The sequence below is a fragment of the Humibacter ginsengiterrae genome (genome assembly GCF_054780115.1).
Window position 1 is genome coordinate 112,067 of record NZ_BAAGWY010000005.1, and the last position, 57,671, is coordinate 169,737.

Consider the following 57,671-nt stretch of genomic DNA (forward strand, 5'->3'; position numbering starts at 1 on the left):
CAGCTGCTGGATCCCGCAGCCGACCGGCTCTACATCTTCGCCGCCCTCATCGGGCTGGCCTGGCGCGAGCTGCTGCCATGGTGGCTCGTCGCTGCGATCATCGCCCGCGACGTGATGCTCCTGGTGCTCGGCATCGTGCTGGCGAACCACGGCCACGGTCCGCTCCCGGTGCACCATCTCGGCAAGATCGCCACGTTCGCGCTCCTCGTCGCGCTGCCCGTGCTCATGCTCGGCGAGGCGTTCCCGGTCATCTCGTGGGCCTCTCAGCCGGTCGGCTGGGCCATCGCCATCTGGGGCGCGTTCCTGTACTGGTGGGCGGGCATCCTCTACATCCGGGAAACCCGTCGTGTGGTTCGCGGCACGGCTGTCGGCGGGGGCGCAGCATCCGATACGCTTTCTGGAGAGGAGGTCGACGGTGGCTGAGCAGAACGATCCGAACCGCGAGCGGAACCCGGACCGCCAAGCACATTCCTCGGGAGACGACACGACCGCCGGTTTCGGTGAGGACTTCGCCGCGGCGATGAACGCCCAGGCGGCAGGCGTGACGCCGGAGGAGCGTGAGGCGATCAGCGCCCTGCCCAGCCGGTCGGCGCTGCTGATCGTTCGACGCGGACCGAACACCGGAGCGCGCTTCCTTCTCGATGCCGACGTGACCACAGCGGGCAGGCATCCGGATGCCGACATCTTCCTCGACGACGTCACCGTGTCTCGCCGGCATGCCGAGTTCATCCGCCACGGCACGGCTTTCGAAGTGAAAGACCTCGGGTCGCTGAACGGCACATACTTCGACGGTGTGCGCGTTGAGAGCGCCATCCTCACCGACGGAGCGGAGGTGCAGGTCGGCAAGTTCCGGCTCACCTTCTACGCCGCCCGCCCCGACCTGGACGCGTCGGCGTCGGCCTGATGGTGCGCGAGTCGCAGGCGAGCGGTTCCGGCCTCGCCCGTCGGCCCGCATTGCTGAGCATCGGTCAGGTGCTGGCCCAGCTGACGCCGGAGTTCCCCGATCTCGCTCCGTCGAAGCTGCGATTCCTCGAGGAACAGGGACTCGTCACCCCGGCGCGCACGGCCTCCGGCTATCGCAAGTTCGACGCGCACGACGTGGAGCGCCTGCGCACCATCCTCACCCTGCAGCGCGACCACTACCTGCCGCTGAAGGTCATCCGCTCCTATCTGGCCGACCAGGATGCCGGCCGCACTCCGATCCTCCCCGGCACCGGTCCCGCACGCCCCACCATGCTCTCCACCGGCAGGCGATTCAGCCGCGACGAGCTGTTGAAAGAATCCGGTGCCTCGCAGGCACTCCTGCAGGAGGCGATCGCCGCGTCGCTGATCGTGCCCGCCGAGGTGTACGGCGACGACCAGCTGACGGTGCTCGCCGCACTCGTGGAACTGCACCGGGCGGGAATCGAGCCGCGTCATCTTCGCGGGTTGCGGGCGTCCGCCGAGCGAGACATCGGCCTCATCGAGACCGCGCTCGCCCCGGTGCTGCGGCGCAGCGACGCCAGCGCACGGTCCCGGGCGGGGGAGCTCGGGCGGGAGCTCGCCGACGATCTCGAGACGGTGCGATCGAGCATTGTGCGCGCGGCGATCGCGCGCCTGGCGCCATGACCACGACGGAGGTCACGACACGCCGCACCGTTCGGGCGGATGTCGTTGATCGCCTCACCGGGCACGGTTACCGTGGAAGGTACGTCGCGCGTGAGCGAGGCGCCTGGGGTGAGAGGGAACGCGCATGACCGAAGTTCGTCGGAATGACGACGCTCGCTACGACCTCGGGTTCCTGTTCACCGATGGCCTGCCGGAGATGGACGACGTCTCGGGCTACCGCGGAGCCGTCGCGGCACGAGCAGCGGGCATCAGCTACCGCCAACTGGACTACTGGGCGCGCACCGGACTCGTCGAGCCCACCGTGCGCGGCGCGGCGGGCAGCGGGTCGCAGCGCCTCTACGGGTTCCGCGACATCCTGGTGCTCAAGCTCGTGAAGCGATTGCTCGACACCGGAATCTCCCTCCAGCAGATCCGCACGGCAGTCGAGCAGCTGCGCAAGGAGGGCGTGAACGACCTGGCCCAGACCACGCTGATGAGCGATGGCGCCAGCGTCTACCTGTGCACCTCCGACGACGAGGTCATCGACCTCGTCGGGCGCGGGCAAGGAGTGTTCGGCATCGCGGTCGGCAAGGTGCTGCGCGAGGTCGAGACGAGTCTCGTCGAACTGGATGTGCAGGCATCCGACCCCATGGACGAACTCGCCGTCCGCCGGGCCGCGAAGAAGATCAGCTAGTTCTGTTCCGCGTACTCGCCGATGCGGGCGGTGCGCAGCACTCGCTCCAGCAGCTGATCGAAGTTGTGCGCCATCTCCTGCGCGCTTTCGCCCGGCCACACGTGCAGCGGCTTCGCCGCGCCCTGCGCCTGCTGCAGGGAGGTGCGTTCCGGCAGCTGGGGCGAAAGCACGAGCGGGCCGAACATGTCGCGCAGCTCTTTGATGCGGAACTGGTGCTCCAGCGATTGCACGCGGGCGCGGTTGACGATGATGCCGAGCGGCTGAAGGCGGGGGGAGAGGCCGCGCCTGATCTCCTCGATGGCGCGCAGAGCGCGGTCCGCGGCCGCTACGGAGAACAAGCCGGGCTCCGTCACGACCGATACCCGGTCGCTGGCCGCCCAGGCGGTGCGGGTGAGCGCGTTCAGCGAGGGCGCACAGTCGATGAGCACGAGATCGTAGTCGTGCTCGACGTTGGCGAGGGCCTCTTCGAGCTTCCAGATGTCACGGATCGACGGGTGCGGGCCGTCGAAGTTGATCGCCGAAGGGCTGCCGATCATGACGTCGACCTTGCCGGGGCGCCCGCGGGTCCACCCGCTCGGCGCGATGGCGGCGCGCACCACCTTCTCCTTCGGAGACGCGAGCACGTCGGCCACGTTGAGGTGCCCGGCGATCGTGATGTCCATGCCTGTCGAGACGTCCGACTGGGGGTCGAGATCGACCACCAGCGTGCGAAGTCCCTTGGCGAAGGCTGCGGAGGCGAGACCCAACGTCACCGTGGTCTTGCCGACACCGCCCTTGAGGGAGCTGACGCTGAGCACATGCACAAGAGGCAACGTTACCGTCAGTAGTCTTGGAGAACCTAACCGTTCGCTGAGCGGCGCGTGCCCCGCCAGAGAGGCCCTGATGTTCACGAAGATCCTGGTCGCCAACCGCGGAGAGATCGCCATCCGGGCGTTCCGCGCCGCCTACGAGCTCGGTGCTCAGACGGTCGCGGTGTTCCCCTACGAGGACCGCAACTCGATGCATCGGTTGAAGGCCGACGAGGCGTACGAGATCGGCGAGCCGGGGCATCCGGTGCGGGCGTACCTCGACGTCGACGAGATCATCCGGGTGGCACAGCAGGCCGGAGCGGATGCCATCTACCCCGGCTACGGCTTCCTCTCGGAGAACCCGCAGCTCGCCGAAGCTGCGGCCGCGGCGGGCATAACGTTCATCGGTCCGAACGCCGACGTGCTGCGCATGGCGGGCAATAAGGTCACGGCCAAGGAACACGCGATCGCCGCAGGCGTGCCGGTGCTGAAGTCCACTCCGCCGTCGCGCGACATCGACGAACTGCTGGCCGGCGCCGACGAGATCGGCTTCCCCATCTTCGCCAAGGCGGTCGCCGGCGGTGGGGGCCGCGGGATGCGGCGGGTGAACAGCCGGGCGGATCTCCGCCCTGCGCTCGAAGAGGCTATGCGCGAAGCCGACAGTGCCTTCGGCGACCCGACCATGTTTCTCGAGCAGGCGGTGCTGCGACCGCGCCACATCGAGGTGCAGGTGCTCGCGGATGCGACCGGACACACGGTGCACCTGTTCGAACGCGACTGCTCCGTGCAGCGCCGTCACCAGAAGGTGCTCGAGATCGCGCCGGCGCCGAACCTGTCCGACGACATCCGTCAGGCGCTGTACCGGGATGCCATCGCGTTCGCCTCGTCGATCGGGTATGTGAACGCCGGGACCGTCGAGTTCCTGCTCGACACAGCGGGCGAGCGTGCCGGTCAGCACGTGTTCATCGAGATGAACCCACGCATCCAGGTCGAACACACGGTCACCGAGGAGGTCACCGACGTCGACCTGGTGCAGTCGCAGATGCGCATCGCGGCGGGGGAGACGCTCGCCGATCTCGGGCTGCACCAGGAACGCATCCAGCTGCACGGCGCCGCCATCCAGTGCCGCATCACGACCGAGGATCCGACGCAGGGCTTCCGCCCGGATACGGGAACGATCACGACGTACCGGTCGCCAGGCGGCGGCGGCATCCGGCTCGACGGCGGCACGGTCGCCGCCGGCGCGCAGATCAGCCCGCACTTCGACTCGATGCTCGCCAAGCTGACCTGCCGCGGACGCGACTTCGGCGCCGCCGTGTTGCGGGCAAGGCGAGCGCTGGCCGAGTTCCGCATCCGCGGAGTGGCCACGAACATCCCGTTCCTGCAGGCGGTGCTCGACGACACGTCGTTCGTCTCCGGCGACCTCAGCACCTCGTTCATAGAGGAGCGGCCCCAGTTGCTGCGCGGCCGCGTGTCGAAGGACCGCGGCACCAAGCTCCTCAACTGGCTGGTCGACGTGACGGTGAACCAGCCGAACGGTCCGAGGCCGCACGTGGCGGACCCCGTCACCAAGCTGCCGGACGTCGATCTCGCCGCACCGGCGCCGGACGGATCCCGTCAGCGGCTGCTCGCACTCGGGCCGGCCGGATTCGCGGCGGAGCTCCGTGCGCAGAGCCCGCTTGCGGTCACCGAGACCACCTTCCGCGACGCCCACCAGTCGCTGCTCGCGACCCGGGTGCGCACGAAGGATCTGCTCGCCGTCGCGCCTTACGTCGCACGGATGACTCCGCAGCTCCTCTCGGTCGAGGCGTGGGGAGGTGCCACCTATGATGTCGCGCTCCGGTTCCTCGGCGAGGACCCGTGGGAGCGGCTCGCAGCGTTGCGCGGGGTGCTGCCGAACATCAACATCCAGATGCTGCTGCGCGGCCGCAACACGGTGGGCTACACTCCCTACCCCACCGAGGTGACGGATGCCTTCGTGCGCGAGGCTGCGGCCACCGGCGTCGACATCTTCCGCATCTTCGATGCCCTCAACGACGTCAGCCAGATGCGTCCGGCCATCGATGCCGTGCTGCAGACGGGCACAGCAGTTGCGGAGGTGGCCGTCTGCTACACGGCCGACGTGCTCGACCCGGCCGAGAAGCTGTACACGCTCGACTACTACCTGCGGCTGGCAGAGAGCATCGTGGCCTCCGGCGCTCACGTGCTCGCCATCAAAGACATGGCCGGCTTGCTCCGGCCGGGTGCCGCTGAGCTGCTGGTGCGCTCGTTCCGTGAGCGGTTCGACGTTCCGGTGCACGTGCACACGCACGACACGGCGGGCGGCCAGCTCGCCACGCTGCTGGCGGCGAGCGCGGCGGGCGCGGATGCCGTCGACGTGGCCAGCGCACCCATGTCGGGTACGACGAGCCAGCCATCGGCATCCGCGCTCGTTGCGGCGCTCGCGCACACCTCGCGCGACACGGGAATCCCGCTGCGGAACGTGACCGACCTCGAGCCGTACTGGGCGGCCGTGCGCGGGCTCTACAGCCCGTTCGAGTCCGGGCTTCCCGGCCCGACCGGGCGTGTGTACACCCACGAGATCCCCGGTGGACAGCTGTCGAACCTGAGGCAGCAGGCGAAGGCGCTCGGACTGGCCGAGGACTTCGAACTGATCGAGGACATGTATGCGGCGGCGAACCGCATCCTCGGCCGCATCCCGAAGGTGACGCCCTCGTCGAAGGTGGTCGGCGACCTCGCACTGCATCTGGCGGCCGTGCACGCCGACCCGGACGACTTCGAACAGAACCCGCAGAAGTACGACGTGCCCGACTCGGTCGTCGGTTTCATGGCCGGCGAACTCGGCGACCTTCCCGGAGGATGGCCCGAACCGTTCCGCAGCAGGGTGCTCGAGGGCAAGAACGTTCGAGTCGCCGCTGCCGATCTGGCCGCCGAGGATCGCCAGGGTCTCGAATCGGACTCTGCGACGCGACGCTCCACGTTGAACCGGCTCTTGTTCCCAGGCCCTGCGCGGCAGTTCGAGCAGGTGCGCGAGCTGTTCGGCGATGTCTCGGTGCTCGACACCGACGACTACCTCTACGGCTTGACGCCGGGTCGCGAGCACGTCATCCATCTCGGACCTGGGGTCCGGCTGTACGCGGGACTCGAGGCGGTCGGCGAGGCCGACGACAAGGGCATTCGCACCGTCATGACGACGCTCAACGGGCAGCTGCGCCCGGTGTTCGTGCGCGATCGCTCCATCACGGTGGAGACGAAGGCCGCGGAGAAGGCGGATGTCTCGGTGCCCGGGCACATCGCGGCACCGTTCTCCGGTGTGATCACCCTGCAGGTCGAGGTGGGCGACCGCGTCGTGGCAGGCACTCCGGTGGCATCGATCGAGGCGATGAAGATGGAGGCCGCCATCGCCTCGCCGGTCTCGGGAACGGTCACTCGCCTCGCCGTGCCGAAGACGCAACAGGTGGATGCCGGCGATCTGCTCGTGGTCGTGAACCCGGAGTGACGCCTGTACCGAGCGCAGGCATCCCGCCCTTATAAAATGAGCGGATGCCTGACCGCCCGATCCGTCTCTACGGCGACCCCGTGCTCACCACCGTTTCCGACCCGATAGCCGCGGTCGACGACGGTGTCCGCTCGCTGGTCGCCGACCTCGTCGACAGTGTCAAGGTCGAGGGACGTGCAGGAGTCGCCGCGTGCCAGATCGGTGTCGGCCTGCGCGCGTTCAGCTACAACGTCGAGGGCGAGGTGGGCTACCTCATCAACCCCGAGATCGTCGAGCTCGGCGACGACGTCGAGGAGATCGACGAAGGATGCCTCTCGGTCCCAGGGCTCTGGTTCCCGACGCCCCGGCACACCTACGCGAAGGCGAGGGGCACCGATCTGGACGGCAACGAGGTGGTCGTCGAGGGCACAGGGGTTCTTGCGCAGGCGCTGCAGCACGAGACGGACCACCTCGACGGCATCGTGTACCTCAAGCGCCTCGCTCCTGAGCGACGCCGCGAGGCCATGCGCAAGGTGCGCGAGTCGAGCTGGTTCTGAACCGCTTTCAGCGCAGGCTGAAGCCCTCCGTCGACGGGGAGTTGGCGTAGAGCGACTCGATCTCGCCGGCGAAGTCCTTCAGGATCTCGTTGCGCTTGATGCTGAGTTTGGGCGTGAGGTGCCCGCTCTGCTCCGTGAACTCCGTCGGCAGCACCACGAACTTGCGGATCGACTCGGCGCGCGAGACCTGGGCGTTCGCAGCGTCGACCGCCTTCTGCAGTTCGGCCAGCACGGCCGGATGCTTCGCGGCTACCTCGAGCGGCATCGCGGCGTCCTCGCCGTTGTTGGGCAACCACACCGGGAGCATCTCGGTGTCCAGTGTGATCAGGCAACCGATGAACGGCTTCTGGTCGCCGACCACGACGACCTGACCCACCAGGGGATTCGCGCGGATCGGGTCCTCGAGCACTGCGGGTGCGACGTTCTTGCCGCCTGCGGTGACGATGATCTCCTTCTTGCGTCCCGTGATGGTGAGGAAGCCGTCGTCGTCCAGACTCCCGAGGTCACCGGTCTTGAACCAGCCGTCCTCGAACGCGTCGGCCGTCTGCTGCGGGTTCTTCCAGTACTCCTTGAAGACATCCACGCCCTTGACGAGGATCTCGCCGTCGTCGGCGATGCGGATCGCGACGCCGGGCAGTGGAACGCCCACCGTGCCGATCTTGGAGCGTTGAGGAAGGTTCACGGTCGCCGGCGCAGTGGTCTCCGTCAGTCCGTAGCCCTCGAGCACCTTGATGCCCATGCTGTGGAAGAAGTGGCCGAGGCGGGCGCCGAGCGGCGCGGAGCCCGACACCGCGTAGCGAACGTTGCCGCCCATCGCAGCCCGCAGCCTGGCGAACACCAGCCGGTTGTAGAGCGCGAATTGCAGGCGCAAGCCGAGCGGAATGGATCGGCCGGCCTCCTGCGCCTTCGAGTACTCGACGGCGACCTGCGCCGCCTTGCGGAAGATGCCGCCCTTGCCGCTCGACTCGGCGTTCTGCTCGGCCGAGTTGTAGACCTTCTCGAACACCCGCGGAACGGCCAGCAGGAAGCTGGGTTTGAAGGTGCCGAGCGAGGGCAGGAGGCTGCGGGTGTCGGGCTGGTGTCCGACGCGCACACCGCCGTGCACGCACAGCACCGAGATGAACCGGGCGAACACGTGCGCGAGCGGGATGAACAGCAGAGTGGATGCCCCGCGCGGGTCGTCGACGAGCTCGCCGAGCGCGACCGCGGAGTTGCGTGACAGCTCGACGAAGTTCGAGTGCGTGATGACGCACCCCTTCGGGCGGCCCATGGAGCCGGAGGTGTAGATGATGGTGGCGAGGTCGTCCTCGTTCGCCAGCCGACGGCGCCGGGTTATCTCCTCGTCGGGCACGTCTTTGCCGGCCGCGACCAGCTTCGCGAGGTCTCCGAGCTCGACCTGCCACACGTTGCGGATCTGCGGAAGGTCGGCCGCGACCTCGTCGAACCGCGCGAAGTGGTCGGCGGTCTCGAGGAACAGGCCGCTGGCCTCGGAGTCGCTGAGGTTCCACTGCACCTGGGCGGGCGAGCTGGTGTCGTAGATGGGCACGAGCACCGCACCGGCGTACCAGGTGGCGAAGTCGATCAGCGTCCACTCGTACCGGGTGCGGCACATGATGCCGATCTTCTCCATGGGCTGCACGCCTGCGGCGACCAGGCCCTTGGCGAGTGCGACCACCTCCGCCTCGAACTGCGCCGCCGTGACGTCCTGCCATCCGTCGCCCGCCGGCTTGCCGAAGAGCACCTTGTCGGGCGTCTCCGCGACACGGGCGACCAACAAGTCCGCAGCGTTCGCGTGCGGATCGGCGGGCACTGCTGCGGGCGTTTCGGCATGGTTCACGGGTAGCTCCTTCGGCACCGATACAACCACTACACTCTATGCTTTATCGGCTGCCGGCCCGGACGGCCCGAACCCTCCGACGAAAGGCGAGACGCAGCGTGCACGCGATCGGAATCGACATCGGAGGCACGAAGATCGCCGGCGCCCTCGTCGACGAACTCGGTGTGATCATCCGTGAAGACCGTGTGCCGACGCCGAAAGACACCAGGGGCATCGAAGACGCGGTGGTCGAGATGATCGATCGGCTCTCTGCGGACGCCGATCCCGTGGGAGCCGGGGTCGCAGCGGCGGGCTTCGTCGACGCCGCACGCTCCACGGTCTACTACGCACCCAACATCGCCTGGCGGAACGAGCCGTTGCGCCAGAAGATCGAGGCGCGTGTGGATGTCCCGGTCGTCATCGAGAACGACGCGAACGCCGCCGGGTGGGCCGAGTTCCGGTTCGGTGCCGGGCGTCTCGTCAGCGACATGGTCATCCTCACCATCGGGACCGGTGTCGGGGGTGCGATCGTCAGCGAGGACCGGCTCTTCCGCGGCGGCTTCGGCGCCGGCGCCGAGGTCGGCCACATGCGAGTCGTGCCCGGCGGTCTGCTCTGCGGCTGCGGCGCGCGGGGATGCATCGAGCAGTACGGATCCGGCCGAGCCCTGCAGCGGTACGCCAACGAGCTCGCCGATCAGGGTGGCATCGGCCAGGCCCTCGCCGACGTGCGCACCAGGAACGGAAGACTGTCCGGATCCGACATCGGCGACCTCATCCAGCAGGACGACCCCGGAGCGCTGGCGGCACTGCGCCAGCTCGGCGACTGGCTCGGCCAGGCCAGCGCCAGCCTCGCCGCCGTTCTCGACCCGCAGATGTTCGTCTTCGGCGGGGGAGTGGCGCAGGCCGGCGACCGGCTTCTGGAACCGATTCGCAGCGCCTACCTGGAGAACCTCCCCGCGCGCGGCTACCACCCGGAGCCGGAGTTCCGCATCGCCGAGCTCGTCAACGACGCGGGCGTGGTCGGTGCGGCAGACCTCGCTCGTCTGCATGCCGTGAGCCGCTGAGCGGTAACCTCACCAGCCGTTAAGCTTCATCTGCACGCTACGAAAGGGTTGCGCGAGAAGTGTTCTACTGGCTGTTGAAGTACATCGTCGCGGGCCCCGCGCTTCGCGCGATCTTCCGGCCGTGGGTCATCGGGCTCGAGAAGGTGCCGAAGAACGGCGCCGTCATCCTCGCCAGCAACCATCTGTCGTTCATCGACTCGCTCTTCCTCCCCCTCGTCGTCGGCAGGCACGTCTCGTTCCTGGCCAAGATCGACTACTTCACCAGGCGTGGCGTGATGGGCTGGCTCACGAAGACGTTCATGAAGGCGACCGGGCAGCTGCCCATCGACCGCGGGGGCGGACCCGCGTCCGAGGCATCCCTCAACACCGGGCTCGGGGTACTGGCCAGGGGCGAGATCCTCGGCATCTACCCGGAGGGCACCCGCAGCCCGGACGGGCGCCTCTATCGGGGCCGCACCGGAGTGGCGCGCATGATCCTCGAGGGGCACGTGCCGGTCGTGCCGGTCGTGATGATCGGAACGCAGGCGGTCATGCCGATCGGGTCCAAGCTGCCACGCATCCGCCGGATCGGCGTCGTCTTCGGAGACCCGCTCGACTTCTCGCGCTTCGAGGGTCTCGAGGGCGACCGCTTCATTCTCCGGTCGATCACCGACGAGATCGTCTACTCGCTGCACGGCCTCGGCCAGCAGGAATACGTGGATGTCTACGCCTCGACGGTGAAAGAGCGCCGGCCCAGTCTCGCCCGCTAGGCTTGCTCACCGTGCTGCTCGACCACACCGCCCCTGCCATCCCTGCCGACGAATCCGTTCTCGCGGGCCTCGACCACTGGCGCACCCTCGAAGCCAAGCAGCAACCCACCTGGCCGAGTGCGGATGCCGCGCGCGTGGCATCCGAGGAGCTTGCGACGTTGCCCCCGCTCGTCTTCGCCGGCGAGGTCGACCATCTGCGCACCCGCATCGCGGCGGCCGCGGAAGGTCGCGCCTTTCTGCTGCAGGGCGGCGACTGCGCCGAGACCTTCTCAGGGGCCACCGCCGATCAGATCCGAGCCCGGGTCATGACGGTGCTTCAGATGGCCGTTGTGCTCACTTACGGCGCCTCAGTGCCGGTCATCAAGATGGGCCGCATGGCCGGCCAGTTCGCCAAGCCGCGCTCGAGCGACACCGAGACCCGCGGAGACGTCACGCTTCCCGCCTACCGGGGCGACATGGTCAACGGCTACGACTTCACCGCCGAGTCGCGTACCGCCGACCCCCGTCGTCTCGTGCAGGGGTACCACACGGCGGCATCCACGCTGAACCTGATCCGGGCGTTCACCCAGGGCGGCTTCGCCGACCTCCGTCAGGTGCACAGCTGGAACCGAGGCTTCGCTGCGAACCCGGCCAACCAGCGCTACGAGGGTCTGGCCCGTGAGATCGACAGGGCGATCAAGTTCATGGAGGCCGCCGGCGCGGACTTCGACGAGATCAAGCGCGTCGAGTTCTATTCCAGCCACGAGGCACTTCTGATGGACTACGAGCGGCCCATGACGCGCATCGACTCGCGCACCGGCACGCCGTACAACACCTCGGCGCATTTCGTCTGGATCGGTGAGCGCACGCGGCAGATCGATGGCGCGCACGTGGACTTCCTGAGCCGGGTGCGCAACCCGATCGGCGTGAAGCTCGGCCCGTCGACCTCGGCCGACGACATGTTCCGGTTGATCGACAAGCTCGACCCAACGCGCGAACCGGGCCGGCTCACGTTCATCACGCGCATGGGCGCCGGAAAGATCCGGGATGCCCTCCCGCCGCTGCTCGACGCGATCAAGCGGCATGGCGCCACCCCGTTGTGGGTGAGCGACCCGATGCACGGCAACGGACTGACGACGCCATCCGGCTACAAGACGCGTCGATTCGACGACGTGGTCGACGAGGTCAAGGGATTCTTCGACGCGCACCGCGACGCCGGCACGGTGCCGGGCGGCATCCACGTGGAGCTTACCGGCGACGACGTGACGGAGTGCCTCGGCGGCTCAGAGCACATCGACGAGGCGACGCTCGCGACCCGCTACGAGTCGCTGTGCGACCCGCGGCTGAACCACATGCAGTCGCTCGAGCTGGCCTTCCTGGTCGCTGAGGAGCTCGGCGCACGCTGAAGCTCGGCCAGCCGCTTCGGGCCGTTCAGCCTCCGGCGACGATTCCGAGATTGACCTTCGTGCCCTTGGGCTGCTGCGTCGAGGAGTCCGGCGACTGCGACTGCACCTTCGTGAGGCCGTCCGGCACTGCATCCCAGAACGACGAGTACTCGGGAACGAACCCCGCGTCCGTGAGCGCTTTCTTCGCCTGATCCCTCGACATTCCGACCACGTTCGGAACAGGGAAGAGCTGCGGACCTTTGGAGATGTCCAGCACGATCGTGTCACCCTTGCGCACCGGTCCCGCGTTCTGCGGGGCCTGGGAGATAACATCGCCGGAGGGAACGTCGTTGCTGTACTCGTTCTTTCCCGTAGCTGAGGTCAGGCCGACCGCGGTCAGCGCCGCTTGGGCGTCGGAGAAGCTCTTGCCCGTCACGTCGGGCACCGCGCCGAGTGAGACGACCAGGTTCACCTTCAGACCCTTGAAGTAGCCCCCGCCCTTCGACAGATCGGCCTTGTCTCCCTCGGCCTGTGCTGCAGAAATGACCACGCCCTTGGGGACATCGCCGTTGAACTGCTCGTCTACAGTCCCGAGTAGGGCTCCCGCGTCGGTGATCGCTTTCTGAGCCTGTGCCTTGCTGAGTCCGGCCAGCACCGGAATGGTGACCGGCTGCCTGCCCTTGGAGACGTGCAGCTTCACGGTGGAGCCGTTGGTGGCCTTCGTTCCCTGTCCTGGTGTGGATGACACGACCGAACCGGCGGATACCGCCGAGGAGTACACGTCGTCGGTCGCGATCTTGAAGCCGGCCTTCGTCAGTGCCGTCTTGGCTGCATCGAGGCTCATCCCGTTCACCGTGGGAACCGTCACCTGCGAACCGGGACCGCCGCCGAAATACCAGCCTGTGCCACCTGCGAGCGCCGCGAGCACGAGCACCAGCGCGAGCAGCCACCAGCCTCGGGACTGCCGGCCGTGCGCGGTCTTCGCGAGGGCGGCCACGGCATCCGTGGCCGACGCCTCCGGCCGCACCTGTGCAGCCGGCCCGATGAGCTGTGTGTCGGAGTCGGATGCCTCGAAGGCGCCGCCCGCGAGCACCAGCGTCGGCTGGGGGCCGGTATCCGAACCGGGAGTGTGGAGTTCTCGTTCGACCTGCAGAAGGCGCTCGAGCATCACGCCGGCGTCCGCGGGACGTGCCGCCGGATCCTTCGCCGTCGCCCAGAGCACGAGCTCGTCCAGCTGTGGCGGCACCTCGGGATTCAGCCGGCTCGGTCGCGGAACCGCGTCGTTCGCGTGCTGGTACGCGACCTGCATCGGCTGCTCGCCTTTGAACGGCTGTTCACCGGTGAGCATCTCGAACATCATGATGCCGAGCGCGTAGATGTCGCTGCGCGCGTCGGCGACGCCCCTGGTGACGAGTTCGGGGGAGAGGTAGGCGATGGTGCCGAGCAGCGCCTGGCCGGTGCCTGTGCTGTTGGTGACCGCCCGAGCCAGTCCGAAGTCGCCGATCTTGATGCGTCCGTCGTCGGCGAGCAGCACGTTCTCCGGCTTGAGGTCGCGGTGCACGATGCCCGCCCGGTGTGCGGCGGCGAGACCGGAGAGCACGGCATCCGTGATGTCGATGGTCTGCTCGGGCGTGAGCCTGCCGTAGTCGCGCAGCAGATCCCGCAGCGTGATGCCGGGGAGGTACTCCATCACCAGGTACGCCATGTCGGCGTCCTGACCCTGGTCGAACACGCTCACCACGTTCGGATGTGCGAGCCGCGCCGCCGAGCGCGCCTCCTGTACGAAGCGGTTCTTGAACTGAGCATCGTCAGCGAGATGCCCGTGCATCACCTTGATCGCCACGCGGCGCTCGAGGCGCAGATCGGTGGCCAGATAGACGGTCGCCATGCCGCCGCGCGCGATCCGCGAGCGCACCTGATACCGGCCGTCGATGAGACGGCCGAGCATCGGATCGGGCTGACTCGCGGTCACTCGACGAGTCTACGGACGACATGCTGAAGCATCCGGGTAGAACACGGTAACGAATAGGGCTCACAGGGCCTGCACAAAATGCTCGGTTCATGACACCCTTGTTCAGTGGCGAAACCCAGTTCCGCATCCGCGCAGACTCAGGAAACCCGAACGGAAGCAGAGCGCACCTGGCTGACCGTGCCCGAGCTCGTCGATGTTCTCGGCGTAGGTGTCGGGCGCGTCCACCGGTTGCTCGAAGACAAGCATCTGCTGGCGACTCGCGTCGACGGTGTACTGAAGGTGCCATCGGACTTCATCGCAGGCGACGAGCCGCTGAGCGAGCTACGAGGCACCCTGATCGTGCTCGCTGACGCCGGCTTCAGCGACAGCGATGCCATGTCGTGGTTGCTGCAGCCGGAGGACAGCCTAGGCGTCGCTCCCATCGATGCCTTGCGCGCCGGGCGCAAGGCGGAGGTGCGACGCATCGCCCAGGCGCTGGGTTAGAACGTGCCTGAGACATCCCAGGGCCCGTCCGTCACGCGACGCGATCGCTGACCGACTCGATGAGGTCCCGCAGCTGACCCACCGCGACGTCCGCCAGCGGTGCGCCGTCGAGGGCGCGCCTTGCGCGATCGACGTTCCCCAGGATCATCCGCTCCACCTCGGCGGTGGCGCCCGATGAGTTGATCGTGCTCTGCAGCATGCGAATCTGCTCGTCGCCGAGGCCGGGGTCGCCGAGGAGCTCATCCAGCACGCGCCTCGCGGATGCCGGAAGAGCCTTGCGGGTCAGCGCGACGAGCACGGTGCGCTTGCCCTCCCGCAGATCGTCTCCGCTCGGCTTGCCGGTCACGTGTGCATCGCCGAAGACGCCGAGGAGATCGTCGCGCAACTGGAAGGCGATGCCGAGCGGCAGGCCGAACTCGCGCAGGGCATCCAGCTGCTCGAGCGTGCCGCCGGCGAGCATGCCGCCGATGACGAGCGGCGCCTGCACGCTGTACTTCGCGGACTTGTAGACGATCACCCGTTCGGCACGCGGGAGGAGCTCGTCATCGGTGCCGGTTCGCCACGATCGCTCCTCGAGGATGTCCAGATACTGACCGGCGATCACCTCGGCCCGCATGCGCCCGAACTCCCGGCGCACCTCCTTCGCCCGGTCGGCAGGGACGTCGTCGGCGAGCGCCTCCGCGAGCAGGTCGTCGCTGAAGCCCAGCAGGAGGTCGCCGAGCAGCACAGCGGCGCCGTCTCCGAAGTCGGCGGCCGAGCCGTCCCAGCCGCTCTCCCGGTGCAGCGACTCGAACCGCCGATGCGCCGACGGCGCGCCGCGCCGGGTGTCTGACCGGTCGATGATGTCGTCGTGCACGAGGGCGGCCGCATGAAACAGCTCGAGGGCCGCGGCGGAGCCGATCACGGGGTCGAGCCGCTCCGGTTCGCTAGCGTCGCGCGTGTCGTTCACCGCGCGATAGCCCCAGTAGCAGAACAGGGCCCGGAATCTCTTGCCGCCACTGAGAAACTGCCGGGAGATCGCCGCCAGCGGCCCCATCTCCGGGGCGATGGACAACAAAATGGAATCGCGCGTCTGAAGGAAGTGTCCGATACGGTCGTCGATGAGATCGATCAATCGCGAGCTTTCGGGCACGCGCCTAGCCTAGCTGCGGCAGCGAGACTAGAATAAGAAGTCACCACATCGTCATTCTCGTTAGCCTGAGGGGGACAAGGATGCCGCTTTCGGAGCACGAGCAGCGCCTCCTCGATGAGATGGAGCGCAGCCTCTATCAGAATGACGCCGACTTCGTCGCGAAGGTCGGTGGAGCCCGAGTTCGTCCCACCTACCGCGCCGTCGTCCTCGGCATTCTTCTGGCCGTGGTGGGTGTCGCCGTTCTGTTGACCGGGGTGTTCGTCCAGGTCATCGTGGTGGGCATCCTGGGCTTTGCTCTCATGCTCGTCGGTGTGCTCGTGGCGATCACGCCCAGCCGCGCCAAGCGAGCCGCTGCGATCGCCGACGAGCAGTCGGAGACGCCTGCCGCCAAACCTGCGCAACCCGGTTTCATGGACAAACTCAACGAGCGCTGGGACAAGCGCCAAGAGGGAGACCACTGAGGCACCGGCTCGTGGGCACTCCAGTCCGCCGACGAGCCACCATATGAAGAACCATCGCGCGCCGAAAGGCGCGCGATTCGTGTTTAAGGGATAGCTCCCTCCGGGCTTATCTGTCGCCGGCCGGCAACGCGTTTCCCCGAACGATGACATCCCGCGCGCCGGCCTGACTGCCCAATTTCCTCCACGGTCCTCCACCGCGGGCTTTCCTTGTGTTTGTCGGGCTTTTGGGGCGGCCTATGCTATGAATCCGACACTTTTCCGCGATTCGTGGATGGATGTGGAGTAAAGTGGAGGACGTCGCAGGCTCGCGGCCGCAGATCAACCGGGGGAGGGCCGATGTTCCTTGGCACCTACGCCCCGAAGCTCGACGAGAAAGGGCGCATCATCCTCCCGGCCAAGTTCCGCGAAGAGTTCGAGTCAGGACTCGTCATGACCCGCGGCCAGGAGCGATGCGTCTACGTCTTTCCGCGCCGCGAGTTCGAGTCGCTGAACGAGAAGATCCGGCAGGCACCGGTCACGAGCAAGCAGGCCCGTGACTATCTGCGCGTGTTCCTCTCGGGAGCCAGCGACGAGATCCCCGACAAGCAGCACCGCGTGACGATCCCACCGCTTCTGCGGACGTACGCCGGGCTGCAGCGGGATCTCACGGTGATCGGTGCAGGCAACCGCGCGGAGATCTGGGACTCCGCCGCGTGGGATGCCTACCTCACCTCGAACGAGGCGTCGTTCGCGGAGACGGCCGAGGAGGTGATCCCGGGGCTGTTCTAGCGCCTGGCGCCGGACTCCCAGCCACACATCGCACCCCTGACGCACTTCCCCGGTGTCAGGTGGCGTGTGGATGGGGATCCGGCGCCAGGAGCGGGCTCCGACATTTCATGGTCGATGACAGCGATCCCCGCGACATCCACGTGCCGGTCATGCTCGAGCGCTGCGTGGAGCTGCTCGCGCCGGCCCTCGAGGCCGACAGGCCGGTGCTCGTCGACGCGACGCTCGGCCTGGGCGGGCACACCGAGGCCTTTCTGCAGCGCTTCCCCTCTCTCACGGTGATCGCGCTCGACCGCGACACCGAGGCGATCGCACTGGCGACACAGCGGTTGGCAGCGTTCGGCGACCGGCTGAAGGCGGTGCACACGGTCTACGACGGAATCACGGATGCCGTGGCATCCGCCGGATACACCACGGTCGACGCCGTGCTCTTCGACCTCGGCGTCTCCTCTCTGCAGCTGGACCGGGTGGAGCGTGGGTTCTCCTACTCCAAGGACGCCCCGCTCGACATGCGCATGGATTCCACGTCGGAGCTGACCGCGCAGGTCGTCGTCGCCGAGTACGGCGAGGACGAGTTGCGGCGCATCTTCCTCGACTACGGCGAGGAGAAGCTCGCCGCCCGGTACGCGCGGGCCATCGTGCGGGCCAGGAGTCAGGAGCCGATCACCCGCTCGGGGCAGCTCGTGGCGGTGATCCAGGATGCGACGCCTGCCGCGGTGCAGAGAGCCGGGCATCCGGCCAAACGCGTCTTCCAGGCGTTGCGCATCGAGGTCAACCACGAGCTCGACGTGCTGGAGCGAGCGGTCCCGCGGGCCATCGATCTTCTGCGCGTCGGCGGGCGCATCGCCGTCATGTCCTTCCAGTCCCTGGAGGACCGCATTGTGAAACGGGCTCTGGCGGCGAGGGCCGCGTCGACCGCGCCCGTGGGACTTCCGGTCGAGCTCCCCGAGCACCGACCGGAGCTGAAGCTGCTGACGAGGGGCGCCGAGCTGGCCGACGAAGCGGAGAGGGCGCGCAACCCGCGCTCGATTCCGGTGCGGCTGCGCGCGGCGGAACGTATCAGGGGGAACTCATGAGCCAGGCGACTGCGACTCTTCCATCGACGCGGATTCCGGCCACCCGCGGGCCGGCGCAGCGCACGACGCCGCACCTCGCAGCACTGCCGCGTGCGGAGCGCCGAGCGCGGCCGAAGCTCTTCTACGCCGCTGTCGCCGTGACGACGGTCATGGTCGTCGTTGTCGCGCAACTGCTGCTGTCGATCGGAGTCTCGCAAGGCGCCTATCGCATCGAGTCGCTGCAGGCGAGCAAAGCGCAGCTCGCGCGCGCCTACCAGGAAGCATCCGAGAAGGTGCAGACGTTGTCATCGCCACAGAACCTCGCCGCCAACGCCGTGGCCCTCGGCATGGTGAACAACGGCACGCCGGTCTATCTGCGCCTCTCAGACGGCGCGGTGATCGGTTCGCCGGCACCGGCATCGGCATCGGCCGGCTCCACGGGGCAGCTCGTCGGAAACGCGCTGACTCAGGATCTTCCGCTGGTCACCGCACCGAAGACCACAAAGAAGCCGACGAAGCAGGGCGCCGGAGCGCAGAACGGCACGTCGAGCACCGCTGGTCAGACGTCCGGCGACGCGACCGCCTCCGGCACCGGCAGCGAGGCGGGATCGGGCACACCGAGCGCGAATCAGGCGCAGTCCGACGGTGGCCCCGTACCGTGGACAGGGGCCCTGCCGGCGCCTTCGACCCACTGATCCACCGCTGCAGCGCACCGCGTTCCAGCCGCCGTTTCGAGGAGCCCGATGACGACCGTGAAGTCGCACCGTCGCCGTTCCGCGTTCGCCATCGCCGCGGTCGTCGTCATCGTCGTCGTGTTCGTGGTGCGACTGGTCGATCTGCAGGTGGTGCGCGCTGACGCGCTGGACAGGCAGGCCGCAGAGCGCCGCGGCAACGTCTCCACGATCGAGGGCACGAGGGGATCGATCGTCACCGAGGACGGAACGGTTCTGGCTCGCAGCGTGACGCGCTACGACTTCCAAGCCACTCCGAAGTACACGACGGGCCTGCGCGCCATAACCATCGATGGCAAGACCAAGAAGGTGTCGCTCGATGTCGCCGCTGCCGCGATCGCCAAGATCACCGGCCAGAAGCCGAGCGACATCACAGGTCCGATCCAGGCGGCATTGGCGAAGAACAAGGAGTCGATGTATGCGCCGATCATTCACGGTGTTGATGTCGCCACCTACCAGAAGCTGACCGCGCTGCAGATCCCGTGGCTGGACTCGACCAGCCATCAGGTGCGCGTGTACCCGAACGGTGCGGTGGCGGGGAACATCCTCGGATTCCTGAACGGGGACGGCAAGCCGCAGGCGGGCCTGGAAAAGGGGGAGAACAAGTGTCTCGCCGGCAACAACGGTGAGGAGACGTATCAGGTTGGGGCCGACGGTGTCACCATCCCCGGCAGCACCAAGGTGCAGAAGGCTGCCAAGAACGGCGGCGAGCTCGTCACCACGATCGACCCCGACCTGCAGTGGTTCGCGCAGGACGAGCTGGCGAAGGTCGTTCCGCAGCTCGGCGCGCAGTTCGGCATGGTGAGCGTGGTCAGCATCAAGGACGCCAAGATCCGGGTGGCCGCCCAGTACCCGTCAGCCGATCCGAACAACCTGGACGCCACCCCGGTGGCGGACTGGGACGCGATGATGTTCCAGGACCGATACGAACCGGGCTCGATCTTCAAACCCCTGACTGCTGCGGCGCTGATCGATTCAGGCAGGGCATCCCCGACAACGCAACTTGTCGTTCCCGACACGCTCGCACCGCAGAAGGGCGTGTTCGTCGCCGACGACGAGTTCCACCCGGTGCAGCACCTGACGCTCACCGGCGTTCTCACCGAGTCGTCGAACGTCGGCATGTCGGAACTCGGCACGAGCATGCCCGATCAGCAGCGTTACGACTTCATGAAGAAGTTCGGCATCGGCGACAAGACGGCGGTGAACTTCCCAGGAGAAGTGTCAGGCGAGTTCACGAAACCTTCGACGTGGGATGCGCAGACTCGTTACGCGACGACCTTCGGTCAGGGCCTCTCGACCACTCAGGCACAGATGCTGAGCGCCTATCAGGCGATCGCAAATGGGGGTGTCAAGGTTCCGTTGTCGCTGATAGAGGGCTGCAAGCAGGCGGACGGGAAGATGACCGACGTGCCATCCACCAAGGGCACCCGGGTGGTGTCGGCGCAGACGTCGCAGGAGATTCTCGGGATGCTCGAGAACGTGCTCAAAGGAGGGCCGCTCTCCACGCTGCCTCCGAGCGAGATCCCGGGCTACCTGGTTGCCGCGAAGACCGGAACCGCGCAGGAGACGGACGGAAACGGCGGCTATCTGAAGGGCAAGTACTACGTCTCCGTGATGGGTGTCGCACCGGTCGACAACCCCCAGTACCTGGTTTCGGTGAACATCGGCTTCCCGACTACGATTACATCGTCCCTGGCGGCGGGACCGCTGTTCAAGACGATGATGAGCCAGGTGCTCAAGGCGTTCCGGGTCCAACCGTCGACTGCGCCGCCGGCGAACTACCCCGATACCTATTGAAAGTGAGCCACGTGACCGGAACGGGCACCGCGATGCTGCGCCCCGAGCACCCCGTCTCCCGGTCCCTGTCGCAACTGGTGGCCGATTTCGGGTTCGAGACTCTGGAGCGCGTCGACTCCGTCGAGGTGAGCGGCGTGACCGTCGCATCGGGCGCCGTTGAGCCCGGCGACCTGTACGTCGGCCTTCCCGGAAAACGCGCGCACGGCGCATCCTTCGCGGCCGACGCCGCCGAGGCGGGCGCCACGGCCGTGCTCACGGATGCCGCGGGAGCCGAACTCGCTGCCGGCTCGGGAATCCCAGTACTCGTCACGGATGACCCGCGCGCACTGCTCGGTGAGGTTGCGGCCTGGGTCTACCGCACCGAGGAGAACCCCGCAACGCTGTTCGCCGTCACCGGGACCAACGGCAAGACGAGCGTCGTCTACATGATCGCCGCGCTCCTGGAGCAGATCGGTGTGCGTTCCGGGCTCAGCTCCACGGCAGAGCGCCGCATCGGCGACGTCGCCGTCACAAGCTCGCTGACCACGCCGGAAGCGAGCGAGCTGCACGCCCTGCTCGCGCGGATGCGGGAGGCAGAGGTGCGTGCGGCGGCTGTCGAGGTTTCCGCGCAGGCGCTCACCAGGCATCGCGTCGCCGGCATCGTGTTCGACGTCGCCGGATTCACGAACCTCAGCCACGATCACCTCGACGACTACGCGTCGATGGAGGAGTACTACGAAGCGAAGCTCGCGCTGTTCTCGCCCGACCGGGCACGGCGCGGCGTCGTCACCGTCGACACGGAGTGGGGGCGACGTGTCGCGGCCGAGTCGCGCATCCCGGTCACGACATTGGCCACCGTGCCAGGGGTCGAGGCGGACTGGCATGTGGAGCTGGGCGAGGAGTCCATCGACAGCACAGCGTTCACGCTCGCCGGGCCCGACGGCCGCGCGGTCTCCACAAGCATCCCGATCCTCGGATCGTTCATGGCAGGCAACGCCGCTCTGGCGATCGTGATGCTCGTCGAGTCGGGCTTCGATCTCGAGGCGATCGGCCAGGTGCTGGAACGCGATGGAGGCATCCAGGCCTACATTCCCGGCCGCGCCGAACGGGTGTCGGGTGAAGAGGGCCCGGTGGTGTTCGTGGACTACGGGCACACACCGGACGCGTTCGCGCGCATCCTCGCGTCGCTGCGCACCGTGACACCGGGCCGCGTGATCATGGTCTTCGGCGCCGATGGCGACCGCGACACGACGAAGCGCGCAGACATGGGCGCGATCGCCGCTCGCGGTGCCGATGAGGTGATCATCACCGACTTCCACCCCCGCTTCGAAGATCCGGCCGCCATCCGTGCCGCGCTGATCCGCGGGGCGCTGGATGCCGTGCCCGACGCGCACGTGGAGGAGATCGCCGATCAGCGGGTCGCGATCCGCACGGCGATCGCCCACGCGGGTGATGGAGACATCGTCTTCTATGCGGGGCCAGGGCACGAGGACTATCAGGAGGTCGCGGGAGTGCAGTTGCCCTATTCAGCGCGTGAGGATGCGAAGCTCGCGCTTCGCGAGGCGGGGTGGCTGTCGTGATCGCCATGACGATCGAGGAGATCGCCCAGGCCGTCAACGGTCGTCTGGTCCCGGAGGAGGGCGCATCGCGCCTGGTCGAAGGGCTCTCCTACACGGACTCCCGCGAGGTTGAGCCGGGCGGCATCTTCTTCGCCAAGCCGGGTGAGTTCACCGACGGGCACCTCTTCGCACCGCAGGCCGTCGAACGAGGTGCGGCGCTCGTCGTCGTCGACCACGAGCTCGGGCTCGACGTGCCTCAGGTCGTCGTCGATGACGTGGTAGACGCGCTCGGTGCTCTGGCACGCAGCAGCATCGCGCGGGCACGCGAGGCGGGCATCCTGCGCATCGTGGGCATCACCGGCTCCAACGGCAAGACGACCACGAAGAACCTGCTGGCGGCAATCCTCGGGCGAGTCGGCGAGACGGTCGCGCCCCGTGCATCCTTCAACAACGAGGTCGGGGCTCCGCTGACCATGCTCGAGGTGGGCGAGAGCACCCGCTTCCTGGTAGCCGAGATGGGCGCGAGCCGTGAGGGCGACATCGCGAGGCTCATCCGCATGGCCAAACCCGACGTGGGAGTCGTGCTCAAGGTCGGCCTTGCGCATGCCGGTGAGTTCGGCGGGATCGAGCACACGCAGCGTGCCAAGTCCGAGATGGTGACCGATTTGGATGCCGGCGACACCGCCGTGCTCAACGCCGACGACCCGAGGGTGGCCGCCATGGCACCGCTGACCAGGGCGCAGGTGCTGTGGTTCGGGGTCGACGGCGATGCCGCACCGGATCGGGTGCGGGCGACGGACGTGCGATCCAGCCGCACCGGCACGACGTTCACGCTGCACCTGCCCGCCGGCGCGGAGGGCGAAGGGCCGAGCCGTGAGGTCGCGTTCCGGGTGCTCGGCGAGCACCACGTGGCGAACGCGCTGGCGGCCGCGAGCGCTGCGCACGCGCTCGGCGTCGGCATCGACGACATCGTCGCCGGACTGGAATCGGTCACCAGGGCGGAGCGCTGGCGCATGGAGGTCATGGGCGGAGCGCGAGGCGTGACGATCATCAACGATGCGTATAACGCGAGCCCGGACTCGATGGCCGCCGCGTTGAAGACACTGGTGCAGCTGCGCGAGCCCGAGGGCCGCGCCATAGCCGTGCTCGGCGAGATGAGCGAGCTGGGCGAGGCATCCGGTGCAGAGCACGACCGCATCGGCCTTCTGGCAGTGCGCCTCGGAGTCGACCAGGTCGTGGTGGTGGGCGCCGGTGCACGCCGCATGCACATCTCGACGATCAACGAGGGCTCGTGGGACGGCGAATCGGTCTTCGTCGAGACGCAGGACGAGGCGTACGAGTTGCTCGAGTCACTGCTCCGCAACGGCGACACCGTTCTTGTCAAGTCGTCCAACTCCGCCGGACTCCGGCACCTGGGGGACAGGCTGGGGGAGTTGTACTCGTGAGAGCACTGTTGACCGCTGGAGCGCTGTCGCTTGCCTTCTCCCTCTTCCTCACCCCGATCTTCGTCAAGCTGTTCCACCGGCTGAACTGGGGTCAGTTCATCCGCGACGACGGTCCGCAGTCGCACCACGCGAAGCGCGGCACGGCGACCATGGGCGGCATCGTCATCATCCTCGCCACGCTGGTCGGCTACTTCGTCGCCGTGCTGCTGAACGGCGGCGATGGGCTCTCGGCCTCTCCGCTGCTCGTCCTTCTGATGATGGTGGGCCTCGGCGTCGTCGGCTTCATCGACGACTTCCTCAAGACCCGGAAGCAGCGCAGCCTCGGCCTCGGCGGGTGGTCCAAGGTGGTCGGTCAGGTCATCGTCGCCACGCTCTTCGGTATCCTCGCCATCAACTTCCCGAGCAACGAGGGCGTGACGCCGGCCTCGACCGAGATCTCCTTCATCAGAGACCTCCCGATCGACCTGATGGTGCTGGGCGGCATTCCCGTGATCGGGATCATCCTCTACCTGATCTGGGTCAACCTCATCACGACCGCCGCATCGAACGGGGTCAACGTCACCGACGGCCTCGACGGCCTCGCGACGGGTGCCTCCATCCTGGCGATCGGTTCGTACATCATCATCGGGTTCTGGCAGTTCAACCAGTCCTGTTTCAGCGACACGATCGACACCGACAACCTCTTCAAGTGCTACACCGTGCGCGACCCGCTCGACCTCGCGGTGGTGGCCGCCGCCATTGTCGGATCGCTGGTCGGGTTCCTGTGGTGGAATACGTCGCCCGCCCAGATCTTCCTCGGCGACACCGGCTCGCTCGCGCTCGGCGGCGCCCTCGCCGCGTTCGCCATCCTCAGCCACACCGAGCTGCTGCTCGTGCTGATCGGCGGCCTGTTCGTGATCGAGGCCGGCTCGGTCATCCTGCAGCGGGCGTACTTCAAGGTCACGCACGGCAAACGCATCTTCCGCATGAGTCCGATCCACCACCATTTCGAGCTCAAGGGGTGGGCAGAGGTGACGGTCGTCGTGCGGTTCTGGATCATCGCCGGACTGCTCGTGGCCGCCGGCGTCGGCTCCTTCTATCTCGAGTGGCTCTCGAGGACGTCGTGACCTCTCCCGATCTGCCTGGTCGGCTCGCCGGCCTGACGAGCTGGCGTTCCGACTGGCAGGGCTTGCGGGTGGCGGTGCTCGGTCTGGGCGTTGCCGCGTTCTCCAGCGCCGACACTCTGGCCGAACTCGGCGCCGACGTGCTCGTGGTGGCGGACGCCCCGCACGAGGAACGCGCACGCCTGCTCGACGTCATCGGGGTACGGCTTCACGTGGGCGACCTGTCCTCGGTGCCGGATGCCGTGACATCCTTCGCTCCCCAGGTCGTCGTCGTCTCGTCGGGCAGGTACCACCCCGACCACGCGGTGCTCACCTGGGCGGAGAGCGCGGGGGTCGCGGTCTGGAGCGACGTGGAGCTCGCCTGGCGGGTGCGCGACAAGGTGGAACCGGCGGCGGAGTGGATCTGCGTCACCGGCACCAACGGCAAGACGACAACTGTCGAGCTGACGGCGACATTCCTCGTTGCAGCGGGCCTGCGCTCGGCCCCGTGCGGCAACATCGGCGTCCCCGTGCTCGATGCGATCCGCGACCCGCAGGGGTTCGACGTGCTCGTCGTCGAGCTCTCCAGCTATCAGCTGCACTGGATGAATCGCAACGCGGGCGGCGAGGTGTTCCCGTACTCCAGCGTCTGCCTCAACCTCGCCGAAGACCACCTCGACTTCCACGGATCCCTTCAGGCGTACCGCGCCGCGAAGGCAAAGGTGTACGACAACACCAAGGTCGCCTGCGTCTACAACCGCGCCGACGTCGCCACCCTGCACATGGTGGAGGAGGCCGACGTGGTGGAGGGAGCACGGGCGATCGGCTTCGGGCTCGACACACCCGGGCACAGCGACTTCGGCATCGTCGACGGCATTCTCTGCGACCGCGCATTCCTCGACGACCGTGCCACGACCGCCCTGGAGCTGACCACCCTCGACGAACTGCGGGCGGCCAGCCTCGGCGCGCCGCACGTCGTGGCGAACATCCTTGCCGCGAGCGCACTCGCGAGGTCCTGCGGGGTGTCCGCCGACGTCATCCGCGAGGCGCTGAAGACGTTCCGGCTCGACCCGCACCGTATCGAGGTCGTGGCCGTGCACGATGGTGTGGCGTGGATCGACGACTCGAAGGCGACGAACCCGCACGCGGCAGACGCGTCGCTTCGCGCGTTCGATCGCATTGTGTGGGTGCTCGGCGGGCAGCTGAAGGGCGTCGAACTCGACGAGCTCGTGCAGAGGCACCTGGCGCGCCTCGCCGGAGCGGTGGTGATCGGACTCGATCAGGAACCCGTGCTCGCCGCATTCCGCCGACACGCGCCAGAGCTTCGGGTGCTCCCCGTCGGGGCCGGAGAGACTGATGACGTGATGCCGGAAGCGGTCCGGCTCGCCGCGCGTCTGGCGCGCGACGGAGACACCGTGCTCCTCGCACCGGCGGCTGCGTCGCTGGACCAGTTCACCGATTTCGCGGACCGGGGCGACCGGTTCGCGCGGGCGGTGCGAGACCTCATAGGCAGGGGGAACCGGTGACAGCTCCCACGCAGGCCTCGCGTGCGCCGAGGCGCATTCCGAACGCAGCGGATGCGTCGGCCGCTGAATCGTCGGCTCGCGGTTCGCTCGTCAGCGCCCGTATCTCGCTCGGGCGGGTTTTCGCGGGCGAGTCGGCGAACTACTTCTTGCTGCTCGGCGTGACGCTCTTCATGGTCGTCTTCGGCCTCGTGATGGTGCTCTCCTCGTCGTCGGTCGACTCTCACTCCAACGGCGACAGCTTCTTCGCGCGCTTCCTCAACCAGGGCCTGTACGCGCTGATCGGGGTGCCGATCATGCTGCTGGCCTCACGCATCCCACCCGGTTTCTGGAAGCGGATCGCCTGGCCGGCGCTCATCGTCGCGGCGACGCTTCAGCTGCTCGTCATCGCGACGCCGCTCGGCTCCGACAACGGAACCGGGTACAACCAGAACTGGCTCAAGATCGGCCCCGTCGTCTTCCAGCCCTCCGAGGCGATCAAGATCGCGATGATCCTGTGGATGGGCATGTTCATCGCACGAAAGCAGGATCGCCTGTCGCAGTGGAAGTACGGGCTGCTGCCCGTCGTGCTCGTCATGACGGTGGCCATCGGGCTCGTGCTCGCCGGCGGCGATCTCGGCACCACGTCGATCATGGTGGCGATCGTGCTCGGCGCACTGTTCTTCGCCGGCATCCCGTTGCGGCAGTTGATCACCGCCGGGGTGATCGGAGTCGGAGCCGCCCTGCTCTTCGCAGTGACGCGTGCGAACCGGCTCGAGCGCATCCTCGGCTTCCTGCACCCCTCGGCAGCCGACCCGATGAGCACCGGCTGGCAGATTCAGCAGAGCAACTTCGCGCTCGCGCACGGCAGCCTCATCGGCGTCGGCCTCGGCAACTCCGAGTCGAAGTGGAACTGGTTGCCCGCCGCCAGCACCGACTTCATCTTCTCGATCATCGGCGAGGAACTGGGCCTGCTCGGCGCCATCGTCGTGCTGCTTCTGTTCGTGCTGCTGGCGATCTGTTTCGTCCGTATCATGAACGCGACGGCCGACCCGTTCGCCAGGGTCGTCACCGGCGCGGTGATGATCTGGCTGGTCGGGCAGGGCCTGGTGAACATCGGCGTCGTGCTCGGACTGCTTCCGGTGCTCGGCGTGCCTTTGCCCTTGATATCCGCCGGAGGTACCGCCCTGATCAGCTCCTTGTTCGGTATCGGCGTCGTGCTCTCGTTCACGCGCACGCCGTCGAATCCGCTGTCCGAGCCCGCACTAGGCGGTCGCCTTCGGAGCCGCGCGCGGTGACGACGTATCTCATGGCTGGCGGGGGAACCGCCGGCCACGTGAATCCGCTTCTCGCCGTCTCCGATGCGCTCCGCCGTGTCGAACCGGACGCGGGGGTGATCGTGCTCGGCACCGCCGAGGGCCTCGAGTCCCGCCTCGTCCCGGAGCGCGGGTACGAGCTGGTGACGATTCCGAAGCTGCCGTTCCCTCGTCGGCCGGATGTCGCGGCGCTGCGGTTCCCAGCACGCTTCCGCTCGAGTGTGGCCAGAGTGCGCAGGCTGATCGCCGAGCGGGGCGTGGATGTCGTCGTCGGCTTCGGGGGATACGCATCGGCGCCGGCCTACAGTGCAGCGCACCGCGAAGGCGTTCCTCTCGTGCTGCACGAGGCGAATGCGAAGCCCGGGCTCGCGAACAAGCTCGGTGCGCGGTACACGCGTCAGGTGGGCGTCGCGTTTCAGAACACGCCGATCGCGCACGCCCGGTTCGTCGGGATGCCTTTGCGCCGTGAGATCGAAGACCTGGACCGTGCGGCGCGCAGGGCAGAGGCATTGGAGTACTTCGGCCTCGACGACCGTCCCACCGTATTGATCACCGGCGGGTCTCTCGGCGCCCGTAGCGTCAATGCGACCGCGATCGCTTCCGCGAAGGACCTCACCGGCACCGGGTACCAGGTGCTGCACATCCAGGGCGGCGCCGCCGAATTCCGCGACCCGCAGGTGGCCGGCTACCATCTCGTCGACTACTGCGACCGCATGGATCTGGCGCTGGCCGTCGCGAAGGTCGCCATCTCCCGCGCCGGGGCCGCGACCGTGAGCGAGCTCTCCGCCCTGGGCATTCCCGCCGTCTACGTGCCCTATCCGGTCGGCAACGGGGAGCAGCGGTTCAACGCTGCAGGCGTCGTCGGTGCGGGCGGGGCGGTCCTCGTGGACGACGCTCGGTTCACGACTGAATGGGTGCGGGCATCCGTCGTTCCCCTGCTGCACGACGAAGAACGCCTGCACGGCATGGCGACGGCGGCGGCGATCGTCGGCGTGCGCGACGGTGCGGAGCGGATGGTCGCCCTGATCGGCGAAGCGCAGCGGGACGCAGTCGGACCGGCCCGAGCGGGTCGCCGCAAGCCCTCAGCGCACTGACTGCATACTGGAAGGAACCCAGCCAGCAGACCGCCATCGCACCAGAGACAGGATGCCTGAAGCACCGTGATCAAGCCCGACCCGACCATGCCACTTCCGGAGCAGATCGGACGAGCGCACTTCGTCGGCATCGGCGGTTCCGGCATGAACGGCATCGCGCGGCTCTTCCTGCAGGCGGGGATCCCGGTGAGCGGTTCGGACCGCTCAGAGAGCGAGTACACGCGCGCTCTTCGCGAGCTGGGCGCCGACGTGCGGATCGGTCACGACGCCGCCAACGTGGGCGACGCCGACACGCTCGTCGTGACCGGTGCCCTGTGGCAGGACAACCCCGAATACCAGTACGCGCTTGCCAACGACATACCGGTTCTGCACCGCTCCCAGGCGCTCGCCTGGCTCACCCGGTCGAGCCGGCTCGTGGCCGTCGCCGGCGCGCACGGCAAGTCCGGGACGACGGGCATGATCGCCACCGCCCTGATCGAACTGGGAGAGGACCCGAGCTTCGTGAACGGCGCCGTGATCGAGGGGCTGGAGACGAGCGCGCGCCACGGCGATTCCGGTCTGTTCGTGATCGAGGCCGACGAGTCCGACGGCTCGTTCCTGCTCTACGACGCGGCCGTCGCGCTCGTCCTGAACATCGACGACGACCACCTCGACCACTACGGCTCGTACGATGCCGTGCAGGATGCCTTCGTCGCGTTCGCCGATCACGCCCGCGAACTCGTCGTCATCTCCGCCGACGACGAGGGCGCCCGCGCCGTGACACCGCGCATCGGCAACGCCAACGTGCTCACGTTCGGCGAGTCGGGAGGTGCCGACGTGCGCGTCACCGGCATCACGACGGATGGCCCGGTTGTCTTCACTCTTCTTTGGAAGGGTGAGGAGTACAGGGCGCGACTGCGGGTGCCCGGGCGCCATCACGCCCACAACGCAGCTGGCGCGTTCGCGGTGCTGACCCATCTCGGCATCGAGCCCCAGCGTGCGGTGCACGCGCTTCAGGCGTATGGCGGCACGCATCGCCGTTTCGAACTGCACGGGAACATCGGTGGGGTGAGCGTGTACGACGACTACGCCCATCACCCGACCGAGGTGCGGGCGGTGCTCGAGGCTGCGCGCACGGTCGTCGGAGAGGGCCGCATCATCGCGGTGCACCAGCCTCACACCTACAGCCGCACACAGCGCCTGGCCGCGGAGTTCGCCGAGACGCTCGAACGCTACGCGGACGAGACGGTCGTGCTCGACGTCTTCGGTGCACGCGAAGATCCCGTTCCCGGTGTGACCGGCGCGCTGGTCTCGGAGCGCTTCCGCGACCAGTCCCGTGTCGCGTACATCCCTGACTGGCAGCAGGCGGCGGACTTCACGGCCGACTTCGCGCGCGACGGCGACTTCGTGATCACGCTCGGCTGCGGCAACGTGAACCTCATCGTCCCGCAGCTGCTCGAATCCCTGCGACGGTCGAACGGCTGACTCAAGTGAAGCGTCCCCAGGGTTTCGAGAACGCGGCGACGCGAGGGCCGGCGCGTCGGCAACGCGCCGAGGCGCCCGGACGTGAGGTTCCGACCGGGGTGCTGGACGCTCGCGGCCACGCGGGAACGCGCGGTGCCGAACCTGATGCCGACACCGCGCCGATTCCTGTCATCCCGGCCGCCAAGCGTGCGTCGTCCGCCAATGGGGCGAGCCCCGCAGGCAAGGCTGCGTCGTCCGAGCAACGGAGGGGCGTCGAGCCCCGGAAGAGGGCGGCGCAACGGAAGGGGACGCTGCAGCGGTACAGCACCGAGAACCGGAGCGGCTCGGAGGTGCGCGACAGCCCAGCCGCCCCGACCGTGCGGGCAGCCGCCCGCCTGCGCCGCAAGTACGAACGCGCGGAGATCAAACGGTTCACGCGAGCCTCGCGTCGCCGTCGTCTGGCCTGGCTGATCGGGATCGGCTCCGTCGTTCTCGTGCTTCTCGCGGCTGCTCTCGTCTCGCTCTCACCGGCGATGGCGCTCCGCACCGTCCGGGTCGTCGGCGTGCAGCGCGTCGACGCGAAGGCGGTGCAGCACGCGCTCGCGAACCAACTCGGAACGCCGCTTCCGCTGATCGACTACGGCAAGGTGCGGAAGGAGCTGGCGGCCTTCCCGCTCATCCGGAGCTACAGCACGGAGGCCGATCCACCCGGCACGCTCGTGGTGCGCATCGTCGAGCGCGTGCCGATCGGGCTCCTGAAAGTTCCTTCCGGGTACCAGCTCGTCGACCAGGCGCACGTCGTGATGCAGACCACGCGAGACCGCCCGGGCGGTTACCCGCTCATCTCCATCCCCGACGACGCTTCCGAACAGTCCAGGCGGAAAGAGTTCAGCGCGACCGCGAACGTGCTCGCGGCTCTCCCGGCAGGCATGCTCGGGCAGGTGGACACTGCGAGCGCCACGGGCGCGCAGGACGTCAGCCTCAAGCTGACCTCCGGCGTCTCGGTGGTCTGGGGCGGCCCCGAGGATGCCGGGCTCAAGTCCTCGGTGCTCGCGGACCTCGTCAAAGCAGTGCCGGGGGCATCCGTCTACGACGTCTCCGCTCCGAACAGCCCCGTCACGCGCTGAGCGGGACCGTCGGCCACCGCGCTGAGCGGGCCGTCATGGATGCCTTCGCACCCCGGTCGGGCGACACGCGGCAGATCTGCACGGCGCGGGAGAGGGCCGCGCTTAACGTCAGGCGTAGTAAATGCATACCGAGCATAACTTTAAGCCTCGACTTGAAGTTGAAGGTTGCCAGCATTCGCCAGGGGAGCCCGTCGTGAGTCAAAACCAGAACTACCTCGCCGTGATCAAGGTCGTCGGCATCGGCGGTGGCGGCGTGAACGCCGTGAACCGCATGATCGAGCTCGGGCTTCGCGGCGTCGAGTTCATCGCCATCAATACGGATGCCCAGGCGCTGCTGATGAGCGACGCCGACGTGAAGCTCGACGTGGGCCGCGAGATCACGCGAGGGCTCGGTGCCGGAGCCGATCCGGAGGTCGGCCGCCGCGCAGCCGAAGACCACGCGGAGGAGATCGAGGAGGCGCTGACCGGTGCCGACATGGTCTTCGTGACCGCGGGGGAGGGCGGCGGCACCGGAACCGGTGGCGCGCCAGTGGTTGCCCGGATCGCGAAGTCGATCGGCGCTCTCACCATCGGTGTCGTCACCAAGCCGTTCGGCTTCGAGGGCAAGCGCCGGCAGGACCAGGCCGAGGCGGGTGTCGCTCGCCTGAAGGAAGAGGTCGACACCCTCATCGTCGTGCCGAACGACCGGCTGCTGGAGATCAGCGACCGCGGCATCAGCATGCTCGAGGCGTTCGCTACCGCCGACCAGGTGCTCCTCGCCGGCGTTCAGGGGATCACCGACCTCATCACGACACCGGGCCTCATCAACCTCGACTTCGCCGACGTCAAGTCCGTCATGCACGGCGCGGGATCTGCGCTCATGGGCATCGGCTCCTCGCGGGGCGCGGACCGGGCGATCAAGGCAGCGGAACTCGCAGTCGCCTCGCCACTCCTCGAAGCCAGCATCGAGGGGGCTCGCGGCGTGCTTCTGTCGATCCAGGGCGGTTCCAACCTGGGCATCTTCGAGATCAACGACGCAGCCCGCTTGGTGCAGGAGGCGGTGCATCCCGAGGCGAACATCATCTTCGGCGCCGTCATCGACGACACGCTCGGCGACGAGGTGCGTGTGACGGTGATCGCCGCCGGTTTCGACGGAGGAGAGCCACAGCAGAAAGCGGTCGACGTGCGTCGCTCCACCTTCGTGGCGACGGGATCCGATCAGGCGTCGTCCGGGTCGGAGCTGGTCGACACGCAGGCGCTCGAGGAAGAAGACGTGCCGACGCAGGGCTCCTGGTCCGACGCCGACTCGAAGCTCGTGGAAGCGGCGGCCAACGACCCGTCGTTCGATGACGACGACGTGCTGGACGTGCCCGACTTCCTGAAGTGAGCGATACCTCGGAGCTGAGCGGTGAGGCCCGTCAGGGTCTCGCCGACCGGCTTGCGCGGGTGCGGCAGAGCGTGGCGGATGCGGCGCGCTCGGCGGGCAGGAACCCTGAGGAGATCACGACCATCGTGGTGACCAAGTTCCAGCCCGTTGCGCTCGTGCGTGCGGTCGTCGACCTCGGAGTGCGCGACGTGGGCGAGAACCGGGCGCAGGAGGCCGCAGCGAAGGCATCCAGTGTCGGCGAGACGCATTCGAACGGGCTGCGCTGGCACTTCATCGGTCAGTTGCAGACGAACAAGGCGAAGCAGGTCCGCACCTTCGCCTCGGCGGTGCACTCGGTGGATCGGCCCGCGCTCGTCGGAGCCCTGAGCCGCGCCGGAGGGTCCGCCGAGAGGGCGTCCGACCGAGCGTCCGCCGGCAACGACCTCGACTGCTTCATCGAATTGGCACTCACCGACGAGCCCGGCCGCGGCGGCGTAGCGCCGGACCGCTTGCTCGACCTTGCAGAGCGCATACTGGCCGAACCCGGGCTGCGCCTGCGCGGCGTGATGGCTGTGGCGCCGCTGAACGAAGACGCGCGACGGGCGTTCGCCCGGGTGCGCGAGGCATCCGACCGGCTGCGTTCACTCGCCCCGGATGCAACAGCGATCTCCGCCGGAATGTCCGGCGACTATGCCGATGCGATAGCGGAAGGGGCGACACACCTTCGCATCGGCACGGCAATCACGGGAAAGCGACCCGAGCGTGCTTAGCCTGGCTGTGGAATACGCCGACGACCGGCGCGACCGCAAGACCTCGAGCTGCACACGGAGGATCGCATGGCAAACCCGCTCAAGAAGACGATGGCCTACCTCGGTCTCGTCGAAGACGAGCTCGAGTACGACGAAGAACCGGTCGCCACTGCGCATCCGGCACCTGTCGCGCCGGTCCAGCATCCTGCTCCGGCCAAGGCGCCTGTCACGCCGCTGCGCAAGCCGACCCCGGCCCGGAATGTGACGGTGCAAGAAGTGAATGAGATCCTGACGGTTCACCCCCGGCAGTACAGCGACGCGAAGATGATCGCGGAGTCCTTCCGCGAAGGAGTCCCCGTGATCCTGAACCTGTCGCAGATGAGCGAATCCGAAGCCCAGCGCATGATCGACTTCTCCAGCGGTCTGACGCAGGGCCTGCGCGGCAAGATCGAGAAGGTGACCAGCAAGGTCTTCCTGCTCTCGCCGGAGCACGTCATGGTGTCGGGCTCGGCGACGAACGCCGGGAACGACGTCGAGGCGTCGTTCTTCGCCAGCGCGTAGCCGCACGAGCGACGCAAGTGGTGGGGCTGGAGCCGAGGCACAGCCAGCGTCCCGCATACTTGATCTGTGCCCCTCGCCGTCTTCATCGTCGCGACCGTCGCGTACTACATCTTCCTGCTCTTCTTCGTGGTGCTGTGGGTTCGCTTCGTACTGGATCTCGTGCGTACTTTCGCCCGCGGATGGCGACCACGCGGGTTCGGCCTGGTGCTTGCGGAAGCGGCGTTCACGGTCACCGATCCGCCCATCAAGTTCTTCCGGCGACTGCTCCCTCCGCTGTCGCTCGGACCGGTCGCACTCGACTTCGGCTGGACGTTGACGATGTTCGCGTGCATCATCGGCATGTACATCGCGTCGTCGTTCATCTGATGTCGCATCAGGCTCACGCAGATGGCAGTGTCGCGGGCGACTTTGCTAGCGTTAGCTGAACGTTATCCACTGTTCGAAAATCAAGCTCTAAGGGTGGTAAGCCATGGCGCTAACTCCGGAAGATGTCGTCAACAAGCGGTTCCAACCGACCAAATTCCGTGAGGGCTACGACCAGGACGAGGTCGACGACTTCCTCGACGAGGTCGTCGTCGAGTTGCGCCGGCTGAACCAGGAGAACGACGAGCTGAAGCAGCGGCTCGTGGCATCCGAGTCGCGGATCGCCGAACTGCAGCGCACCTCGTCGTCCGAGCAGACGCAGGCCATCGCAGCGCCGGCTCCCGCACCCGTGGTCGCGCCGGTCGCGCCTCAGCCCGCCGTTTCCGGCGCGGATGAGACCGAGAGCACGAACAACCTTCTCCAGCTGGCACGACGGTTGCACGAGGAGCACGTGCGTGAGGGCGTCGAGAAGCGCGACGCGCTGATCGCCGAGGGGCACGCCACCGCCGCCCGGGTCGTCGCAGAGGCCGAGGCCAAGCAGCGCGCGCAGATCACCGCCCTGGAGTCGGAGCGCTCCACGATCGAGCGTCAGATCGAAGAGCTGCGCAACTTCGAGCGGGACTACCGCGCGAAGCTGAAGAGCTACATCGAGGGTCAGTTGCGCGACCTCGACAATGCGGGCTCTGCCACGGGTGGTTTCAAGCCCGCCGGTGCCGCCGCGGCGTCCGGACAGTTCGCCGCCGTTGCTTCGGGCGACGCAGATCGCCAGAACCCGCCGACGTTCCAGAGCTTTGGAGGCTAAGCCTTCCAGGAAGGTCAGCGTTCGCGCGATCATCCTGCTCGTCGCGATCGCGCTCGTCGTACTGGCGATCGACCAGCTCGCCAAGTGGTGGGTGGTCACGACTCTGCCCTACCGGGTGCCGAAGAACATCATCGGCAACCTGCTGATCTTCGAGTACGACCGCAACCCGGGCGCCGCATTCTCGATCGGGACCGGATCAACCTGGATCTTCTCGATCGTCGCCGTGGCCGTGCTGATCTTCGTGATCTGGTACGCCCGGCGCATCCGCTCGATGGTCTGGGCGCTGGTCTTCGGTCTCGTGCTCGGCGGCCTGCTGGGAAACCTCAGCGACCGTTTGTTCCGGCCGCCGGGGTTCGGCGTCGGGGAGGTCGTGGACTTCCTTCGGATCCCACTGCTCCCCGCGATTTTCAACCTGGCCGACTCGGCGATCGTCGCGGCCATGATCCTCTTCCTGTTGCTTACCGTGCTGGGCGTCGGCCTCGACGGCAAACGCGCGACCAAGACGGTGGATTCGGCCCCCGCGTCGTCCGCTGGGGGTCAGGCCGAGTCCGACGAACATCTCGGCGACGCGACGCCCGAGCAATCGGCCGATGCCGAGGACCCATCCGGTTCGGCACCCGACGTCGATACAGTCGGCGAGACCGAGGGCGCATCGGCGCCCGATGCCGGGGAAACCGGTGCGAGACGCGACCGTTCGGAGTCGCGCGGCGCGCAGCTCGGCGAGGTGGGGCATCCAGTCGACGGTCGTGTCTGACATGACCGAGTACCGCAGCCTGCCGGTTCCGGACGGCCTCGACGGGTCGCGGGTGGATGCCGGCGTGGCGAAGCTGCTCGGCTTCTCGCGGACCTTCGCAGCCGAGGTGGCGGAGGCCGGTGGCGTCGTGCTCGACGGCCGTGTGCTCGACAAGTCGGACCGGCTGAGCGCCGGTGCCTGGCTCGAGATCGGCTGGACGCCGAAGACGGCCGTCGAGATAGTGCCGGTCGTCGTACCTGAGCTGGGGATCGTGTACGACGACGACGACATCGTTGTCGTCGACAAGCCCGCCGGCGTGGCGGCGCATCCGTCCATCGGTTGGGAGGGCCCGACGGTGCTCGGCGCCCTTGCCGGGGCCGGATATCGCATCTCGACCTCAGGCGCCGCAGAACGGGCGGGCATCGTGCACCGACTGGATGCCGGAACCAGTGGGCTGATGGTCGTGGCGAAGAGCGAGCGGGCATATACCGCGTTGAAGCGCGCGTTCCACGACCGTACCGTCGAGAAGATCTATCACGCGATCGTTCAGGGGCATCCGGACCCGCTTGCGGGCACCATCGACGCTCCCATCGGACGGCACCCGCGAGCAGACTGGAAGTTCGCCGTCACCGCTGCGGGCAAGCCGTCGGTGACGCACTACGAGACAGTGGAAGCCTTCCCCGCGGCCAGCCTGCTGGAGATCCATCTGGAGACGGGGCGTACGCATCAGATTCGCGTGCACATGGCCGCCCAGAGGCATCCGTGCGTGGGCGACGCGATGTACGGTGCGGATCCGACGCTGTCAGCACGGCTCGGGCTGACCCGGCAATGGCTGCAGGCGTGGCAGCTCGCGTTCGAGCATCCCGCGACGGGGGAGTGGGTGACGTTCGTGTCCGAGTATCCGGCCGATCTGCAGCACGCTCTCGACGTGCTGCGTGAGTCCTGATCGCGGACCGGCGAACCTCCGCTTCGGAGCCGATCGAGAGCGGGTGCACTCCGTTAGTCTGGACTCCCCAGACGACCGGGAGGACCACACGCCGTGACGACTGATTCCTTCGTCCACCTGCACGTGCACAGCGAATACTCGATGCTCGACGGTGCGGCGAAGATCGGTCCGCTGATGGATGCCGCCGTGGCGCACGGCATGCCGGCGATCGCGGTCACCGACCACGGCAACATGTTCGCCGCGTTCGAGTTCTGGCGGGCGGCGAAGGCTGCCGGAATCAAGCCGATCATCGGCACGGAGGCCTACCTCACCCCGGGTACGCATCGCAGCGACCGCACTCGGGTCCGGTGGGGAAACGGCGGCGAAGACGACGTGTCGGGCAGCGGCGCCTACACGCACATGACGATGCTCGCCGAGACGACGGAGGGCATGCACAACCTGTTCCGCATGTCGTCACTGGCATCGATCGAGGGCTACTACTTCAAGCCCCGCATGGACCGCGAACTTCTCGAGCGCTACGCCAACGGCGTGATCGCCACCACCGGATGCCCGAGTGGCGAAGTGCAGACCAGGCTTCGGCTCGGGCAGTACGACGAGGCGGTCAAGGCGGCTGCCGACTACCGCGACATCTTCGGCAAGGACAACTTCTTCGTCGAGCTCATGGAGCACGGCCTCGGGCTCGAGAAGCGCGTGCGGCAGGACCTGCTCAGACTCGCCAAGGAGCTCGGCCTGCGAACCGTGGCGACCAACGACCTGCACTACACGCACGCGGAGGACGCCAAGTCCCATGCCGCCCTGCTGTGCGTGCAGTCCGGTTCGACGCTGAACGACCCGAAGCGCTTCCAGCTCGAACCGGAGGGCGAGTACTACCTCAAGTCCCCGCAGCAGATGCGCGATCTGTTCCGGGAGCATCCGGATGCCTGTGACATGACGCTCGAGATCGCCGAGCGCTGCGAGATCGACTTCGAGCTCTCGACAGGCAAGTACATGCCGAAGTTCCCGGTGCCCGAGGGTGAGACGGAGGAGAGCTGGTTCGTCAAGGAGGTCAGCAGGGGCCTCCAACAGCGGTATCCGGACGGCATCCCCGAGAAGGTGAGGGCGCAGGCGGATTACGAGACCGGGATCATCCTGCAGATGGGCTTTCCCGGCTACTTCCTGGTGGTCGCCGACTTCATCAACTGGTCGAAGAACAACGGCATCCGGGTAGGGCCGGGCCGCGGCTCGGGCGCGGGCTCGATGGCCGCATACGCCATGCGCATCACCGACCTCGACCCGCTCGAGCACGGCCTGATCTTCGAGCGCTTCCTCAACCCGGACCGCGTCTCGATGCCCGACTTCGACGTCGACTTCGACGACCGCCGGCGGCTCGAGGCGGTCAAGTACGTGACGGAGAAGTACGGCGCCGAACGGGTCTCCCAGATCGTGACGTACGGCACGATCAAGGCGAAGCAGGCGCTGAAGGATGCCGGCCGAGTGCTCGGATTCCCGTTCTCCATGGGCGAGAAGCTCACGAAGGCGATGCCGCCGGCAGTCATGGGCAAGGACATCCCGCTGTACCAGGTGTTCGACAAAGACAGCCCGCGGTACAAGGAGGCCGTCGAGCTGCGCGCTGTCGTCGAGAGCGACCCCGAGGCGAAGACCGTCTTCGACACGGCGCTCGGACTCGAGGGCCTGAAGCGGCAGTGGGGCGTGCACGCGGCGGGCGTCATCATGTCGTCCGATCCGATCATCGACGTCATCCCGATCATGAAGCGGGAACAGGACGGCCAGATCGTCACCCAGTTCGACTATCCGGCGGCGGAATCGCTCGGCCTGATCAAGATGGACTTCCTGGGCCTGCGCAACCTGACGATCATCAGCGACGCGCTGGACAACATCAAGGCGAACCAGGGATTCGAGCTCGACCTGGAGGGGCTGCCCCTGGATGACCGGCCCGCGTACGACCTGCTGACTCGCGGCGACACGCTCGGTGTTTTCCAGCTCGATGGCGGCCCGATGCGCGCGCTGCTGCGTCAGATGAAACCGGACAACTTCGAGGACATCTCCGCACTCATCGCGCTGTACCGGCCAGGGCCGATGGGTGCTAACTCCCACATCAACTACGCCCTGCGAAAGAACGGGCTGCAGCCCATCACCCCGATCCATCCCGAGCTCGCGGAACCGCTGCAGGAGATCCTCGACACCACCTACGGCCTGATCATCTATCAGGAACAGGTCATGGCGATCGCTCAGAAGGTGGCGGGATTCTCGCTCGGCCAGGCGGACATCCTGCGTCGTGCCATGGGCAAGAAGAAGAAGTCCGAGCTCGACAAGCAGCAGGAGGGCTTTTTCTCCGGCATGCGCGAGCGAGGGTACTCGCAGCAGGCGATCGACAAGCTCTGGGAGATCCTGCTGCCGTTCTCCGACTACGCCTTCAATAAGGCGCACTCGGCGGCATACGGCGTCGTGTCGTACTGGACCGCATACCTGAAAGCGCACTACCCGGCCGAGTACATGGCTGCCCTGCTGACCAGCGTCGGGGACTCGAAAGACAAGATGGCCGTCTACCTGAACGAGTGCAGGCGCATGGGCATCAAGGTGCTGCCGCCCGACGTGAACGAGTCGATCGGGTTCTTCGCCGCCGTCGGCGACGACGTGAGGTTCGGGCTCGGTGCGGTGCGCAACGTCGGCTCCAACGTGGTGGACGGCATCAGGGATGCCCGCGAGACGAAGGGCCGCTTCGAGTCGTTCCACGACTTCTTGAAGAAGGTGCCGCTGCACGTCGCGAACAAGCGCACCATCGAATCACTGATCAAGGCCGGCGCGTTCGACTCGTTCGGCGACTCGCGGCGCGCGCTGCTGGAGGTGCACGAGGCAGCGGTGGAGTCCGTCGTCAACGACAAGCGAGTCGAGGCCACCGGGCAGGCGGGGTTCGACTTCGACATGTTGCTGGCCGAGGAGCCGCAGAGCGCCTCCGTATCGCTCGTGCCCGAGAAGCCGGAGTGGGACAAACGGCAGAAGCTGGCGTTCGAGCGCGAGATGCTCGGCCTGTATGTGTCGGACCACCCGCTGGCGGGCCTCGAACTCGAGCTGGCCAAGCAGGCGAGCACGTCGATCGCCGACCTCACCGGCTCCGAATCCACCCAGGACGGCGACACGGTGACGATCGCCGGGCTGGTGACGGGAGTCCAGCACCGGGTGGCGAAGGCATCCGGCAACCAGTACGGCATGATCACGGTGGAAGACTTCGGCGGCGAGATCACCGTGATGTTCATGGGCAAGGCGTACCAGGAGTTCGGCCCCGCGCTCACGCCGGACTCGATCGTGGTCGTTCGTGGCAGGGTGAGCATGCGCGATGACGGCATGAATTTGCACGCCTACAGCCTGTACGCGCCCGACCTCGGATCCGTGGCGTCCGGGCCGTCCGGTCCGCTCATCATCACGATGCCGGATCAGCGCGCCACGACGGATGTCGTGCAGAACCTCGGCGACATGCTGATCCGCCACGCCGGCGACGGCGAGGTGCGGCTGAGGCTCGTGAAAGGCACCACGGCAAGGATCTTCGAGCTGCCGTATCGCGTCTCAGTCTCGGCCGACCTGTACGGCGAGCTGAAGGGACTGCTCGGCCCCGCCTGCCTCGTCTGACGCGTTCGCCCGGTCTCGGATGGATCACGCGTGCAGCAGACACGCCATATCGCGGCGTCGCCACTCAGAGGCTCAATCGGGCCGCCCGCGCAAGCAAGCTCGCACATGCGACCCTCAATCGCCTCTAGGCTTGCCGGGTGCGAACACTCGACCTGAGACGACGGACATTCGACGCCTCCGAACTGCGTCGCATCGTGCCGCGGCCCGAGCTCGACATCAGCGCTGCTTCGACCGCGGTCGCTGCTCTGATCGCCGACGTGCGCGAGCGCGGCACGCGCGCCCTGCTCGACCAGGCGGAGAAGTTCGATCATGTGCGGCCGCAAGCACTGCGAGTGCCCGCATCCGACATCGCTGCGGCGGTGGAGGCGCTTCCCCCAGCTGTGCGCACCGCACTGGAGCGAGCGATCGACCGCGTGCGTGAGGTGAGCTCAGCGCAGGTGCCCCCCGCCGCATCCACCGTTCTCGGTGATGGCGCGATCGTCGAGCAGCGCTGGCAGCCGGTATCCCGTGCGGGCTTGTATGTACCGGGCGGAAAGGCGGTCTACCCCTCCAGCGTCGTCATGAACGCTGTGCCCGCGCAGGTGGCGGGCGTTGGCTCCGTCGCCCTTGCCAGTCCCGCACAGCGCGACTTCGGCGGCACCGTGCACCCGCTCATCCTCGGGGCGGCGGGGCTCGTCGGAATCGACGAGGTGTACGCGATGGGCGGCGCAGGGGCCGTCGGAGCGCTCGCATACGGCGTACCCGACCTCCCGCTCGAAGCGGTCGACATCGTCACCGGTCCCGGAAACATCTACGTGGCCGCCGCCAAGCGTCTCGTGCACGGCGTCGTCGGCATCGACGCAGAGGCGGGGACCACCGAGATCCTGGTGATCGCGGATGCCTCGGCCGATCCACGCCTCGTGGCCGCCGATCTTCTCAGCCAGGCAGAGCACGATGAGGCGGCCGCCTCGCTGCTCGTGACCGACTCCGAGGACCTCGCGGAGGCGGTACAGCGGGAGCTGAGCGAACTGGTGGTCGCTACGGCCAACCGGGAACGTGCATCCATCGCGCTCGAAGGACCGCAGTCCGCCATCGTGCTCGTCGACGACGAGGAGACCGCGACGCGGTTCAGCGATGCCTACGCTCCCGAGCACCTCGAGGTGCACACCGCCGACCCCGACCACACACTGCGGCGATTGACCAACGCCGGTGCGATATTCCTCGGCCCGCACTCGCCGGTGAGTCTGGGAGACTACCTCGCGGGGTCGAATCACGTGCTTCCGACCGGGGGATCGGCGCGGTATTCGTCGGGGCTCGGCGCCTACACGTTCCTGCGCCCGCAGCAGATCATCCGATACGACGAACGGGGCCTCGGCTGCGTCGCCCCGCACGTGATCGCGTTGGCCGAGGCGGAGCGGTTGCCCGCTCACGGTGAGGCGGTGGCCGCGCGCACCGTATCGTCGTGAGCGAAAGAATAAGCAAGCCCTGACCTGGAGCCGCCATGTTCTGCCCGTTCTGTCGTCATCCGGACTCCCGTGTGGTTGACTCGCGCACGTCGGACGACGGTCTCTCGATTCGCCGTAGGCGTCAGTGCCCGGAGTGCGGGCGCCGGTTCTCCACGATCGAGACGGCGAGCCTGAACGTGATCAAGCGCAGCGGCGTGGTCGAACCGTTCAGCCGCGAGAAGATCATGGCCGGCGTGCGAAAGGCGTGCCAGGGCCGTCCCGTCACCGACTCCGATCTGGCGATGCTCGCCCAGAAGGTGGAGGAGGCGGTGCGCGCGACAGGTGTGTCGCAGATCGACGCGAACGAGATCGGCCTAGCGGTGCTTCCACCGCTGCGTGAGCTCGACGAGGTGGCCTACCTGCGTTTCGCGAGCGTCTATCAGGCGTTCGACTCGCTGGATGACTTCGAAGACGCGATCGGCGCCTTGCGCGCCGAGCACCATTCTCGACCCACTCCGGCGGAGTGAGGGTGGAGAGCGGCTATCGCGGCTGGACCGCTCATAGGCTCAATCGCCTCGGCCGACCGGGCGAGCCCGCTCGGCTCTCGGCTCAATCGCCTATATCGCGGTTGCGCCGCTCATAGGCTCAATCGCCTCGGCCGACCGGGCGAGCCCGCTCGGCTCTCGGCTCAATCGCCTATATCGTTGCTTCGGCATGTATCGCATCCTGTTCTCGCTCGTCTTCCGGCATATGGACCCGGAACGGGCGCACCATCTGGCCTTCGCAGTCATCCGCATGCTCCCGAACCTCGGACTCCGTCGGGCTGTTTCCCGTTTCACGATGCCGAAGCGCGACATCTCGGTGCGCGCTCTGGGCCTGACGTTCCCGACACCGTTCGGGGTCGCCGCCGGATTCGACAAGAACGCCACGGCCATCCTGGGACTCGGCGCACTCGGCTTCGGGCACATCGAGGTGGGAACAGTGACGGCCATTCCGCAGCCGGGCAACCCGCGGCCGAGGCTCTTCCGGCTCATCCCCGACCGCGCCATCGTGAACCGGATGGGCTTCAACAACGACGGCGTGACCGCGGCAGCCGCGAAAGTGGCAAAAGCCCGTTCGGCTCGGCGTCGTCCGGTGATCGGCGTGAACATCGGCAAGTCGCGGGTTGTCGACGTGGCGGACGCCGTCGCAGACTACCGGGTCTCGGCCCGGGTGGCTGCGGGGGTCGCGGATTACCTCGTCGTGAACGTGAGCTCACCGAACACGCCGGGACTGCGCGACCTGCAGGCGCTCGACTCTCTGCGACCGCTGCTGCAGGCGGTCAAGGAAGAGGCGGGATCGACCCCGCTGCTCGTCAAGATCGCACCGGACCTTGCCGACGATGACATCCTGGCGATCGCCGACGTGGTCGTCGAGCTCGGACTCGACGGCATCATCGCCACGAACACGACCATCTCCAGGGACGGGCTGATCACAGATCGCGAGGTCGTGAAAGCGGCTGGCGCGGGAGGGCTCTCCGGGGCGCCCCTGGCCGCGCGGTCGCTCGAGGTGCTGCGGCTGTTGCGCTCCCGCGTTCCCGCCACGCTCTGCATCGTCTCGGTGGGCGGTGTGGAGACGGCTCGGGATGTGCGCACCCGCCTCGATGCGGGAGCCACGCTCGTGCAGGGCTACTCCGCGTTCATCTACCGCGGGCCGTTCTGGGCGCGGGCGATCAATCGCGGGCTGGACCGGCTGCCCGCCGCCTGATCGATCCCCGGCTCACTCCGCAGTCGTTCCCTGATGGAACCTCAGGCGCCAGCGTGCGCCGTCACGCACCCAGAGCGAACTGCGCAGTACGGAGCCCCTCGCATCCTCCGTGCGGAAGACGAGAAGTATCGCGTCGTCGCAAACGCGGTCGACAGAGACGACCTCGGCGATGCGAGCTTCACCGTCGCCTGCGGGGGAGAGGGCCGCGTCATCCCTGCTCCAGATGCGGCCGGTACGTCCCACCTCGAGGAATTGCGGATGCAGGAGCACGCCCAGCTCCGCGACGTCGTTCCGCACCCGTGACGTCAGCAGAGCGCGCTCCTGGCGCAGAACGATCTCGTCATCGGGCTCCTCAGCGAGATCGTCGAACAGGGCCGGCTGCGGTGCAGGCAGTGCGGAGTCCGGCACACCGCTGTCGGGTGTGGACGCGACCGCCGACTCCGTGCCCGATGAAAGTGCAGCGGAGGCACGCCAGCCCGGTCCTGCATCGACCGGGGAACCGTTCTGGTACGAGGTGGCGACCGCCCGCGCACGGATGTCCGCTGCCTCGTTGAGCTCGTGTCCGGTGTGGCCGCGCACCCACTCGAACGCGTAGCTGCGTCCGAGCAGCGCAGCGTCCAGCCGCTTCAGGAGGTCGAGGTTCTGCACGGGCGATCCGTCTGCCTTGCGCCAGCCCTTCCGTTTCCAGCCGGGCATCCACTTGGTGACCGCGTTGATCACGTACTGGCTGTCGCACAGGATGCGCAGGTCATCCGGCTCTCCGGCCGTCGACTCCAGCAAGTCGATCACGGCCATCAACTCGCCCTGGTTGTTGGTGCCGTGCGGCCAGCCACCGGCCGCCCAGGCCGTCTCGTCGACGTACCAGGCCCAGCCGGCGGGACCCGGATTGCCCAGAGCTGAGCCGTCGGCCGCTGCGGTGATCGTCATCGCGCGAGCTATGCGGGGAAGCGGCCGCGCTTCACCTGCGGCTTCGGGATGCGGATCATTCGGAACTGCAGCGCCCGCATGACGGCGTACCAGGTGAGGCCGCGCTCGAGGGTGCCGAACTTGTCCCGCAGCCGTCGCTTCATGGTGAAGGTCATGATGGCCGAGTCGATCACGGCGATCGCGAAGAATCCCCAGAGCACGAAGATGCCGTAGTACTGCAGCGCCTTCACCGGCACGAATGTGAAGACGATGATCACGAGCATCACCGGCATGAGGAACTCGGCGACGGTGTAGCGGGCGTCGACGTAGTCGCGTACGTACCGGCGCTGCGGACCGCGGTCGCGCTGGGTCAGGTAGCGCTCGTCGCCTGCCGCCATGCCGAGCCGAGCCCGCTCGCGCGCCTCGGCGTTCTTGGAACGTGCGTCCTTGGCTGCCGCCTTGCGGTCGGCCGGCACCAGGGGGCGCTTCCGCGCGGCTTCTCGCTCGGCGCGACTCGGCGTCGCGTGTCCTTTGCCGCTCGTCGGAATCGTCTCTGATTCGGCGGCGGGGACGGTTGGTTCTGCTCTTTTGGCCACGGAAAGTCCTCGATAGTCGTCCGATTAAGATTACCCGCATGAACGAAGCCGATCAGCCACGGGACGATCTCACGCAAGCACTCGACGACGCTGTGCAGGCGGGCATGCCGCACGCCGTCGCAGACCTCACGGACCTGGTGCGCATCCCGTCGGTCTCCTGGTCGGCGTTCGACCCGAAGAACGTCGAAAGCAGCGCGGATGCCGTCGCGCGCCTTCTGCGTGACCTTCATGTGTTCGAGAGCGTGGCGATCGCCCGAGCGCCGATCGGCGACAGTGTGCCCGGCGGTGACGCCGAGCAGGGCCAGCCCGCTGTCATCGCCCGCCGGCCCGCGCGCGGCGGCGCCCCGACCGTTCTTCTCTACGCCCACCACGACGTGCAGCCGCCCGGCAAAGACGAGGACTGGCAGACGTCGCCGTTCGAGCCCACAGTGCGCGGGGACCGGCTCTATGCGCGCGGTGCCGCGGACGACAAGGCCGGGGTCATGGCGCACGTCGCCGCGATCAGGGCGCTGACCGAAACGGTCGGAGACGAGTTCGACCTCGGTCTCGCCGTATTCATCGAGGGAGAGGAGGAGTTCGGATCCCGTTCGTTCGCAAACTTCCTCGCCCAGAACAAGGACTCCCTCGCCGCCGACGCGATCGTCGTCGCCGACTCCGACAACTGGAGCGTCGACGTGCCCTCGCTGACCGTCGGCCTGCGCGGCAACGTCACCTTCCGGCTCACCGTCTCCACACTTGAACACGCCTCGCATTCCGGAATGTACGGAGGGGGAGTGCCCGACGCGATGATCCCGCTCGTCAAGCTGCTCGCGACCCTGCACGACGACGAAGGATCGGTCGCGGTGGAGGGCATGACGACCCACGACGCCGACGTACCCGACTTCTCCGAGGATCAGTTGCGCGAAGACGCGGCAGTGCTCGACGGCGTCTCGCTGATCGGCCGCGGTCCCGTGCTGTCCCGGCTCTGGAACCAGCCGACGGTGACGGTGACCGGAATCGATGCACCGAGCGTGGCCAACGCATCCAACACGCTTCTGCCCTCTGCGGCAGTGCGCATCAGTGCGAGGGTCGCGCCAGGGCAGCGCGCGCGCGACGCGTTCGAAGCGCTCGAGCGGCACCTGCGCGCCCATGTCCCCTTCGGCGCCCACGTCGAGATCGATGACGTCGACCTCGGCGACCCTTTCCTCGTCGACACGAGCGGCTGGGCGGCGCTGGAGGCGAAGGCCGCGATGCGGGATGCCTGGCGTGCTGAGCCCGTCGAGGCCGGCATCGGCGGCAGCATCCCATTCATCGCCGACCTGGTGCGCGAGTTCCCGGATGCCCAGATCCTGGTCACGGGAGTGGAAGACCCCGACACCAGGGCGCACAGTCCGAACGAGTCTCTGCACCTCGGCGTCTTCCGCAGGGCGATCCTGACCGAGGCCCTGCTTCTCGCGCGCCTGAACAAGCGGGGCTGACGCCCATCGTTCAGGCGCCTGACCTACACTGAGGCCAGGCAAGACTTCCTAGGAAGGGATGAGGCACTCGATGAGCGAGACCACTCTCACCGGCGCCGGCACGGCGACCGAGTCCAAGGCGCACGGCGTGCTCCTGACGGATGCCGCCGCAGACAAGGTGCGCAGCCTCCTGAACCAGGAGGGTCGCGACGACCTGCGTCTGCGCCTGGCCGTGCAGCCCGGCGGATGCTCTGGGCTGATCTACCAGCTGTACTTCGACGAACGCTTCATGGACGGCGACGCCACCGTCGACTTCGGCGGAGTCGAGGTCATCGTCGACAAGATGAGCGCACCGTACCTCGACGGCGCCACCATCGACTTCGAAGACACGATCCAGAAGCAGGGCTTCACGATCGACAACCCCAACGCGAGTGGGAGTTGCGCCTGCGGCGACAGCTTCCACTGATGACTGAGGCGAGAGCAAAGCTCGCTTGTGTGCTTTGCCGAGCCGATGGAGTCAGTTGAGCGCGAAGCGCGATCACTGATGACTGAGGCGAGAGCAAAGCTCGCTTGTGTGCTTTGCCGAGCCGATGGAGTCAGTTGAGCGCGAAGCGCGATCACTGATGACTGAGCTCATCTGACGAAAAGGACCGGCCGATCAGCCGGTCCTTTTCACATTTCGAAAGGATGCCGGCACCCGGGCGCAAGGTGCGTCCGGCACGCGAAGGCCCCCGCGATGGCGATAGGCTAGGCAATGGTCATCGCAGCAGCGAATGCCGCTGCGCCCACGAATCACTCGAAAGGTCACCGGTGCGTCACAATCGCCGTTTCCGATGGGCTGCACTTCCGATCGCAGCAATGGTCGCGCTGGTCTTGGCCGGCTGCACGCAGTCCCAGTTGAACGGATTCCTACCCGGATTCAACGGCAAGACCCCGGTCACCAACCACACGGAGCGCGTCTCCGGCCTATGGGTCACCTCGTGGATCGTGCTGCTCCTGGTCGGACTCGTCGTGTGGGGCCTGATCATCTGGTGCGTCATCGTGTACCGGCGCCGCAAGGGCCAGACCGGTCTTCCTGTGCAGCTGCGCTACAACATGCCGATCGAGATCTTCTACACCATCGTTCCGCTGGTCCTGATCCTCGGCTTCTTCGCCTTCACCACGCGTGATCAGGACGCGATCGAGAAGCCGTATGCGCACCCCGACCTGACCATCCAGGTCTACGCCAAGCAGTGGTCGTGGGACTTCAACTACCTCTCCAACGACGTCTACGACCCGGGCATCCAGGCGCAGCCGAGCGATAAGGCCGACGTTCCCGCCGGCTCGGTCGTCGAGGCCAAGCTCCCCACGCTCTACCTGCCTGTCGACAAGAAGATCACGATCAAGCTCAACTCTCGCGACGTCATTCACTCATTCTGGGTTCCGGCCTTCCTCTACAAGAAGGACGTCATGCCGGGCCACACGAACTACATGTACTTCGAGCCGACCCGGGAAGGCACCTATCAGGGCAAGTGCGCCGAGCTCTGCGGCGAGTACCACTCCGCCATGCTCTTCCAGGTCAAGGTGGTCTCCGAGTCCGAGTACCTGCAGCACATTCAGGACCTGCGGGACCGCGGTTACACCGGCAGTCTCGGCTCCAACGACGATCGCAACCTGAACCAGCCCGGAACGGGCGCCCCGAAGAACAACGACTAAGGCATCGGCGAAGTAATGAGTACGACTACAGCACCGGCCCCCGCGACGACCACGCCATCCGTTCAGACTCTTGGCGGGACGAGAATCCATCGCAAGGGCAACATCCTGGTCAGCTGGATCACGTCGACGGATCACAAGACGATCGGGTACATGTATCTGATCACGTCGTTCGTCTACTTCTGCATCGGCGGCGTGATGGCCCTGATCATCCGGGCTCAGCTGTTCGAGCCGGGTTTGCAGGTGGTGCAGACGCGCGAGCAGTACAACCAGCTGTTCACGATGCACGGCACGATCATGCTGCTGATGTTCGCGACGCCGTTGTTCGCCGGCTTCACCAACGTGATCATGCCGTTGCAGATCGGCGCACCGGATGTCGCTTTCCCCCGTCTGAATGCGCTGGCGTACTGGCTCTTCAACTTCGGCTCGCTGATCGCGGTCGGCGGATTCCTCACGCCGCAGGGCGCGGCCTCGTTCGGGTGGTTCGCGTATGAGCCGTTGTCGTCAGCGACGTTCTCGCCGGGGCTGGGCGGGAACATGTGGTTCATGGGGCTCGCGATATCGGGCTTCGGCACCATCCTGGGTGCGGTGAACTTCATCACGACGGTGATCACGCTCCGTGCGCCGGGTATGACGATGTTCCGGATGCCGATCTTCACCTGGAACGCGATGGTCACCTCGATCCTGGTGCTGATGGCGTTCCCGGTGCTGGCGGCCGCGATCCTGGCCGCTGCTGCAGATCGTGTTCTGGGTGCGCACGTCTTCGATGCCGCGAACGGCGGTGCGATCCTGTGGCAGCACCTGTTCTGGTTCTTCGGGCATCCGGAGGTGTACATCATCGCGTTGCCGTTCTTCGGCATCGTGACCGAGGTGTTCCCCGTCTTCAGCCGAAAACCGGTGTTCGGCTACAAGACGCTGGTGTATGCCACGATCGCCATCGCCGCGCTCTCGGTGAGCGTGTGGGCGCATCACATGTACGTGACGGGCATGGTGCTGCTGCCGTTCTTCTCCCTCATGACGATGTTCATCGCGGTGCCGACCGGGGTGAAGATCTTCAACTGGATAGGCACGATGTTCCGCGGTTCGCTCACCTTCGAGGCACCGATGCTGTGGGCGATCGGGTTCCTTGTGACGTTCACGTTCGGCGGTCTCACCGGTGTGATCCTGGCGTCGCCTCCGCTGGACTTCCACGTCTCCGACTCCTACTTCGTAGTGGCGCACTTCCACTACGTGGTGTTCGGCACGGTCGTGTTCGCGATGTTCTCCGGCTTCTATTTCTGGTGGCCGAAGTGGACCGGCAAGATGCTCAACGACCGGCTGGGCAAGTGGCATTTCTGGTTGCTGTTCATCGGTTTCCACACCACTTTCCTGATCCAGCACTGGCTCGGCGTGGTGGGAATGCCGCGTCGTTACTACAGCTACTTGCCGCAAGACGGCTTCACCTGGATGAACCAGGTGTCGACGATCGGGGCAGGCATCCTCGCGATCTCGATGATCCCGTTCTTCCTGAACGTGTACATCACAGCGCGCACGGGTGCGAAGGTGACCGTGAACGATCCCTGGGGCTATGGCCGCTCGCTGGAGTGGGCGACGAGTTGCCCGCCGCCGCGACACAACTTCACGTCGATTCCGCGCATCCGCAGCGAGTCGCCGGCGTTCGACCTGAACCACCCCGAGGTCGGTCTTCCCGTCGGAGTAGGACCCGGCAAGGATGCTCCGGACGCTCCGGTGCTCGACGCGTCAGATGCAAAGGTGAAGTGACATGCGTACCAGTGCAACAGTCTTCTGGATCATCGCCGCCTTCTTCTTCCTGATGGCCATCGTCTACACGGTGTGGTCGTGGTTCTACTACCCGCACCATCAGCTCGAGCCGGTGGGCACGGTGGCTCTGACGCTGACCGGGATCCTCGGGGTCTTCATCGCGTTCTTCCTCATGCGCACCCACGCCACGCAGAACGGTGTGGAGCTGCCCGAGGACCGGCTCGACGCCAACATCGATGACGGCGACCCAGAGTTGGGGCACTTCAGCCCGTGGAGCTGGTGGCCGTTCATGCTCGGGCTCTCGGCCGCAATCGGTGCACTCGGCATCGCCGTGGGATGGTGGATCGTTCCGATCGGCGGTGCTCTCGCCACCGTCAGCCTGGTCGGTTGGGTGTACGAGTACTACCGGGGCTACTTCGCCCGCTGACAGGCAGTCGCTTAATGTAGCGGCCTCCAGGGATCTCCTGGGGGCCGCTTTTTGCGTTACGAGGGGTGGGGACGGAACCGCAGCACGTCGACGGCAACGGTGACCTCGTGGGGCAGGCTGCCAGCCGGCTGCTCGCTGCCGTGATGGCCGGCGGGCCCCATCGCGCGCAGAGCGATCGCCATCTCTCGCGAAACTGCGAGCGTGTACCGAACGGGGGTTAGCTGCTCAGGGATGAAGTGCCCGGCGAATTCCTCGGTGACGTGCTGGGCCTTGTTGGCGGGCACGTCGAGCATGGGCATGGCGCGGCGCAACTCGATCAGATGATCCTGCCTCGGAGTCGCAATCACCAGGCATCCATCCGGGGCGAGGATGCGCCTGAACTCGCCGGCGTTGCGCGGGGCGAATACGTTGATGATCGCGTCCGCGGAGTGATCCCGTATCGGCAGGGGTCGCCAGGTGTCGGCGACAAGGCCGTCCGCGTGCTCCCGGCTGAGGTGCTTCACCGACCGTCGCACAGCCTCCGAGGAGATGTCGGCGGCGAGGACGCTCACGGGGGAGTGCGGCTCGGCGAGGATCCTGGCCGCGTAATGTCCCGTACCTGAGCCCGCATCGAGGAGCCGCCGTGAGCCCGGACGTCGCACGTTCTCCGCGACGACACGGGCGACAGGGTCGTAAGCGCCGCTGCCCAGCAGGTCGGCGCGCGCATCCAGCATCTGCGGCGTGTCACCGGCGATACGCGGCTGGGAGGCCAGCATGCTGACGTACCCGCGCTTGTTCACGTCGAAGCGATGTCCGTTCTCACAGCCCAGGACGAGGGGTGGAAGTGGAAAGAGCGCTTCAGAACAGATCGGGCACCGAAGCCACTCCGACAGCGTCGTGAGTGACATCGGTGCCCGATCGAGGAGGGTGGCTACCGCGTCAGTGGTGACCGCGCCCGGACTCGAGCTCGTTCTTCGTGACCGGCTCGAGACGGTCTTCGAAGAACCACCGGGTCATCCCGGCTCGCAGTCGTGCACCTGCAGTGATCTTGCCGCGGGAGTTGGGGCGCAGCATGAGCGGCTGGTACGTGTCGTAGCTGATCAGACGCCACCGCTCGTACTCGTCGAGCGGCTGGTGCACCTCGATGAATTCGCCGCCCGGCAACTTCACGATTCGGCCCGACTCGTAGCCATGCAGCGCGATGGAACGGTCTTTCTTCTGCAGAGCGATACAGATTCGCTTCGTGACGAAGTAGGCGACGATCGGTCCAAGGATCAGCGTGATCTGGAGCGAGTAGATGACGCCCTCCATCGTCAGCTTGAAGTGCGTCGCGATGATGTCGGAACTCGCTGCGGCCCACATGACGGCGTAGAACGTGACTCCGGCGGCGCCGATTGCAGTGCGCGTGGCCTGGTTGCGCGGCCGATCGAGGATGTGGTGTTCGCGCTTGTCACCGGTGATCCACGCCTCGATGAACGGGTAGATCGCGACGAGCACGAGGAACACCACGAGGATGACCACGGGTATGAACACGTTCAACGACCAGGTGTGATTCAGCCAGACGAACTCCCAGTGCGATGGCATCAGACGCAGCATGCCGTCGGCGAAGCCGATGTACCAGTCCGGCTGGGTGCCCGCCGAGATCGGCGAGGGGTCGTAGGGACCGTAGAGCCAGATCGGGTTGATCGTGAACAGCGACGCCATCAGGGCGAGCACTCCGAACACGATGAAGAAGAACCCGCCGGCCTTTGCCGCATACACGGGGAGGATGGGGTAGCCGGCCACGTTCTGCTGCGTACGGCCTGGTCCCGCGTACTGGGTGTGCTTGTGCACCACGATGAACACGAGGTGCAGCGCGATGAACGCCACGACCAGAGCGGGTAGCAGCAGGATATGGAGCGTGTACAGGCGTCCCACGATCGAGGTGCCGGGGAACTCCCCACCGAAGATGAGGAAGTTGAGCCACGTGCCGATGACCGGGATGCCCTGGATGAGGCCCGAGATGATGCGCAGACCGTTGCCCGAGAGCAGGTCGTCGGGGAGCGAATAGCCCGTGAACCCTTCCGCCATCGCCAGCACGAACAGTGTGAAGCCGATCACCCAGTTCAGCTCACGCGGCTTGCGGAAGGCGCCGGTGAAGAAGATGCGCAGCATGTGCAGGCCGATGGAGGCCACGAACAGCAGCGCCGCCCAGTGGTGGATCTGGCGAACCAGGAGGCCGCCGCGCACATCGAACGAGATGTTGAGCGTGGAGTTCATGGCGGCTGACATCTGGATGCCCTTCAAGGGCACCCAGGAGCCGTGATAGATCACGTCGGCCTGTGAGGCCTGGAAGAAGAACGTCAGGAACGTTCCGGTGATCAGGATGACGACGAAGCTGTACAGCGCGATCTCGCCGAGCAGGAACGACCAATGGTCGGGGAAGATCTTGCGGCCGAACTCCTTGACGACGGCGGAGATGCCGGTGCGTTCGTCGATGTAGTTCGAGGCGGATGCGGTGAAGCTGCGCTTGGGGGCCGTGGTTTCAGCGGCAGTCGTGGTGGTCAATTGCGCTCCCAGAAACTCGGGCCGACGGGCTCGTGGAAATCGCTCTGCGCGACGAGATAACCGTCGGAATCCACTTCGATCGGCAGCTGAGGCAACGGACGGCTCGCCGGACCGAAGATGACACGTGCCTCGTGGGTGATGTCGAACTGCGACTGGTGACACGGGCACAGCAGGTGATGTGTCTGCTGTTCGTACAGCGCGACGGGGCATCCGACGTGGGTGCAGATCTTGGAGTACGCCACGATGCCGTCATAGGCCCAGCTCGCGCGCCCGTGCGTCGGGTGAAGGTCTTTCGGGTCGAGGCGCATCAGCAGCACCGCGGCCTTGGCCTTCTCGTCGAGGGCGTCCTCCTTGTCGTTGATCCCTTCGGGCATCACGTGGAACACGGATCCGATGGTGACATCGGATGCCTTGATCGGCGTTCCGGAAGGATCGCGGGTGAGCCGCATTCCCTTCTTCCACATGGTGTGGGAGAGGAGCTTCACCGGGTCTTGGTTCTGCGGGCCGAGCCCACGGAACAGCACGACCGCCGGGAGCGGGAAGGCGACGAGTGCACCGATCAGGGAGTTGCGGATCAGGGTACGACGGCCGAACCCGGACTCGGCGTCGGCTTCTTTGAAGATCTCGACGGCTCGTTCCCGCGTCTCCACCGAGCCATGCACGGGGTGACGGAGGTCGATGCCCTCCTTGTCGACCATCAGTGCCTTGGCCCAGTGGACCGCGCCGAAGCCGATCGCGAGAAGGGCGAGCGCCATGCCCAGGCCTATCGCGAGCGTGCTGAAGCGAACGTCGGAGATCTTGCCAGACTCGATCGGGAACGCGATGTAGGCGGCGATCGCCCAGATGCTTCCGACGATGGACACGTAGAAGAGCGTGTAGATCGTGCGCTCGGCGCGGCGCTGCTTGCGCGGGTCCTTATCGGTGATCCTCGCGCGGTGCGGCGGGAAACCGGGGTTCTCCACGGCGTCCTGCACGATGACCGCCGTTCCCGGGTCGCCGGGACGGTGGTCGACGGCCGACGAGGCGGCGGGCGTGATCTCCGTGCCGCCGTTATCGTCCTGTGCCATTGCTCTCCTTCTTGCGCGCGCCTGCGAACCGCGGGCGCATCAGTTCGACTTCGCCGTGATCCAGACCGTCAGAGCGACGATCGAACCGAGGCCGAAGATCCAGATGAACAGGCCTTCGGCCACCGGGCCGAGCGATCCGAGCTCGAAACCGCCGGGGGAGGGATTGTTCTGGATGAAATGCAGGTAGGTGATGATGTCCTTCTTGCCCTCCGGCGAGATGTTCCGGTCGTTGAAGACCGGCATGTTCTGCGGGCCGGTGACCATCGCCTCGTAGATGTGCGTCGGAGAGACACCGTGCAGCGGGGGAGCGTACTTGCCCTCGGTGAGGGCACCGCCGGCGCCCGCGACGTTGTGACACATCGCGCAGTTCACGCGGAACAGCTGGGCGCCCTTGGCCGCGTCGCCGTTCGGGTCGGTGATGTCGGATCCGGGGATACCGGGCCCGGGGGCCAGCGATGCCACGTACGCCGCCAGCTTGTCGATGTCCTGTTGGGTGAACTGCGGCGGCTTCTCCTCGGCCTGCGGCCCCTGCATCGCCATCGGCATACGGCCCGTACCGACCTGGAAGTCGACGGCCGCGGCACCGACGCCGATCAAGCTGGGAGCGTCACTCGTGCCCTGCGCTTCGAGACCGTGACAGCTGGCGCAGTTGGCCTGGAAAAGTCTCTTGCCGGCGCCGATGTCGCTCTGGCTGGATGCCGTGGCGTCTGCGCTCGAGCCCGTCGCGTTGAACGCGGCGTATGCGCCACCGGTCAAACCGAGCCCGATCGCGATGAGTGCGACGGTGGCCAGCGGATGCCGGCGTGCGCCCTTGCGCTTGCGAGCGGTCTTGTGCGTTGTCTCCCGCATTTGGGTTGCCCTGCTCCTGATCTCTATTTGAGGACGTAGATGACCAGGAAGAGCCCGATCCAGACGACGTCGACGAAGTGCCAGTAGTACGAGACGACGATGGAACTCGTCGCCTCCTTGTCTCCGAACCTCCGCACCGAGAACGCGCGGCCGACCACGAAGAGCATCGCGATGAGGCCGCCGGTGACGTGCAGAGCGTGGAATCCCGTGGTCAGGTAGAAGGCCGACCCGTAGGCGTTCGAATCGATGGCGACGCCTTCGCTGATGAGGCCGGCGTACTCGACGACCTGGCCCGCGACGAAGATGGCGCCGAGAGCGTAGCTGAGCGTGAACCACTCCGCCATTCCCCACTGGCGCGGGCTCGGGCCGGTGGCGCGGGCCTGGAATCGCTCAGCGGCGAAGACTCCGAACTGGCAGGTGAACGAGCTGGCGACCAGGATGAGCGTGTTCGTCAGGGCGTAAGGGACGTTGAGGTGAGGCGTCTCGGCGGCCCACAGCTGCGGCGACGTCGAGCGCAGCGTGAAGTAGATCGCGAACAGGCCCGCGAAGAACATCACCTCGCTGCCCAGCCAGACGATGGTCCCGACGGCGACCACATTGGGGCGGTTGATCGTCGGCGCCGTAACCGATGGAGAAATCGAGGTGCTCGTCACGTGTCCCATTATGGCCGATTTCGAGGGCCGGTTTTCGCAATCGGCCGCCGAATGAGGCGGATTGCAATCCCCTAATATCGCCTGTATGGCGGAAACCCGTACCTGGCCGACGATCATCTCGACCGTGCTCGAGGGTGAACATCTGAGCGTTGCCGATGCGGCGTGGGCGATGGAACAGGTCATGACGGGCGAGGCTACCGATGCCCAGCTCGCCGGATTCCTGGTCGCCCTGCGTACCAAGGGGGAGACGGTCGACGAGATCGTCGGGTTCCGCGACGCGATCCTGGAGCACGCCGTGCCGCTGCCGTTGGATCCGATGGCGCTCGACATCGTCGGAACCGGAGGCGACCGCTACGGGACGGTGAACGTGTCGACGACGGCATCGATCGTCGCAGCGGCATGCGGTGTCCCCGTGATCAAGCACGGCAACCGGGCGGCGAGCTCGCAATCGGGCTCCTCCGACGTGCTGTCTGCGCTCGGGCTGGATCTTGCGCTGCCCGCCGACCGCGTTGCCGAGGTCTTCGAACGCGCGGGCATCACCTTCGCGTTCGCCTCCCTCTTCCACCCCGGGTACGGGAATGCGGCAGCCGTGCGCCGCGAGCTGGGCATCCCAACCGTCTTCAACATCCTCGGTCCGCTGATCAACCCCGCACGCCCGGAGGCGTCCGCCGTCGGCGTTGCGCAGCTGGACCGGGTTCCGCTCATCGTCGGCGTCTTCCAGACCCGTGGAGCGACGGCCCTCGTGTTCCGCGGCGACGACGGCCTCGATGAGCTTTCGACGACCGGGCACAGCCACGTGTGGGAGATTTCGCGAGGCCTCGTGACGGAGCACGACATCGACCCGCGGGAGCTGGGCATCCCTCGAGCCGACATCGACGACCTGAAGGGCGGCGACGCCGCACACAACGCCGAAGTCGTGCGTGCAGTCCTGGCGGGAGAGAGGGGGCCTGTGCGCGACATCGTGCTGCTCAACGCGGCCGCGGGCCTGGTCTCGTTCGAACTGGCATCCGATCCGGCAAGCGGGCAGCGCAGCATCCTCGGACGATTCGCGGAGAAGCTGCGCGTCGCGGGGAACGCGATCGACTCCGGCGCGGCCGCAGCGAAGCTCGAGGAATGGATCGCGGCGTCGCGATAGCGGCGCTTGCGAACCGCGGAGGCCGAGCATGAAGAAGCTGATGAACGACCCTCGGTCGTTCGTGGCTGAGTCGCTGGCAGGTTTCGCACGTGCACACGGAGACCTCGTACGGGTGAGCACCGCGCCGACGTACGTCGTGCGGTCGAAGCTCGTTCCAGGGAAGGTGGGCATCGTCTCGGGTGGTGGCAGCGGCCACGAGCCTTTGCACGCCGGCTTCGTCGGTCGAGGCATGCTGGATGCCGCCGTGCCCGGTGAGGTGTTCACGTCGCCGACGCCGGATCCGATCCTGGCGGCCACCCGCGCGGTGGACCAGGGGTCAGGCGTTCTGTACCTGGTGAAGAACTACACGGGCGACGTGCTCAACTTCGAGACAGCGGCCGAGTTCGCCGCGGCGGAGGGCATTCTCGTGCGCACCGTCGTCATCGACGACGACGTTGCGGTGCAGAACTCCGAGTTCACGGCCGGGAGACGTGGCGTGGCGGGAACCGTGCTGATTGAGAAGATCGTCGGTGCGGCAGCGGAACGCGGCGACGGCATCGGTGAACTCGAGGCGCTGACGACGCGACTCGTGGCATCGGCGCGGTCGATGGGTGTCGCGATCGGTGCGCCGACCGTTCCGCACTCGGGCAAGCAGAGTTTCGAACTCGGCGCGGACGAGATCGAGTTCGGCATCGGCATCCACGGAGAGCGAGGTCGCGCCCGTGCGCCCATGGCCTCGGCGGACGAGCTGGCCGACCGTGTGCTGGAGGCCGTTCTGCACGACCTGCCGCGCGAGCCGGGGGAGCGGGTGGTCGTGCTCGTCAACGGCATGGGAGCGACACCGGTCGCCGAGCTCTATGTGGTGTACCGGCGGGTCGCCGAGAGGCTGGATGCGTCCGGCGTGCGGATTGCTCGGTCGCTGGTCGGATCGTACGTGACATCGCTCGACATGGCAGGGTTCTCGGTGACCCTGCTCACAGTGGACGACGAGCTGCTCGGCCTCTGGGACGCACCGGTGCACACCGCAGCGCTGAGTTGGGGAGTGTGAACACGGTGCACAGCATTGTCTATGTTTGCGGGATGTTCTGCGGACGGGAACGGGTGAGGACGACATGACACTGGACACCGCATGGGCGAGGGTGTGGCTGGCGCGCGCAGCGGATGAGATCGGCGAGCGGTCGAGTGAGCTCAACGAGCTCGACAGGGCGATCGGCGACGGCGACCACGGCGAGAACATGAACCGGGGATTCATCGCCGTGCGCGCCGCGCTCGACGAGGTCGCGGGCGGGGCGGCTCCATCGGATGTGCTGC

General features: G+C 67.0%; 53 protein-coding genes (2 of these 53 running past the window's edge). 42 read left to right on the top strand and 11 right to left on the bottom strand.

The genetic code is table 11. From position 1 onward, the window contains the following. The 4 genes from ACYVII_RS08260 to ACYVII_RS08275 form a co-directional block, all read left to right on the top strand. A protein-coding gene (locus tag ACYVII_RS08260; RefSeq protein WP_460533795.1) for a CDP-alcohol phosphatidyltransferase family protein crosses the window boundary here: on the top strand, positions 1 to 423 show its 3' portion. The gene continues 210 nt to the left of window position 1, outside the view; the window shows 423 of its 633 coding nt (coding positions 211–633); its start codon lies beyond the left edge, outside the window; its stop codon occupies positions 421 to 423. Then, the gene (locus ACYVII_RS08265) at positions 416 to 904 is read left to right on the top strand and encodes an FHA domain-containing protein (RefSeq protein ID WP_460533797.1); all 489 of its coding nucleotides are present in this window, start codon (positions 416 to 418) and stop codon (positions 902 to 904) included. The genes ACYVII_RS08260 and ACYVII_RS08265 overlap by 8 nt, the downstream gene beginning before the upstream one ends. After that, positions 904 to 1,608: a MerR family transcriptional regulator gene (ftsR, locus tag ACYVII_RS08270; RefSeq protein ID WP_460533799.1), complete on the top strand. Its 705-nt coding sequence runs from the start codon at positions 904 to 906 to the stop codon at positions 1,606 to 1,608. Before ACYVII_RS08265 ends, ftsR begins: the two co-directional genes overlap by 1 nt. Before the next feature lie 124 nt (positions 1,609 to 1,732). Further along, entirely contained in the window at positions 1,733 to 2,281 is a 549-nt protein-coding gene (locus ACYVII_RS08275) for a MerR family transcriptional regulator (protein ID WP_460533801.1), read from the top strand. Here the strand turns inward: ACYVII_RS08275 and ACYVII_RS08280 are convergent. Continuing rightward, positions 2,278 to 3,084 (bottom strand): ParA family protein, encoded by an 807-nt coding sequence (locus tag ACYVII_RS08280; protein WP_440295304.1) that lies wholly within the window; start codon positions 3,082 to 3,084, stop codon positions 2,278 to 2,280. The two genes, ACYVII_RS08275 and ACYVII_RS08280, sit on opposite strands and share 4 nt — an antisense overlap. Before the next feature lie 79 nt (positions 3,085 to 3,163). Between ACYVII_RS08280 and ACYVII_RS08285 the strand changes: the two genes are divergently transcribed. Further along, the gene (locus ACYVII_RS08285; RefSeq protein ID WP_460533803.1) at positions 3,164 to 6,568 is read left to right on the top strand and encodes a pyruvate carboxylase; all 3,405 of its coding nucleotides are present in this window, start codon (positions 3,164 to 3,166) and stop codon (positions 6,566 to 6,568) included. A gap of 44 nt (positions 6,569 to 6,612) precedes the next feature. Further along, entirely contained in the window at positions 6,613 to 7,104 is a 492-nt protein-coding gene (gene def, locus ACYVII_RS08290; protein ID WP_460533805.1) for a peptide deformylase, read from the top strand. 7 nt (positions 7,105 to 7,111) lie between these two features. On the opposite strand, the gene ACYVII_RS08295 is transcribed toward def, so the two are convergent. Then, complete coding sequence (locus ACYVII_RS08295; protein WP_460533807.1) at positions 7,112 to 8,941, bottom strand: AMP-dependent synthetase/ligase; 1,830 nt, start codon at positions 8,939 to 8,941, stop codon at positions 7,112 to 7,114. A 98-nt stretch (positions 8,942 to 9,039) separates the two neighbouring features. Here ACYVII_RS08295 and ACYVII_RS08300 point away from each other — a divergent pair, with 98 nt between their 5' ends. The 3 genes from ACYVII_RS08300 to ACYVII_RS08310 are packed head-to-tail and all read left to right on the top strand — an operon-like array spanning position 9,040 to position 12,118. Further along, positions 9,040 to 9,984 (top strand): ROK family glucokinase, encoded by a 945-nt coding sequence (locus tag ACYVII_RS08300; RefSeq protein ID WP_460533809.1) that lies wholly within the window; start codon positions 9,040 to 9,042, stop codon positions 9,982 to 9,984. 59 nt (positions 9,985 to 10,043) lie between these two features. Further along, positions 10,044 to 10,733, top strand: a complete 690-nt coding sequence (locus ACYVII_RS08305; protein ID WP_460533811.1) for a lysophospholipid acyltransferase family protein — start codon at positions 10,044 to 10,046, stop codon at positions 10,731 to 10,733. Positions 10,734 to 10,747: 14 nt separating this feature from the next. Then, the gene (locus ACYVII_RS08310) at positions 10,748 to 12,118 is read left to right on the top strand and encodes a class II 3-deoxy-7-phosphoheptulonate synthase (RefSeq protein ID WP_460534046.1); all 1,371 of its coding nucleotides are present in this window, start codon (positions 10,748 to 10,750) and stop codon (positions 12,116 to 12,118) included. A gap of 25 nt (positions 12,119 to 12,143) precedes the next feature. Here ACYVII_RS08310 and pknB read toward each other — a convergent pair whose 3' ends face one another. Next, positions 12,144 to 14,069 carry a Stk1 family PASTA domain-containing Ser/Thr kinase gene (gene pknB / locus ACYVII_RS08315; protein ID WP_460533813.1) on the bottom strand — a complete coding sequence of 642 codons (1,926 nt, stop codon included), beginning with the start codon at positions 14,067 to 14,069 and terminating at the stop codon, positions 12,144 to 12,146. A gap of 105 nt (positions 14,070 to 14,174) precedes the next feature. Between pknB and ACYVII_RS08320 the strand changes: the two genes are divergently transcribed. Then, a complete protein-coding gene (locus ACYVII_RS08320; RefSeq protein ID WP_460533815.1) occupies positions 14,175 to 14,552 on the top strand; it encodes an Rv2175c family DNA-binding protein in 378 nt (125 codons plus the stop codon). A 31-nt stretch (positions 14,553 to 14,583) separates the two neighbouring features. Here the strand turns inward: ACYVII_RS08320 and ACYVII_RS08325 are convergent, their stop codons facing one another. Then, a complete protein-coding gene (locus tag ACYVII_RS08325) occupies positions 14,584 to 15,684 on the bottom strand; it encodes a polyprenyl synthetase family protein (RefSeq protein ID WP_460533817.1) in 1,101 nt (366 codons plus the stop codon). 80 nt (positions 15,685 to 15,764) lie between these two features. Between ACYVII_RS08325 and ACYVII_RS08330 the strand changes: the two genes are divergently transcribed. From ACYVII_RS08330 to ACYVII_RS08445, 24 genes are all read left to right on the top strand, one after another. Next, positions 15,765 to 16,145 carry a DUF3040 domain-containing protein gene (locus ACYVII_RS08330; protein ID WP_460533819.1) on the top strand — a complete coding sequence of 127 codons (381 nt, stop codon included), beginning with the start codon at positions 15,765 to 15,767 and terminating at the stop codon, positions 16,143 to 16,145. 336 nt (positions 16,146 to 16,481) lie between these two features. Beyond that, a complete protein-coding gene (gene mraZ / locus ACYVII_RS08335) occupies positions 16,482 to 16,913 on the top strand; it encodes a division/cell wall cluster transcriptional repressor MraZ (protein ID WP_460533821.1) in 432 nt (143 codons plus the stop codon). Positions 16,914 to 17,020: 107 nt separating this feature from the next. Continuing rightward, entirely contained in the window at positions 17,021 to 17,986 is a 966-nt protein-coding gene (rsmH, locus tag ACYVII_RS08340; protein WP_460533823.1) for a 16S rRNA (cytosine(1402)-N(4))-methyltransferase, read from the top strand. After that, a complete protein-coding gene (locus ACYVII_RS08345) occupies positions 17,983 to 18,660 on the top strand; it encodes a hypothetical protein (protein WP_460533825.1) in 678 nt (225 codons plus the stop codon). The genes rsmH and ACYVII_RS08345 overlap by 4 nt, the downstream gene beginning before the upstream one ends. A 48-nt stretch (positions 18,661 to 18,708) precedes the next feature. Next, positions 18,709 to 20,493, top strand: a complete 1,785-nt coding sequence (locus ACYVII_RS08350) for a peptidoglycan D,D-transpeptidase FtsI family protein (protein ID WP_460533827.1) — start codon at positions 18,709 to 18,711, stop codon at positions 20,491 to 20,493. Between the two features lie 32 nt (positions 20,494 to 20,525). After that, the gene (locus ACYVII_RS08355) at positions 20,526 to 22,052 is read left to right on the top strand and encodes a UDP-N-acetylmuramoyl-L-alanyl-D-glutamate--2,6-diaminopimelate ligase (protein WP_460534048.1); all 1,527 of its coding nucleotides are present in this window, start codon (positions 20,526 to 20,528) and stop codon (positions 22,050 to 22,052) included. Then, positions 22,049 to 23,476 (top strand): UDP-N-acetylmuramoyl-tripeptide--D-alanyl-D-alanine ligase, encoded by a 1,428-nt coding sequence (locus ACYVII_RS08360; RefSeq protein WP_460534050.1) that lies wholly within the window; start codon positions 22,049 to 22,051, stop codon positions 23,474 to 23,476. Before ACYVII_RS08355 ends, ACYVII_RS08360 begins: the two co-directional genes overlap by 4 nt. Further along, complete coding sequence (mraY, locus tag ACYVII_RS08365; RefSeq protein ID WP_460533829.1) at positions 23,473 to 24,582, top strand: phospho-N-acetylmuramoyl-pentapeptide-transferase; 1,110 nt, start codon at positions 23,473 to 23,475, stop codon at positions 24,580 to 24,582. Before ACYVII_RS08360 ends, mraY begins: the two co-directional genes overlap by 4 nt. Then, positions 24,579 to 26,084: a Mur ligase family protein gene (murD, locus tag ACYVII_RS08370; RefSeq protein ID WP_460533831.1), complete on the top strand. Its 1,506-nt coding sequence runs from the start codon at positions 24,579 to 24,581 to the stop codon at positions 26,082 to 26,084. The genes mraY and murD overlap by 4 nt, the downstream gene beginning before the upstream one ends. Then, a complete protein-coding gene (gene ftsW, locus ACYVII_RS08375) occupies positions 26,081 to 27,358 on the top strand; it encodes a peptidoglycan glycosyltransferase FtsW (RefSeq protein ID WP_460533833.1) in 1,278 nt (425 codons plus the stop codon). Before murD ends, ftsW begins: the two co-directional genes overlap by 4 nt. Continuing rightward, a complete protein-coding gene (locus ACYVII_RS08380) occupies positions 27,355 to 28,470 on the top strand; it encodes a UDP-N-acetylglucosamine--N-acetylmuramyl-(pentapeptide) pyrophosphoryl-undecaprenol N-acetylglucosamine transferase (protein WP_460533835.1) in 1,116 nt (371 codons plus the stop codon). The genes ftsW and ACYVII_RS08380 overlap by 4 nt, the downstream gene beginning before the upstream one ends. A gap of 66 nt (positions 28,471 to 28,536) precedes the next feature. Beyond that, positions 28,537 to 29,934 carry a UDP-N-acetylmuramate--L-alanine ligase gene (gene murC, locus ACYVII_RS08385; protein WP_460533837.1) on the top strand — a complete coding sequence of 466 codons (1,398 nt, stop codon included), beginning with the start codon at positions 28,537 to 28,539 and terminating at the stop codon, positions 29,932 to 29,934. Between the two features lie 5 nt (positions 29,935 to 29,939). After that, positions 29,940 to 31,040 carry a cell division protein FtsQ/DivIB gene (locus ACYVII_RS08390; RefSeq protein WP_460533839.1) on the top strand — a complete coding sequence of 367 codons (1,101 nt, stop codon included), beginning with the start codon at positions 29,940 to 29,942 and terminating at the stop codon, positions 31,038 to 31,040. A gap of 193 nt (positions 31,041 to 31,233) precedes the next feature. Further along, positions 31,234 to 32,406 carry a cell division protein FtsZ gene (gene ftsZ, locus ACYVII_RS08395; protein WP_460533841.1) on the top strand — a complete coding sequence of 391 codons (1,173 nt, stop codon included), beginning with the start codon at positions 31,234 to 31,236 and terminating at the stop codon, positions 32,404 to 32,406. Then, on the top strand, positions 32,403 to 33,155 hold the full coding sequence (locus tag ACYVII_RS08400; RefSeq protein WP_460533843.1) for a YggS family pyridoxal phosphate enzyme: 753 nt from the start codon (positions 32,403 to 32,405) through the stop codon (positions 33,153 to 33,155). Before ftsZ ends, ACYVII_RS08400 begins: the two co-directional genes overlap by 4 nt. Positions 33,156 to 33,221: 66 nt before the next feature. Continuing rightward, positions 33,222 to 33,695, top strand: coding sequence for a cell division protein SepF (locus tag ACYVII_RS08405; RefSeq protein ID WP_460533845.1), 474 nt, complete (start codon positions 33,222 to 33,224; stop codon positions 33,693 to 33,695). Between the two features lie 66 nt (positions 33,696 to 33,761). Beyond that, complete coding sequence (locus ACYVII_RS08410) at positions 33,762 to 34,061, top strand: YggT family protein (protein ID WP_460533846.1); 300 nt, start codon at positions 33,762 to 33,764, stop codon at positions 34,059 to 34,061. Between the two features lie 103 nt (positions 34,062 to 34,164). Then, a complete protein-coding gene (locus tag ACYVII_RS08415) occupies positions 34,165 to 34,860 on the top strand; it encodes a DivIVA domain-containing protein (RefSeq protein ID WP_460533848.1) in 696 nt (231 codons plus the stop codon). After that, on the top strand, positions 34,850 to 35,614 hold the full coding sequence (lspA, locus tag ACYVII_RS08420; protein ID WP_460533850.1) for a signal peptidase II: 765 nt from the start codon (positions 34,850 to 34,852) through the stop codon (positions 35,612 to 35,614). The genes ACYVII_RS08415 and lspA overlap by 11 nt, the downstream gene beginning before the upstream one ends. 1 nt (position 35,615) lies before the next feature. Beyond that, positions 35,616 to 36,539: an RluA family pseudouridine synthase gene (locus ACYVII_RS08425; protein WP_460534052.1), complete on the top strand. Its 924-nt coding sequence runs from the start codon at positions 35,616 to 35,618 to the stop codon at positions 36,537 to 36,539. A 93-nt stretch (positions 36,540 to 36,632) separates the two neighbouring features. Further along, entirely contained in the window at positions 36,633 to 40,163 is a 3,531-nt protein-coding gene (gene dnaE / locus ACYVII_RS08430; RefSeq protein ID WP_460533852.1) for a DNA polymerase III subunit alpha, read from the top strand. Between the two features lie 137 nt (positions 40,164 to 40,300). Then, positions 40,301 to 41,608 carry a histidinol dehydrogenase gene (hisD, locus tag ACYVII_RS08435; RefSeq protein WP_460533854.1) on the top strand — a complete coding sequence of 436 codons (1,308 nt, stop codon included), beginning with the start codon at positions 40,301 to 40,303 and terminating at the stop codon, positions 41,606 to 41,608. A gap of 35 nt (positions 41,609 to 41,643) precedes the next feature. Then, entirely contained in the window at positions 41,644 to 42,114 is a 471-nt protein-coding gene (gene nrdR / locus ACYVII_RS08440; RefSeq protein WP_460533856.1) for a transcriptional regulator NrdR, read from the top strand. 187 nt (positions 42,115 to 42,301) lie between these two features. After that, entirely contained in the window at positions 42,302 to 43,333 is a 1,032-nt protein-coding gene (locus tag ACYVII_RS08445) for a dihydroorotate dehydrogenase (RefSeq protein ID WP_460533858.1), read from the top strand. Between the two features lie 12 nt (positions 43,334 to 43,345). Here ACYVII_RS08445 and ACYVII_RS08450 read toward each other — a convergent pair whose 3' ends face one another. Beyond that, entirely contained in the window at positions 43,346 to 44,260 is a 915-nt protein-coding gene (locus tag ACYVII_RS08450; RefSeq protein ID WP_460533860.1) for an RNase H family protein, read from the bottom strand. Between the two features lie 8 nt (positions 44,261 to 44,268). After that, a complete protein-coding gene (locus ACYVII_RS08455; RefSeq protein ID WP_460533862.1) occupies positions 44,269 to 44,835 on the bottom strand; it encodes a DUF3043 domain-containing protein in 567 nt (188 codons plus the stop codon). A 38-nt stretch (positions 44,836 to 44,873) separates the two neighbouring features. On the opposite strand from ACYVII_RS08455, the gene ACYVII_RS08460 reads away from it, so the two are divergent. From ACYVII_RS08460 to ACYVII_RS08480, 5 genes are all read left to right on the top strand, one after another. Continuing rightward, a complete protein-coding gene (locus ACYVII_RS08460) occupies positions 44,874 to 46,292 on the top strand; it encodes a dipeptidase (protein WP_460533864.1) in 1,419 nt (472 codons plus the stop codon). Between the two features lie 70 nt (positions 46,293 to 46,362). Continuing rightward, a complete protein-coding gene (locus tag ACYVII_RS08465; RefSeq protein ID WP_460533866.1) occupies positions 46,363 to 46,737 on the top strand; it encodes a HesB/IscA family protein in 375 nt (124 codons plus the stop codon). Between the two features lie 344 nt (positions 46,738 to 47,081). Then, a complete protein-coding gene (gene ctaC / locus ACYVII_RS08470) occupies positions 47,082 to 47,966 on the top strand; it encodes an aa3-type cytochrome oxidase subunit II (protein ID WP_460533868.1) in 885 nt (294 codons plus the stop codon). A gap of 15 nt (positions 47,967 to 47,981) precedes the next feature. Next, entirely contained in the window at positions 47,982 to 49,724 is a 1,743-nt protein-coding gene (gene ctaD / locus ACYVII_RS08475) for a cytochrome c oxidase subunit I (protein WP_460533870.1), read from the top strand. 1 nt (position 49,725) lies between these two features. Beyond that, on the top strand, positions 49,726 to 50,151 hold the full coding sequence (locus ACYVII_RS08480) for a cytochrome c oxidase subunit 4 (protein WP_460533872.1): 426 nt from the start codon (positions 49,726 to 49,728) through the stop codon (positions 50,149 to 50,151). A gap of 56 nt (positions 50,152 to 50,207) precedes the next feature. Here ACYVII_RS08480 and ACYVII_RS08485 read toward each other — a convergent pair whose 3' ends face one another. Genes ACYVII_RS08485 through ctaE form a run of 5 tightly spaced genes read right to left on the bottom strand, consistent with a single transcriptional unit; the run spans position 50,208 to position 55,255 of the window. Next, entirely contained in the window at positions 50,208 to 51,038 is an 831-nt protein-coding gene (locus tag ACYVII_RS08485; protein ID WP_460533874.1) for a putative RNA methyltransferase, read from the bottom strand. A gap of 31 nt (positions 51,039 to 51,069) precedes the next feature. Further along, a complete protein-coding gene (qcrB, locus tag ACYVII_RS08490) occupies positions 51,070 to 52,677 on the bottom strand; it encodes a cytochrome b (protein WP_460533876.1) in 1,608 nt (535 codons plus the stop codon). Beyond that, complete coding sequence (qcrA, locus tag ACYVII_RS08495) at positions 52,674 to 53,744, bottom strand: ubiquinol-cytochrome c reductase iron-sulfur subunit (protein WP_460533878.1); 1,071 nt, start codon at positions 53,742 to 53,744, stop codon at positions 52,674 to 52,676. Before qcrA ends, qcrB begins: the two co-directional genes overlap by 4 nt. Positions 53,745 to 53,783: 39 nt before the next feature. After that, the gene (qcrC, locus tag ACYVII_RS08500) at positions 53,784 to 54,593 is read right to left on the bottom strand and encodes a cytochrome bc1 complex diheme cytochrome c subunit (RefSeq protein WP_460533880.1); all 810 of its coding nucleotides are present in this window, start codon (positions 54,591 to 54,593) and stop codon (positions 53,784 to 53,786) included. Positions 54,594 to 54,616: 23 nt separating this feature from the next. Next, the gene (gene ctaE / locus ACYVII_RS08505; RefSeq protein ID WP_460533881.1) at positions 54,617 to 55,255 is read right to left on the bottom strand and encodes a cytochrome c oxidase subunit 3; all 639 of its coding nucleotides are present in this window, start codon (positions 55,253 to 55,255) and stop codon (positions 54,617 to 54,619) included. 76 nt (positions 55,256 to 55,331) lie between these two features. On the opposite strand from ctaE, the gene trpD reads away from it, so the two are divergent. The 3 genes from trpD to dhaL all read left to right on the top strand — a co-directional run. Continuing rightward, the gene (gene trpD / locus ACYVII_RS08510) at positions 55,332 to 56,381 is read left to right on the top strand and encodes an anthranilate phosphoribosyltransferase (protein WP_460533883.1); all 1,050 of its coding nucleotides are present in this window, start codon (positions 55,332 to 55,334) and stop codon (positions 56,379 to 56,381) included. Positions 56,382 to 56,409: 28 nt separating this feature from the next. Next, positions 56,410 to 57,408, top strand: a complete 999-nt coding sequence (gene dhaK, locus ACYVII_RS08515; protein WP_460533885.1) for a dihydroxyacetone kinase subunit DhaK — start codon at positions 56,410 to 56,412, stop codon at positions 57,406 to 57,408. Positions 57,409 to 57,472: 64 nt separating this feature from the next. Next, positions 57,473 to 57,671: the beginning of a dihydroxyacetone kinase subunit DhaL gene (gene dhaL / locus ACYVII_RS08520; protein ID WP_460533887.1), read on the top strand. Its footprint extends 434 nt past the window's final position; the window shows 199 of its 633 coding nt (coding positions 1–199); its start codon is at positions 57,473 to 57,475; the stop codon falls past the right edge of the window.

Bases quoted from the DNA above. Each gene is read 5' to 3' on its own strand.
- ACYVII_RS08460 (WP_460533864.1), top strand. From the start codon at position 44,874: ATGAACGAAGCCGATCAGCCACGGGACGATCTCACGCAAGCACTCGAC.
- ACYVII_RS08450 (WP_460533860.1), bottom strand. From the start codon at position 44,260: ATGACGATCACCGCAGCGGCCGACGGCTCAGCTCTGGGCAATCCGGGT.
- ACYVII_RS08330 (WP_460533819.1), top strand. From the start codon at position 15,765: ATGCCGCTTTCGGAGCACGAGCAGCGCCTCCTCGATGAGATGGAGCGC.
- ACYVII_RS08350 (WP_460533827.1), top strand. From the start codon at position 18,709: ATGACGACCGTGAAGTCGCACCGTCGCCGTTCCGCGTTCGCCATCGCC.
- rsmH (WP_460533823.1), top strand. From the start codon at position 17,021: ATGGTCGATGACAGCGATCCCCGCGACATCCACGTGCCGGTCATGCTC.
- ctaD (WP_460533870.1), top strand. From the start codon at position 47,982: ATGAGTACGACTACAGCACCGGCCCCCGCGACGACCACGCCATCCGTT.
- trpD (WP_460533883.1), top strand. From the start codon at position 55,332: ATGGCGGAAACCCGTACCTGGCCGACGATCATCTCGACCGTGCTCGAG.
- ctaE (WP_460533881.1), bottom strand. From the start codon at position 55,255: ATGGGACACGTGACGAGCACCTCGATTTCTCCATCGGTTACGGCGCCG.
- ACYVII_RS08415 (WP_460533848.1), top strand. From the start codon at position 34,165: ATGGCGCTAACTCCGGAAGATGTCGTCAACAAGCGGTTCCAACCGACC.
- ACYVII_RS08405 (WP_460533845.1), top strand. From the start codon at position 33,222: ATGGCAAACCCGCTCAAGAAGACGATGGCCTACCTCGGTCTCGTCGAA.
- ACYVII_RS08355 (WP_460534048.1), top strand. From the start codon at position 20,526: ATGCTGCGCCCCGAGCACCCCGTCTCCCGGTCCCTGTCGCAACTGGTG.
- ACYVII_RS08275 (WP_460533801.1), top strand. From the start codon at position 1,733: ATGACCGAAGTTCGTCGGAATGACGACGCTCGCTACGACCTCGGGTTC.
- def (WP_460533805.1), top strand. From the start codon at position 6,613: ATGCCTGACCGCCCGATCCGTCTCTACGGCGACCCCGTGCTCACCACC.
- qcrC (WP_460533880.1), bottom strand. From the start codon at position 54,593: ATGCGGGAGACAACGCACAAGACCGCTCGCAAGCGCAAGGGCGCACGC.
- ACYVII_RS08345 (WP_460533825.1), top strand. From the start codon at position 17,983: ATGAGCCAGGCGACTGCGACTCTTCCATCGACGCGGATTCCGGCCACC.
- ftsR (WP_460533799.1), top strand. From the start codon at position 904: ATGGTGCGCGAGTCGCAGGCGAGCGGTTCCGGCCTCGCCCGTCGGCCC.
- mraZ (WP_460533821.1), top strand. From the start codon at position 16,482: ATGTTCCTTGGCACCTACGCCCCGAAGCTCGACGAGAAAGGGCGCATC.
- ACYVII_RS08445 (WP_460533858.1), top strand. From the start codon at position 42,302: ATGTATCGCATCCTGTTCTCGCTCGTCTTCCGGCATATGGACCCGGAA.
- ACYVII_RS08285 (WP_460533803.1), top strand. From the start codon at position 3,164: ATGTTCACGAAGATCCTGGTCGCCAACCGCGGAGAGATCGCCATCCGG.
- ACYVII_RS08480 (WP_460533872.1), top strand. From the start codon at position 49,726: ATGCGTACCAGTGCAACAGTCTTCTGGATCATCGCCGCCTTCTTCTTC.
- ACYVII_RS08485 (WP_460533874.1), bottom strand. From the start codon at position 51,038: ATGTCACTCACGACGCTGTCGGAGTGGCTTCGGTGCCCGATCTGTTCT.
- dhaK (WP_460533885.1), top strand. From the start codon at position 56,410: ATGAAGAAGCTGATGAACGACCCTCGGTCGTTCGTGGCTGAGTCGCTG.
- ACYVII_RS08465 (WP_460533866.1), top strand. From the start codon at position 46,363: ATGAGCGAGACCACTCTCACCGGCGCCGGCACGGCGACCGAGTCCAAG.
- nrdR (WP_460533856.1), top strand. From the start codon at position 41,644: ATGTTCTGCCCGTTCTGTCGTCATCCGGACTCCCGTGTGGTTGACTCG.
- qcrA (WP_460533878.1), bottom strand. From the start codon at position 53,744: ATGGCACAGGACGATAACGGCGGCACGGAGATCACGCCCGCCGCCTCG.
- ACYVII_RS08425 (WP_460534052.1), top strand. From the start codon at position 35,616: ATGACCGAGTACCGCAGCCTGCCGGTTCCGGACGGCCTCGACGGGTCG.